Raw genomic sequence first — 56,168 nt, 5'->3', positions numbered from 1 at the left:
GTGTGCCAGCAGCACCCGTCGGGATGACGCACAGCCCATCCCTGCAACTCCCCGCCAACGCACCGCCGAAGGAAGCGGACGTGGCACCGCCACCCCTCGCCGCCATCGTCTTCTACCGGGCGCTCGTCCAGAGCGGGCAGACCGAGCCGGTCGAGGCGCTGTGCGCGGCGATGCGGCAGGCGGGGCTCGATCCCCTCCCCGTCTACGTCACCAGCCTCAAGGATCCGGTATCGGTCGAGACCGTCCGCGCTCTCTTCGCCCGCCGGCAACCGACTGTCGTCGTCAACCTCACCGGCTTTGCCGTGTCCTCGCCGACCGGGCCGCGCGTGCCGACGGTCCTTGAGGAAGGCGGCGCCGTGGTGCTGCAGGCCGTGCTGTCGGGCGGCCGCGTCGAGGCGTGGGAGGGCTCGGCGCAAGGCCTTTCCGGCCGCGACCTCGCCATGCACGTCGCGCTGCCGGAGGTGGACGGCCGCGTGCTGTCGCGCGCCATCGCCTTCAAGGCGGCGGGCGAGTGGGATGCGCGCTGCGAGATCGAGATCGTCGCCCACCGCGCGGTGCCGGACCGGGTGCGCTACGTCGCCGACCTCGCCGCCGCCTGGGCAAAGCTGCGGCAGACGCCAGCGGCCGAGCGGCGGGTGGCGCTGCTGCTCGCCAACTACCCCAACCGCGACGGGCGGCTCGGCAACGGCGTCGGGCTCGACACCCCGGCCGGCACGATCGAGGTGCTGCGGGCGATGCGAGCGGCGGGCTACGGCGTCGAGGACATTCCGGCGAACGGCAACGCGCTGATCGACCATTTGATGGCCGGGCCGACGAATGCCGGAATTGTTTCACGTGAAACGCGCGAGACCTTGCCGATCGCTGATTATCATCGCCATTTCAAGACCTTGCCGGAGGCCGTCCGCGATGCCGTGACGGCGCGCTGGGGGGCACCGGAAAGCGATCCCTTCGTCGATCCCGCCTTTGGCTTCGCTCTGCCGCTCGCCCGCTTCGGCACGGTGATGATCGGCGTGCAGCCGGCGCGCGGCTACAACATCGACCCGAAGGAGAGCTACCACTCGCCGGACCTCGTGCCGCCGCACAACTACTTCGCCCTCTACTTTTTTCTCCGGCACGCTTTCGGGATGCACGCGCTCGTTCACATGGGCAAGCATGGCAACCTCGAATGGCTGCCCGGCAAGGCGCTGGCGCTGTCAAAGGCCTGCTTCCCCGAGGCGGTGATGGGGCCGGTGCCGCATCTCTATCCCTTCATCGTCAACGATCCCGGCGAGGGCACGCAGGCCAAGCGCCGGACGTCGGCCGTCATCATCGACCATTTGACGCCGCCGCTGACCCGGGCGGAAAGCTACGGCCCGCTGCGCGATCTGGAAGCGCTGGTCGACGAAGTCTACCAGGCCGCCGGCAGCGACCCGCGCCGGGTGGCGCTGCTGACTGGGGAAATCGTCGAACTGATGCGGGCGACCGGGCTCGACCAGGATGCCGGGATCCTCGCGGGAGAAGCCGAGGCGACGGCGCTGGAAAAGCTCGACGCGCATCTCTGCGACCTCAAGGAAATGCAGATCCGCGACGGGCTGCACGTGTTCGGCGTGGCGCCCGAGGGGCGGCTGCTGACGGACCTGGTGGTGGCGCTGGCGCGGCTGCCGCGCGGGATGGAGCCGCGGGATGCGTCGCTGCACCGGGCGCTGGCGGTGGATTTGGGGTTGGGCGGCAAGGTGCCTTGCCCGGCGCAGGCCCCCTCATCCCGCTGCCGCGACCTTCTCCCCGAAGGGGAGAAGAAGCATGTCCGGACGACATCGACAGAACCTGATGCCGTCCTTCTCCCCTCCGGGGAGAAGGTGGACGCGAGCGGGAGCGAGGGGCCGGATGAGGGGGACGCCCCACCCTTCGACCCCCTCGACTGCGACATGGCAGCGCCGTGGACGGGACCGCGTCCACAGCTTCTCCACAGCCTGTCCACCGATCCCTGGCGCACCGCCGGCGACACCGTCGAGCGGCTGGAGCTCTTGGCAGCGAAGCTTGTCGCAGGAGAGGCGGACGAGGATATCCACTGGTCGTCCACAGCCCCGGTGCTCGCCGAAATCCGCGAACGGCTGCAGCCGTCCGTCGTCGTCTCGGGCCCGGCCGAACTCGCCGGGCTCCTTGCCGGCCTCGACGGCTGCTTCGTCGCGCCGGGTCCGTCGGGCGCGCCGACGCGCGGGCGGCCGGACGTGCTGCCGACCGGGCGCAACTTCTTTTCCGTCGACACCCGCAGCGTGCCGACGCCGGCGGCCTGGACGCTCGGCCGCAAGTCGGCGGAACTCCTGGTGCTCAGGCACCTGCAGGACCAGGGCGAATGGCCGACCTCGATCGGGCTCACCGCCTGGGGCACCGCCAACATGCGCACCGGCGGCGACGACATCGCGCAAGGACTGGCGCTGATCGGCGTGAAGCCGCTGTGGGACGTCGGCCGGGTGACCGGCTACGAGATCACCCCGCTCGCCCGCCTCGGCCGGCCGCGGGTCGACGTGACCTTGCGCATTTCCGGCTTCTTCCGCGACGCCTTTCCCGACCAGATCGCGCTGTTCGACCGAGCGATCCGGGCCGTCGGCGCGCTGGACGAGGACGCCGCGGACAACCCGATCGCCGAGCGGATGCGGACGGAAGCGGCCGCTCTCGTGGCCGACGGCGTCGCGCCGGACGCGGCCAAGCGGCGCGCGGGCTTTCGCATCTTCGGCTCGAAGCCCGGCGCCTATGGCGCGGGCCTGCAGGCGCTGATGGACGAGAAGGGCTGGACGGACAAAGGCGACCTCGCCGAGGCCTTTCTCGTCTGGGGCTCCTATGCCTATGGGTCCGATGCAGAGGGCGAGGCGCGGCGCGACAGTTTCGAGGCCAGGCTTTCCGGCGTCGAGGCGGTCGTGCAGAACCAGGACAACCGCGAGCACGATCTCCTCGATTCCGACGACTACTACCAGTTCGAGGGCGGCATGACGGCGGCGGTGGAAAAGGTCTCCGGCCACCGGCCGCGGGTCTACCACAACGACCATTCCCGCCCCGAGCGCCCGGTGATCCGCACGCTGGAGGAAGAGATCGGCCGGGTGGTCAGGGCGCGCGTCGTGAACCCGAAATGGATCGCCGGCGTCATGCGGCACGGCTACAAGGGCGCGTTCGAGATGGCGGCGACGGTCGACTATCTCTTCGCCTTCGCGGCGACCACCGGGGCGGTGCGCGACCATCATTTCGAGGCGGTCTATTCCGCCTACGTGCTCGACGACAAGGTGCGCGCCTTCCTGCAGGACAACAATGCCCCGGCGTTCGCCGAGATGACGGCAAAGCTCGCCGAGGCGATCGAGCGCGGCCTGTGGTCTCCCCGCTCGAATTCGGCGACATTCGACCTCGACCGATTCCACACCGAGAAAGCATGACATGGCCGAGAAGTCCGAAGCGCTCCTGAACATGACCGAGGCCGAGCTCGACGCCCGCCACGCCGACAAGATGAAGAAGAAGAAGGCGGCGCGCGACAAAATCCTCGCCACCAAGACGGTGGAGAAGGGGCTGGTCATCGTCCACACCGGCAAGGGCAAGGGCAAGTCCACCGCCGCTTTCGGCCTCGTCTTCCGCGCCATGGGCAACGGCATGAAGGTCGGCGTCGTGCAGTTCGTGAAGGGCAAGTGGGAGACCGGCGAGCGCCGGATACTCGACCACTTCCCCGATCTCGTCACCATCACCGCGATGGGCGACGGTTTTACCTGGGAAACCCAGGACCGCCAGCGCGACATCGAGGCGGCGAAGGCCGCCTGGGAACGCGCGAAGACGCTGATCATGGACGAGGAGCACCAGCTGGTGCTGCTCGACGAGCTCAACATCGTGCTGCGCTACGACTATCTCGACGTCGCCGACATCCTGGCCGTCCTGCGCGACAAGCCGGCGATGAAGCACGTCGTCATCACCGGCCGCAACGCCAAGGAAGAGCTGATCGAGTTCGCCGATCTGGTGACCGAGATGGAGGCGATCAAGCACCCGTTCCGCGCCGGCGTGAAGGCGCAGCACGGGATCGAGTTTTAGGCTGAACCGCAGGGCCGGCACTGGCGTAAGGCGATCGAGGTTGGGGCTGAGAAGGTTGCGGTGCCGCGATCGGATCTGAGCCAATGGCGTCGCGGTGTGAGCCCCCCTCTGGCCTGCCGGCCATCTCCCCCTCGGGTGGGGAGATCGGCTCGTCGTCCATGTCGCCAGAGCCGTCAGTTTCGGTCAGGTGATCCGGTATTCGATCGGCTTGAACATCCCGCCATTGCTGGCGGGGGCAGAGCAGGCGGTGAGGCCGACGATGAGGTCCATCTCGGCGCGGAAGACGATGTGGTCGCCGGCCTTGCTCAGCGGCGGCAGGACCTTGAACGTGCCGGTGGCGCCGTCGACGGGGACGTTCATAAAGCAGTTGAAGGCAACGGGAATGGCGTCGTCCTCGATGCCGTAGGGGGCGAGAGCGGCGGCGAGATTGCCGTGGCAGCCGCGGTGCGGCGGCTCGTTGTCGTAGCAGAGCCGGAACGTCGCCTCGCTGCAGGGCGTCAGCAGGAAGTCGTGGCGGCCGACCGTATCGGCGATGATCTCGAGCATCACGTTGGAGCGGTTGGAATAGAGCTTGTCGCCGGTGGTGAGGTAGATCCGCTCGGCATAGTCGAGCGTCCGCCCCGACGAGAGCATCTCGCGGATGTCGGCCTTGGCGATGGTGAGGAGGTCGGCGACCTGGCCGCCCAGCGGATCGATGACCGTCAGTTCCTGTCCGGCCTTCAGCTCGAACGCCTCGCCGCTCCGGGGCGGGATGGTGTGGGAGATGGTGTGGGAATGGGTCGTGCTCATCGGGCGTCCTTCCGCTTGACAGGGGCCAGCTTGACGGGGGCCAGCTTGGCGGGGGTCAGCGTGGCCACGCCGGCATCGGACCGGCTGAACGGGCAGGACCAGCCCTCCGGAACCGCGCGGCCACTGTACTGCCGGGCTTCCGAGATGGTGCCGTGCCGGGCCAGCATCGGGTTCATGTCGCCCGCGAGCTTCACGTCGCGGTCGAGGATGGCGGTGCGCAGCTTCTCGTAGCGGTTCTGCTGGCGCAGCATCTCGAACTGGTCGTGCAGGTTGAACACCATGGTCGGATGCTCGAAGCGGCGCGCCGGACGGCTGGCCCTCGGGTGCAGCCCAACGACGAAGAACGCCTCGCCGCCGAAACTCAGCGAGAAATGCGGATCGTCCGGATCGTGGCTCACGCGCTCGTCATGCGCCTGACCACGCCATGCATCCTTGTCGGCGAGCGACTGGACGCGCTCCCAGAGCCGCGTCTCGAACGCCTCCTCGGTGAGGTCGGACGGTCCCTCGAACACCACGGCAAAGCTGGTGAAGAGCGTCGGCTGCCTGGCGTACTCCCAGGCAAAGCGCATCAGCCGGTCCTGGATCTCGACGTCGTTCCACGCGCTGTCGATGCTGCGCGCGACGTAGACGGTCATCGTGCCCTTCTGCACCGCAGACTTCGCACCGACGCACGGAAAGGCCTGGTCGAGGATGAACGCCCTCAGCTTTTCCTCTGCCCGGGGGATCGTCGTCGTGTCTGATTGCATGAGCATGCCGGTCTCCATCAAGGAGTCCGTGAACTCGCCCTTTCCGGCGTTGTTCCGGGCACGGCGGACCGGCGCCCGCGGGGCGATGGCGGTGCCTTAGCGCGCGACACAGCCTGCGTGGATCCAGACGCGCAAGCGGCAACGGGGCGAAAACCCAGACGGGTCAAGGATTTGATGGCGCAACCGCCGGGTGCAGGGCCGTCTCGCATCGCCCGTTCCCGCCATCACTTTCACGTCGGCAGCGGGTTGGCAGCGGGTCTCTCGGTGCGCTTTCGCGCCGACCGAAAGCCTGCGGGGAGAGCACGGGAAAAGGGATTGGCGGCCCCTTCGTCGGCGTCCGCTTGCCTCGGGTCGCGGGAACGCAAGATCGGCAGGGCTCGCTTGCAAAATCCGGCCAATGGCGGGATAGGTTGCCCGAGTGAAACCGCCGCCCGCAATTGTGCGCGCTCCGCCAACTGGATGACCTCGGATGACCGGTAAGCGGCTTCTCATCTACAGTCACGATTCCTATGGTCTCGGTCATCTCCGGCGCTGCCAGACGATCGCCAACCATCTCTCGTCCCTGCACGAGGACCTGTCGGTGCTGATCATCTCAGGCTCGCCGGTGGTCGGCTCGTTCGATCTGCACCCGCGCGTCGACTTCATCCGCGTGCCCGGCATCGTCAAGCTCGACAACAACAACTACGCCCCGACCGCGCTCGGCATCTCGACCGAGGACCTGATGGAGATCCGCTCCGTCATCATCCTCGAGACCGCCAAGCGCTACAAACCGGACATCTTCCTCGTCGACAAGGAGCCGCTCGGCCTCAAGGGCGAGGTGCGCGACAGCCTGACCTACCTCAAGGCCAACGGCACCAAGAACATCCTCGGCATCCGCGAGGTCATGGACGATCCGGCGCGGCTGCGCGAGGAATGGGAGCGCAAGGGCGCGACGGAGGCGGTCGACACGCTCTACGACGAGATCTGGGTCTATGGGCCAAAAGTGGTCTACGAGCCGCTCGACGGCGTCGGCCTTGCCGACAAGACCATGGAGCGGATGCGCTATACCGGCTATCTCCGGCGCGCCATCGGTGCCTTCTCGGAAGAGACCCCGGAGGAGGAGCCCTACATCCTCGTCACCGCCGGCGGTGGCAATGACGGCGACGTGATGATCGACTGGCTGATCTCGGCCTACGAGGCCGATCCGAGCCTGCCGCACCGGGCGAAGATCGTCTTCGGGCCGTTCCTGTCGACCGACGAGCGCACCGGCTTCCGCGACCGGATCGCGAAACTCGACCGGATCCAGGCGATCAACTTCCACACCAACATGGAAGCCATGGTCGACGGCGCCGCCGGCCTCGTCACCATGGGCGGCTACAACACGTTCTGCGAGATCCTCTCCTTCGACAAGCCCGCGCTGATCGTGCCGCGCACGCATCCGCGGCTGGAGCAGTATATCCGCGCCAGCCGGGCGCAGGAGCTCGGCCTCGCCCGCCTGCTGCTGGCGAATGGCGACAATGCCGCCGGGCGGATGGCGGCGGCGCTGCACGCCTTGCCCGCCCAGCCCCGGCCGTCCCAGGCGCAGATCCCCGGCCTGCTGGCCGGGCTGGAGCAGATCGAGGTGCTGTTCTCGGCCTCGATGGCTGAAAAAGCCGGGCGCCCGGCCCTGATCGACAGCCACGGCTGACCGGATGCAGACCAGCCGACCGCGGGTCGCGATCGTCCTCAAGGGCTATCCGCGGCTGTCCGAGACCTTCATCGCGCAGGAAATCCTCGGCCTGAAGCGCATGGGCCTGCCGCTCAGCCTCGTCTCGCTGCGCTTTCCGACGGACGACCGCGAGCACCCCGTGCACCGCGAGATCGACGAGGTGCCGCGCTACCTACCGGAATATCTCTACCAGGAACCGCTGCGCGTCCTGAAGGGATGGCGCATCGCCCGAAAACTGCCGGGCTACGGCGCGGCGTTCCGAAAATTCATCGCCGATTTCCGCCGCGACCCGACGCCGAACCGCGGCCGGCGTTTCGGCCAGGCGCTGGTGATGGCGGCGGAGCTTCCTGACGATACTGGGCTGATCTACGTGCACTTCCTCCACACGCCGGGCTCGGTCGCCCGCTACGCGGCCGAGATGCGCGGCCTGCCCTTCGCGGTCTCGGCGCATGCCAAGGACATCTGGACGCTCGAGGACTGGGAGAAGCGCGAGAAGCTCGCCGACTGCGCCTGGCTCGTCACCTGCACGCAAGCGAACGCCGAGCACCTGCAGGCGCTGGCACCCGACCCTTCGCGGGTCGAGCTGGTCTATCACGGGCTCGACTTCGCCCGCTTCCCGCCGGACGGGACGCCGGCGGAGGCCTTGAACGAGGCGCCGCGCGACGGCAGCGATCCGGCACGGCCGGTCCGGCTTCTCACCGTCGGCCGGCTGGTCGACAAGAAGGGCTATCGCGGCCTGTTCGAGGCGCTGGCGCTGCTGCCGCCGGAGCTCGCCTTCACGCTCTCGATCGTCGGCGGTGGCCCGATGAAGGACGAGCTGCGCGCGCTGGCCGAGCGTCTCGGTCTGGCGGAGCGCATCCGCTGGCTGGGGACGCTGGCGCAAGCGGAGATCCTCGGCCTCTACCGCGCCAGCGACCTCTTCGTCCTCAACTGCCGCGTCTCCGATGATGGCGACCGCGACGGCCTGCCGAACGTCCTGATGGAAGCCCAAAGCCAGGGCCTCCTCTGCGTCTCGACAAAGGTCTCGGCGGTGCCCGAGCTGATCGTCGACGGCGAGACCGGGCTGCTGGTCGAGCCCGATGCGCCCGCCGCCTTCGCCGACGCGGTCGCCCGTGCCGCCCGGGACCCCGCTTTGCGGCGCCGGCTCGGCGAGGCCGGCCGGGCGCGGGTGACCGGGCATTTCGGCTACTCGGAGGGGATCGCCACGATCTATAGGCGGATCACGGAAACCCTCCGGCGGGAGCCGCCCGGGCCCCGGCGATGAGGATCGCTTTCTACGCGCCGATGAAGCCGCCGACCGGGGCGGTGCCGTCGGGCGACCTCCGGGTGGCGCGGCTGCTGATCGAGGCGCTGAGGCGCGGCGGCGCGGCGGTCGATCTCGCCTCGGCGTTCCGCAGCTACGACCGCGGCGATGCGGTGCGCCAGGAACGGCTGCAGCGGCTCGGCGCAGCGCTGGCGGAGCGGCTGATCGCCCGCTACCGCGCCGATCCCGCGACGCGGCCGGACGCCTGGTTCACCTACCACCTCTACCACAAGGCGCCGGACCATCTGGGTCCGCGGGTCGCCGAGACGCTCGGCATTCCCTACGTGGTCGCCGAGGCCTCGCATGCACCGAAACAGGCGGGTGGGCGCTGGGACACCGGCTACCGCGCCGCTGGAAGGGCGATCACTGCGGCCGACCGGATCTACTGCCTGAACCCGGCTGACGCCGCTTGCCTGCTGCCGCTGGTGCGCGATCCCGGCGTGCTGGCGCCGCTGCCGCTGTTCGTCGACACGGCCCCGTTCCGGCGCGATGCCCTTGCCCGGCAGGCGGCGCGGGCGGCGCTCGCCGCCGAGTTCGGCCTCGATCCGGCGGTGCCGTTGCTGCTGACGGTGGCGATGATGCGCGAGGACCAGAAGCTTGCGTCCTACCGCGTGCTCGCCGAGGCGCTGGCGGGGCTCGGCGAGACGCCGTGGAACCTCGTCGTGGTCGGGACGGGCCCGGCGGAGGCGTCGGTGCGGCAGGCGATGGCGGATCTCCCCGTGCATTTCGCCGGCCTCCGGCAAGGCCAGGCGCTGCGGGACGCCTATGCCGGCGCCGACCTCTTCGTCTGGCCGGCGGTGAAGGAGGCGGTCGGCCTGGTCTTCCTGGAAGCGGCCGCGTCGGGGCTCGCGGTCGTCGCGGGACGATCGGGCGGCATCGACACCCTTCTCGACGACGGCGTGAGTGGCCTGATCGTCCCCTCCGGCGATGCGGCGGCGACCCGGGCAGCACTCATGCGGCTGCTCGCCGACCCCGCCGCCGCCCGGCGCATGGGCGAGGCCGCGGCGCTTCGGGCCGAGGCGCTGAACGACACCGACGCCGCCAGCCGCTTCCTGCGACAGGACCTTGCCGGCCTTGTCGCCGGGCATGCTGCCTCGCCCCGGGTCCCCTCGGCATGACCGAGTTCCTGATCCTGCGCCATGCGCCGACCGCCTGGAACGCCGAGAAGCGGATCCAGGGAAGCACCGACGTGCCGCTCTCGGACGAGGGCCTGGCAATGGCGCGGCGGTGGCGGGTGCCGGATTTTGCGCGCGCCTGGGCCTGCCGGACGAGCCCGCTCGCCCGCGCCATCGGCACCGCCGCGGCGATGGGGCTCGACCCCTCCCCGCTCGACGCCCTGACCGAAATGGACTGGGGCGCGCTCGAGGGGCGACGGCTCGCCGACATCCGCGCGGAGGGCGGCATGGCCTTCGCGGCGGAGGAGGCGAAAGGCCTCGACTTCCGCCCCGGCGGCGGCGAGAGCCCGCGCGAAGTCGGCCTGCGGGCGCTGGCGGGGCTCGCCGCGCTGGCCTCTCCGGCGGTGGTGGTGACGCACAAGGGCGTGCTGCGGGCGCTCTTCGCCATCGCCACGGGCTGGGACATGCGGGCGAAAGCGCCGGTGCGGCTCGCCGACGGCTGCGCGCATCATTTCCGCCTCGATGCCGAAGGCCGTCTCCAACTCGTAGAGGCCGGCATCGCGCTTGCGCCGCTGGCCCCCGCGCCCTATCCGGAGGACGCGGCAAGCGGGGACGGCGACACCGGGTCCGGCAACGGATCGATGAGGGACGCGAAGTGAAAATCCTGTTCTACGTCCAGCACCTCCTCGGCATCGGCCACCTCAAGCGCGCCGCCGCCATCGCCGCGGCCATGAGCGAGGCCGGGCTCGAGGTGACCGTGGCGCATGGCGGCGAACCGGTGGCGGAGGTGACCTATCCCGGCGCGAGGCTCGTCCAGCTGCCGCCGGCGATGATCCGCGACGAGGCCTTCTCGACCCTCGTCGATGCCGAGGGGCGCGATGTCGACGATGCCTGGCGCGAGCGGCGGCGCGATGCTCTGCTTGACCTCGCCCGGACGCTGCGGCCGGACGTGGTGCTGTTCGAGCTGTACCCCTTCGGCCGCCGGCAGTTCCGCTTCGAGCTGCTGCCGCTGATCGAGGAGGTGTCGTCCTTCAGCCCGCGCCCGGCGCTCATCTCCTCGGTGCGCGACATCCTCGTGCGGTCGTCGAAGCCCGGACGCGAGGAGGAGACCGCCCGGCTGGTGGCGGAGCATTTCGACGCCGTGCTGGTACATGGCGACCCCGCCTTCGCGGAATTCGGCGACAGTTTCGGCGGGGTGGCCGAGATCGCCGACAAGCTCCACTACACCGGCTATGTTAGCGCCGCGATCGGCATGCCCGCCGCAGGCGCCGGTCCAGAGACCGTCGGCGCCGGCGAAATCGTCGTCTCGGCCGGCGGCGGCAGCGTCGGTATGCCCTTGATGCGGGCAGCGCTCGCCGCCCGGCGGCGCAGCCGGGCGCATGGGCTGGACTGGCGCCTGTTGACCGGCCCCCGGCTGTCCGACGCCGACTTTGCCGAGATCGAGGCGGAAGCCGCGCGGGCAGCAAAGGACGGCGGCGGGGCGGTCGTGGTCGAGCGGTTCCGCGCCGACTTCACGCAGATCCTGCCGCGGGCCGCGCTGTCGATCTCGCAAGGCGGCTACAACACCACCATCGACCTCCTGCGCGCCGGGGTGCCGGCGGTCATCGTGCCCTATGGCGGCGATGCCGAGACCGAGCAGGCCGACCGCGCGCGGCGGCTGCAAGAGCGCGGCTATCTCCACGTCCTGCCGGAGAGCGCGCTGGACGGGCTCGCCGAAACGATCGACGCGGCGCTGGCCGACGCGCCGCGGCGGCGGGCGATGGCGCCGGTGGACTTTGCGCTCGACGGCGCCGCCACCACCGCCCGCCTCGTGGCGGAAGTTGCGGGGCGCCGGAAGCGATGAGGGGACCGCTCTGGACGCAGCTGCGGGACGCGCTCTCCCGTCTGGGCGAGGATGGCCGTCCGGTGGACTTCTGGCTGCGCGACGACGACGCGGTGGCGCCGACCCCGGCGCTCGACCGGCTGATCGAGGTCGCCGGCGACGTGCCGCTGGCGCTGGCGGTGATCCCGGCCCATGCCGGGCCGGCGCTGGCGGAGCGTCTGAACGGGCTGCCGGGCGTGACGGTGCTGCAGCATGGCTATTCGCACGCCAACCACGCGGCTGAAGGTGCCAAGAAGTGTGAGCTCGGCGCCGAACGCCCGGCCGCCGACGTGCTGAGCGAGCTTGCCGAGGGGCGCCGGCGGCTGACGTGGTTCACCGGGGGCGCCGACATGCTGGTGCCGCCCTGGAACCGGATCGGTCCGGACGTCGTGGCGGGGCTTCCGGGGCTCGGCTTTGCCGCGCTGTCGGTCTACGGCGACCGGCCCCAGCGCGGCGACGGCGTGATGCGGATCAACACCCATGTCGACCCGGTGGACTGGCGCGGCACCCGCGGGTTCCTCGGCGAGGAAGCGGTACTCGGCATGCTCATCGCGCGGCTCGGGCGTCTGGCGGACGGAACGGCGGAGCGGGACGAGCCGACCGGCATCCTCACCCACCATCTCGTGCACGATGCGGAAGGCTTCGGCTTTCTGGAAATTCTTTTGCCGGCAATCACGGAACATCCTGCCTGTCGCTGGCAATCGGCGAAAACACTGCTAGGTCTTGAGACAACACGCTAAATTGTCTGGGGCACCATGACCGATCTGCTGCGCGTCGAAGACCTCACCGTCGAATTCCAGACCATGGCGGGCAAGACGCGGGCCGTGAACGGGCTGAGCTTTCGCGTCGAGGCCGGCAAGACGGTCGCCATCGTCGGCGAATCCGGGTCCGGCAAGTCGGTGACGGCGCAGGCGATCATGGGCCTGTTGCCGCCGATCGCGCGGCGCCTCGACGGCCGCATCCTCTTCAACGACGGCGCCAAGGGCAGCATCGATCTGGCCGGCCTCGGCCAGAAGTCCGAGGCCTTCGCGAAAATCCGCGGCGGGCGGATCTCGATGATCTTCCAGGAGCCGACGACCTCGCTCTCGGCCTTCCACACCATCGGCGACCAGATCGGCGAGGTGCTGAAGATCCACCGCGGCGCCGACGACAAGGCGGCGCGCAAGGCGAGCATCGACGCGCTCGCCTCCGTCGGCTTTCCCGATCCCGAGCGCAAGGTCGACGCCTATCCGTTCGAACTCTCGGGCGGGCTCTGCCAGCGCGCGATGATCGCGATGGCGATGATCTGCAAGCCGGCCCTCCTCATCGCCGACGAGCCGACGACGGCGCTCGACGTGACGGTGCAGGCCGAGATCATGAAGCTGATGCGCCAGCTGCAGGACAAGGACGGCACCGCCATCCTCCTCATCGCGCACGATCTCGGCGTCGTCGCCAACATGGCCGACGAGATGGTGGTGGTGCACCATGGCAAGGTGATGGAGAGCGGCGCAGCGGAAGACCTCTTCGCCGAACCGCGGCACCCCTACCTCAAGGCCTTGCTGAAGGCCGTGCCGCGCTTCGACATGGAGCCGGGCGAGCGGCTGATGCCGATCCGCGAGATCAAGGTCGACATGGCGAGTGCTGCCGGGCGCCGCAAGCAGGCCGCGCCCGAGGCGGGCTCGCAGGAAGTGCTGCTGAAGGTCCGCGACGTTTCCAAGGGCTTCAGCAACCGCAGCGAGACGCGCTGGCTCGGCAAGAAGAAGCAGGCGCTGTCGATGGCGGTGAACGCCGTCAGCCTCGACATCCGCCGCGGCGAATGCCTCGGGCTCGTCGGCGAGAGCGGCTGCGGGAAGACGACGCTGTCGAAGATCATCGTCCGCTCGGAGACCGCCGATGCCGGCACGGTGGAGATGCGCGAGACGCCGGGAGCCGGCAGTGCCGCGATGATCGACGTGCTGACGCTCGACGGCGAGCGGCTGCGCGACTGGCGCACGCGGGTGCAGTACGTCTTCCAGAACCCTTATTCCGCGCTCAATCCGCGGATGACGGTGCTCAGCATCCTGTCGGAGCCGCTGGTGATCCACGGCATCGGCGACGCCAAGAGCCGCAAGGCGCGGGTCAGCGAACTGCTGCGGCTCGTCGGGCTCGACGACACCCACATGAACCGCTACCCGCATTCCTTCTCCGGCGGCCAGCGCCAGCGGCTCGGCATCGCCCGTGCCCTCGCGCTGGAGCCGGAGCTGATCATCTTCGACGAGCCGGTCTCGGCGCTCGACGTGTCGATCCAGGCGCAGATCCTGAACCTTCTCCGCGACCTCAAATCGGCGCTGGGGCTGACCTACCTCTTCATCTCGCACAATCTCGCCGTGGTCGACTATCTCGCCGACCGCATCGCGGTGATGGCGGCGGGGCGCATCGTCGAGCTCGCCCCGCGCGAGGCGCTGTTCCGCGAACCGCTGCACCCCTATACCCGCGCGCTGATCTCGGCGGTGCCGCAGCCCGACCCGAACCACCGGCTCGACTTCGACAAGATCAGCCTCGAGCGCCAGTCGAACCCGGCGATCTGGGGGGCACCTTTCTCGGCCGACGAGGCGAACGGCGAGCCGCATCTGATCCCGGCTGGCGAGGACCACTACATCCGCGCGCACAGCGTGCCGAAGCGGCTGGACCTTGGCGGACGCACGCCCGAGGAGCACGCCGAGATCGAGAGATCGCTTGCCAGCGACCCGAAGGGCAGCGACACGGTGAACCTCGATTTCGCGAGCGGATCGCTGGAGGGATGGAGCGTCCGGCGCCTGGCCGGTCCGCACTCCGCCGTGGTGCAGAGCGACGTGGTGCGGAGCGGCCCCCATGCCTGCCGCTTCGAGCTGCGGCAGGGCGATCATGTCAGCCAGGGCCTGCGCGCAGAGCTGCGCGACTGGTACAACCCGCCCTTCGACAAGGACATCTGGTACGGCTTCTCGACCTTTCTGCCGCATGAATTCCAGCCGCCGGCCGGCACCGGCGTGGTGCTGGCGCAGTGGCACGATCAGGCGGCGCTGGGCGATCCCGCCGGCAAGCCGCCGCTGGCACTGCGCTACCTCGACGGAACGCTGCGCTTCACCGGCGCCTTCGCCGAGGTCGCCTCTGCCGATCCCGAAAAGCGCTACGTGTTCCACGAGATCCCGGCCGTCGCGCATGGCAGCTGGCTGGATTTCGTCTTCCGGATCCGCTGGTCGCGCCACGGCACGTCCTCGATCTCGGCCTATCTCGGCGGGGCGCCGCTGTTCGGGTTCGACGGGCCGCTCGGGTATCGTAACGAGGTGAAGGCGCCGTATTTCAAGCTCGGCGTCTATGCCAGCGGCCCGATCGACGGGCCGCTCATCGCCTATCACGACAACTACCGCCGCGGTTTCGGCCCTGAGGCGGTCGGCGCGGACGGCATCCCGGTGCGCGAAGCCGAGCCGGCATGAGCCGTCTGGCCGTCTTCGGCGAGATTTTAAGCCCTGCCGACGGCACCGGCAGCCGCGCGGCGCTGGGCCGTGGCGGGTTCGAGGACGTGGTGCTGCTGGCGCCGATCGACGGCGCCGATCCCCTGGCCCGGTTGCGGCAGGCTTGCAGCGGCGCGCGTGCAAACGGCTGCGACTGGATGATCGCGCCCGCGCCAGGCGAGATGCTCCGCCCGGACGCGCTGGCGATCGCCGCGCCGGCGCTCGGGCCCTATTGCGCGATCTTCGGTGGCGTCTTGGTGGCCGGCAGCGGCGAGGCCGTCTGGCGGCCGTCGCGCCTCGCCTTCGACGAGCCCGAGCGGCTGGGGCATGCCTTGCTGCACTGGTGGGTCGGCGAGACGCACTTCGTCCGCGTCGCAGAGACGGAGGCGGTTCTGTCGGCGCTATCGGCCGGTGCCGGCTGGCTCGACTACCTCTTCGCGCTCTGGGCGAAGGTCCCGGCGATCAAGCTGGCGCAGCCGCTGACCACCGTCAGCGCGCCGCCGGCGCTGGCGGGCCCCGATCTGCGCGCGGCGGTCATCCGGCGGCTTGCGGCCGATCCCGTGCTGCTGCCGGTGCGTTTCGGGCGCGAGACCTTCCTCTTGCCCTATACCGGCGAGAACGCCGGCATCGAGCGCGACCAGACCCGCGGCGACTTCTTCGAGGCGGAGGAGCTGCACGCCCTGATGCGCCGGATCGGGCCGGGCAGCCGGATCGTCGACGTCGGCGCCAATACGGGCAACCACACGGTGTTCTTCGCCGGCCCGATGCAGGCAGCCTCGGTGCTGCCGTTCGAGCCGCTGCCGGAAGTCGCGGCGATCCTGCGGCGGGCGGTGGCGGCGAACAATCTCCCGAACGTCGACCTGTCGCTGCTCGGCATCGGCCTGTCGGACGGGCCAGGGCGCGTCCGTGCCGTCCGTTCCGAACGCGGCGGGCTCGGCGCCTCGCGCCTTGTCGACGACCCCGCGGGCGAGATCCCGGTCATGCGCCTCGACGATGCCTTGACGAAAGGCGTGGACTTTCTGAAGATCGACGTCGAATCCATGGAGATGCGCGTGCTGGCCGGTGCGGAAGCGACGATTGCGCGCGAACGGCCGCTGATCTTCATCGAGATCGCCAACGACAACACGCTGGCCTTCTTCGAATGGTTGACGCAACGGAACTATCGGGTCGAGCGCATCTTCTCCGACAAGGGCCATTCCAACTATCTGATCGCCCCGCTGGGCGACCGACGAGGGAATTGACGATGTTCTTCGCGCCATCCCCATCCCGTTCGAGGCGCCTGCGCATCGCGGTTCTCGGCTCGCTTACCGCCGCCCTTCTGTCGGCAACGGCGTTTGCGGCCGACATGAAGGAACAGCCGGTCTTCGCCGAGAAGGTCGCGGCCAAGGAACTGCCGCCGATCACCGAGCGCGTGCCGGCCGAGCCGCTGGTGGTCGACATGGCCGCGCGCGGCGCCACCCCTGGCGAGTACGGCGGCACGCTGCGGCTGGTCGAGGGACAGGCCAAGGACACGCGCCGCATGGTCGTCTACGGCTATGCGCGGCTGGCGGGCTATACGCCGGAGCAGGAGATCGTGCCCGACATCGCCCGCGCCATCGACGTCGAGGAAGGCCGGATCTTCACCATCCACCTGCGCAAGGGCCACCGTTGGTCGGACGGCGAACCCTTCACCGCCGACGATTTCCGCTACTACTGGGAAGACATCGTCAACAATCCCGAGATGACCGCAAAGGGCCCGCCGCGGGAGTTGATGGTCGACGGCCAGCCACCGATCGTGACCTTCATCGACGACGTGACGATCCGCTATGAATGGGCGAAACCCAATCCCTACTTCCTGCCGGCTTTGGCGGGGGCGCAGCCGTTGGACATCTACCGGCCCGCCCACTACCTCAAGAAATTCCACAAGAAATACGCCAATCCCGAGAAGCTGGCGGCGCTGGTGGAAAAGAAGGGCCAGCGCAACTGGGTGGCGCTGCACTTCAAGTACGACCAGTCCTACAAGAACGCCAATCCGGACCTGCCGTCGCTGCAGCCCTGGGTGCTGGTGACCGAGCCGCCGTCGGACCGCTTCATCTTCGCCCGCAATCCCTACTTCCACCGCGTCGATACCGTCGGGCACCAGCTGCCCTATGTCGACGAGGTTGCCATGACGATCGCGAGCTCGCGACTTGTGCCGGCCAAGACCGGCGCCGGCGAGTCGGACCTGCAGGCGAGCTACCTGTCCTTCGGCAACTACGCCTTCCTGAAGCAGGCGGCGCCGCGGCACGACTACCAGGTCCGCCGCTGGAAGAACGGCAAGGGTGCGCAGGTGGCGCTCTACCCGAACCTCAACTGCGAGGATCCGGAATGGCGCAAGCTGTTCCAGAACACCGATTTCCGACGCGCCCTGTCGATCGGCTTCAACCGCGAGGACATCAACCAGGCGATCTATTACGGGCTGGCGCTGCCGATCACCGACACGGTGCTGCCGGGCTCGCCGCTCTACGACGAGGCGCGCACGAAGAAGTGGGCGAGCTATGATCCGGACCAGGCGAACGCCTTGCTGGACGGGCTTGGCCTCACCGGAAAGGATTCCGGCGGCATCCGCCTCCTGCCGGACGGTCGGCAGATGATGATCGTCGTCGAGACGGCCGGCGAGGACCTCGAACAGATCGACGTGCTCGGGCTGATTGCCGAGGACTACCGCAAGATCGGCATCAAGATCCTGGCCAAGCCGACCGAGCGAGATACGCTCTCGCGCCGCCTCGGCTCGGGCGCGACGCTGATGTCGGTGTGGACCGGCCTCGAGAACGCCTATCCGACGCCGAACAGCGACCCCGGCGAGCTGGCCGCGACCAATTCGGAGCAGAACGAGTGGCCGCTCTGGGGCCAGTACTACGAGACCAAGGGCTCGATGGGCCAGGCGCCCGACCTGCCGGCGGTGCAGCAGCTGCTGTCGCTGAACAGCACCTGGAAGGTGACGCTCGACGAGGGCGCGAAGGCTGCAATCTGGAAGCGCATGCTGGACATCAGCGCCGACGAGGCCTTCCGCATCGGCATCGTCTCGGGGGTCGACCAGGTGGTGGTGGTCTCGAACAAGCTGCAGAACGTGCCGCAGACGGCGATCTACAATTTCAACCCGGGGGCGTTCTTCGGGGTCTACCGGCCGGACACCTTCTACTTCGGCGACGGCCAGCAGCAGCAGGCCGCCGCGACGCCCTGAGGGCCTTTGCAATCCCGGCAATAGGGCCGGCACGAGACTGGCAGCCCCGCCGCCCGTGGGGCTTCTTCGCACCCTTCGCGTTCAGGCTCCGGCATGACGCCCCTCCTGAAACGGCAAGTCCGGCACGGCGCTCCCGCCAGCCCCAGCCTCGAGGCCCCATGCTCGGCTATCTCTCCAACCGCGTCCTGACGATGCTGGGCACCCTGGTGGTGATCTCGGTGCTCGTCTTCATCATCATCCAGCTGCCGCCGGGCGACTATCTCACCACCTATATCGCCGAGCTCAGGGCGGCCGGCGAGTCGGTCACCGACGACCGCATCACCTTCCTGCGCGAGCAGTACGGTCTCGATAAGTCGCTGCCGCTGCAGTATTTCGAGTGGGTCACGGGCCTGTTCCGCGGCGATCTCGGCTACTCCTTCGAGTACAACATGCCGGTCTCGGAAGTGGTCGGCGACCGCCTCTTCCTGACGCTGCTGCTGAATTTCGTCACCGTCCTCTTCATCTACGCCGTATCGTTTCCGGTCGGCGTCTACATCGCGACGCATCAGTACTCCGTCGCCGATCACAGCCTCTCCTTCCTTGGCTATATCGGGCTCGCGACGCCGAACTTCCTGCTTGCGCTGATCCTGCTTTATGCCTCCAACACCTTCTTCGGCATCTCGGTCGGCGGCCTGATGGACCCGGTCTATACCGACGCGCCGTGGACGATGGCCAAGACCAGCTCGCTGATCGGCCACCTCGTGGTGCCCGTGCTGGTGATCGGCACGGCCGGCACCGCCGGCATGATCCGTCGCCTGCGCGCCAACCTCCTCGACGAGTTGCAGAAGCCCTATGTCGTCACCGCCCGCGCCAAGGGGCTGTCCGAGGGCAAGATCCTGCGAAAATACCCGCTGCGCGCCGTGCTCAACCCCTTCGTCTCGGACATCGGCACGCTGCTGCCACAGGTGGTGTCGGGATCGGTGATCGTCTCGGTGGTGATGTCGCTGCCGACGACGGGGCCGATGCTGCTCTCCTCGCTGCGCAGCCAGGACATGTATCTCGCCGGCTCGTTCCTGATGTTCCTTGCCGTCCTCACCGTCGTCGGCATGCTGGTCTCCGACATTCTCCTGGCGATGATCGACCCGCGCGTCCGCCTGACCGGAAAGCGCAAGGCATGAGCCGGCTCGAACACGTCGTTTCCACCGCGCCCTTCGATCCCGACCGCACTATCGCGGAAGGTTCGGTCTATTCCGAGAAGTACATGCGGGCCTCGCAGCGCCAGCTGATCTGGTGGCGCTTCAAGCGGCATCGGATCGCGCTGATCGCGCTGTGCTTCCTCGTGCCGGCCTATCTGACGGTGTTCTTCACCGAGATCATTGCGCCCTACGGGCTGGAGACGCGCAACACCTCGCACATCTTCATGCCGCCGCAGGGCATCCACCTGTTCCACGAGGGCCGCTTCGTCGGACCCTTCGTCTACGACATGAAGGGCGTGCTGAACCTCGACACGCTGCAGCGCAACTACACGCCGGACATGTCGAAGCCGATGCCGATCCGCTTCTTCTGCAGCGGCGACCGCTATGATTTCTGGGGCGTCATCCCCGGCGACTTCCACCTCGTCTGCCCGCCGGAGGGAGGGACGATGTTCCTGCTCGGCACCGACCGGCTTGGCCACGACATGCTGTCGCGGCTGATCCACGGCGCGCGGATCTCGCTGACCGTCGGCCTCGTCGGCGTCGCCATCTCGTTCGCGCTCGGCCTGTTCTTCGGCGGCCTCGCCGGCTATTTCGGCGGTAAGATCGACTACTGGGTGCAGCGGGCGACGGAAACGCTGCGATCGATCCCCGAACTGCCGCTGTGGCTCGCGCTGTCGGCGTCGCTGCCGGTGACCTGGAGCCCGATCCTCGTCTACTTCGGCATCACGCTGATCCTGGCGCTGCTCGACTGGCCGGGCCTTGCGCGCGCAGTCCGGTCAAAACTCCTGTCGCTGCGCGAGGAGGATTTCACCGCCGCCGCCGTGGTGATGGGTGCGACGCCCGGCCGGATCATCTCGCGCCATCTGCTGCCGAACTTCATGAGCCATCTCATCGCCTCGGCCTCGCTGTCGATCCCATCGATGATCCTCGCCGAGACCGCGCTGAGCTTCCTCGGCCTCGGCCTGCGCCCGCCGATCACCTCGTGGGGCGTGCTGCTGTCGGAAGCCCAGAACATCGAGGCCGTGGCGCTCTATCCCTGGCTGCTGATGCCGATGCTGCCGGTGATGCTGACCGTCCTCGCCTTCTCGTTCCTCGGCGATGGCCTGCGTGATGCCGTCGACCCACATTCGTCGAACTGAGGCAGCATCCGGCGCCGCGGCAAAGCGGCGCCGGGGCAAGTCGGCGCCGGGGCACTGAGGGCATCCGGTGGGACGCAGCAAAACGCCTATCTTTCGAAGAGCTTAGAGGGCGTCGCTGGATGACGGCGGCGCTTGGCGCGGCGTCGCTCCCGCCTGCAGGATAACGATCTCGACCGGCTTCTCGACGCCGGGGATGGCGGTACGCTGCCGCATCAGCGACCGGCCGGGGACAAATCCCTGGCTCTCCGCCTTCGCCAGCGTCTTCTGCGTCGTCAGCGCGAGCGAGCCGATCTGCTTGTTGTACTTCTCGAGCTTGGCGCAGAGATTGACCGCGCTGCCGATCACGGTGAACTCCAGCCGTCCCTCGACGCCGACGAGCCCCGATATCACCGGTCCCGCCACGACCGCGGCGCCGATGCCGTCGGCGGCGAACCAGGAGGCGTGCCCCTCCGTCTGAACAAAGCCCTCGAAGCCCTGCCGGACTGCGTCGGTGCAGCGCAGCGCGTCGACCGCATGGGTTTCGGATGGCCGGACGGCGCCGAAGGTCGCCATGATGCCGTCGCCGAGAAACTTGTCGATCGTCCCGCCATGCGCGCGGATGATCGGCACCAGCACGGCCTGGACCTTTGCCAGCATGAAGATGACGTCGGCGGGCGGATGCCGCGCGGCGATGGTGGTGAAGCCACGGAGGTCGACGTTGAGGATCGACGCCTCGCGCAGCGTGCCGCCACCGGGCGCGATGTCGATCGCCTGGCCGCGGATGTCGCCGGCCACCGTCGGATCGAAGAAGCGGGCGAGATTGCCGGCGGCCTCCGCCTCCGAGATGGAGGACACCAGGAGGCGCTTGGCGAGCGTCAGCGACAGCGCCGACACCGCGGTGACCAGCGTGATCAGCAGGATCTTGTCCACCTCGGCGCCGAGCAGCACCATGTTGCTGGTGAGATAGGCGACGTAGTTGCGGGTGATCACCGCGTGCTCGGGATCGAAGATCAGCACCCAGCCGAGAATGCAGAGCCAGCCGATGGCCGCCATGGCGCCGGCCGCGACGACGAAGCGGACCTCGAAGCGCAGGGTGCGCAGCGCGATGAACAGGAAGACGTAGAGCATCGTCGGCGACTTCAGGACGAAGCTCGGCGGCTGGCCGTACTGCTTGTGGAAGCTCCAGATCAGCGCATACAGCAGGATGAAGTCGAGGGCGATCGAGGCGTAGACGGCCGCCGCCGGCACCGGCGGACGCAGCGCCCAGACGAGGCCGGCGGTGGTCGCCACGAGGTAGGCCACGAAAAAGTAGGGCGTCGGCGAGGACAGCATGCCGACATCGTCGGGCCGCGGGGCGATGAGATAGAGCCCGAAGACGAAGGAGACGACGAACAGCTGGATGATCTTCACCAGCACCTCGCCGACATCGTCACGGCGCACCACCCGCGCCTGGATGGTCGGCGACAGGGTCTCGGAACTCGAGCCGCCGCGCAGCTGCGCCGCGATCTCCGCCCAGCGGATCCGGCCGTTTACCCGCGGGGTGTCGGGGCTCTCATCCAAGGTCGGCATCGGCGGTGGCCGGCGCCCGATCCGGCTCGAGCGTCAGGTCGAGCGTCAGGCCGGTCCGGCCGAGCAAGGCACCGGGGAACGCGGCCTGCGCTTCCGCCTCGATCCGCGCCAATTCGTCGTCGTCGCGGATGTGCGAATGGTGGAAGAGCACCAGCCGCTTCGCCCCCGCCGCCTCGGCCAGGCGCACGCCCTGCTGCCAGGAGGAATGGCCGAAACCCTTGTGCCTCTCCATCTCCGCATCGCTGTAGGTGGTGTCGTAGAACACCACGTCGGCCCCTTCGAACAGCTGGAGCGCCGCCGGGTCCAGTTCGCCCGGCACATGCTCGGTATCGGTGACGTAGGCCGCCACCCTTCCGGCATGGGAGACGCGATAGCCGACGGCGCCGTTCGGATGCTGCAACCGGGCCGTCGAAATCTCGATGCCGTCGCGCGGATGGAGCACGTCCCCCGGCGCAAAGGTGCGGTAGTCGATGTCGGCGGCGAAGACCTTCGGCGTGATCGGCAAGAACGGCGCGCGCATGTAGTCGGTGACGATGTCGGCGCAGGAGCGCCCGTCCAGCATATGCCCTGCCGAGACCGAGATGGCGCAGCCCTTGCGGTATAGCGGCACGAAGAAGGGCAGGCCCATGATGTGGTCGTAGTGGACATGGCTGAAGAACAGGTCAATGTCGCAGGTGCCCTCCACCGCGAGCTGCCAGCCGAGCGGCACGATCCCGGTGCCGGCATCGAAGATCAGCCGATGGCCGCCGACCTGCATCTCGACGCAGCATGTCTCGGTGCCGTAGGCCCGCTGCCGGTCTCCCGACCCCGGCAACGTGCCCCGCGCACCCCAGACCTTGACGCTGAACGCTTCCGCACCGTCGTCGCTCACAGCCGAATGACCTCGCCAGGCGTTTTGCCGGCGCACCCGGCCGTGTCGATGCGCGTCCTGACGGCGATCACCCGTGCGCGTTCCGCGACTCCGCCGCGACGAGGTCCGCGGTGGTGCGGCTGAGGCGGAAGCCCAGCTCGCGCAGCATCGCGATACCCATCGACGGGAAGGTGGTGAGCAGCTCGCCGAAGCACTCCTTGTTGACGCGCAGGGCCGTCAGGTCAGAGGTCGCCTCGACCGTCGCGGTGCGCGGCACGTCGCAGAGGATGGCGATCTCGCCGACGAAGTCGGTCTCGCCGACCTCGGCCAGCTCGATCTCGCCCCGGTCGGTATCGGCGAACACCCGCGCCTTGCCGCTGAGGATGACATAGGCACTGTCGCCGGCATCGCCTTGCGCGAACAGCTTCTCCTTGGCGCGGTAGCGCACGACCTGGGAGGTGAAGGCCAGGAGCTTCAGTTTGGGAGCATCGACGCCGGAAAACAGCGGCACGCGCCGCAGGATATCGACCTCGTTCTTCAAAAGGCTCATGACGACCACGATCTCCGCGAGAGATAATTACGCATGCTGGCGAGTGCCATCACCGGCTCGTTTCGCTGAACTGTGCGAATGAGTGATGACATTCATGTAATGTCGATGGGACTGTCGGACATCCCACCCCGCATGACAAGTGTTCGCTTTGCCGGCACCATCGTTGGCCTGGCAAGGGAGCGGCATCGGCGGCCGCAAGGCCCCGGCGCGGCGCCCGGTTATTCAGCGGCCGCATCGACAGCGACCCGCGGCGGCGGCGCATCGGCCTCGCCGACCGGCTGCGGCTTCTCGGCAGCCGGCGGTTCCGCCGCCTGCTCGGCCTCCACCTCCTCGACGAACTCCGGCAGCTTGTCGGACGTCACCGGCTCGTCGCCAACGACGCGGCCGCCCTTGAACTCGACGACGCGCTCGAAATGCTGTGCGTTGGCAGCCGCCGACAGCACCCAGAACGTGCCGAAAGGCTGTTCGGGCTGCGAGCCATACGCGATCGTCGAGGCGCAGATCTTCGACTGGCTCTCCTGGTCGAGCGCCGACAGGCCGCGGTTGACGATGAGATAGTCCGGCGCCTTCAACAGTGCGCGCGCCAGGCCGAGCTTCTGCTGCTGGCCGAGCGACAGGCGCTTGGCGCCGGCGCCAAGATCGTAGGACAGCCCGGCCTCCTGCACGATGCCGGCGAGCCCCATCTCCTCGAAACTCCTGAGCAGCAGTCCCTCGACCGCCTCGCCGGCATTGGCGAGCTCGTAGGCGATGCGGCCGAAGAGCACGTTGTCCTGAATGCTGGAGGCCGGATTGAATTCCTCGGGCTCGTTGAACACCAGCACCTCCGCCAGCTCGGGCGGGATCTCCTTGCGGAACAGTTTGCGCGTCTCCACCACCTTGGCCATGAAGGCCTCGTCGATGAAGCCGAGGCGGTGGCGGGGCTCGATATAGCTCAGCGCCAGCCGCACGAGGGCGGCCCGCTCGGGCTGGGCTGCCTGCTCGTAGCTCCGGCCGGCGGCCCGCGCGAGCACCTGGCGGTAGTCGCCGAGCTCTTCCGCCGTCATCACCGAAATGCGCTGCAGCAGCGGATTACCGGGCTCGAGGTCGCCGAACAGATCGATCATCGTCGCCGCGATATCGCGGCCGATCTCGAACAGGCTGGCGGCAAGGCCGGTCGCCCGGAGCGTCTCTCGGGCAAACGGATGCACGTAGAACTGCGACAGGCCGAGCCGGGCATCGCGCGGGGCGCCGAAGACGATGTTCTCCATGATCGTCGCGTTGACGATGTAGCGGTCGGGATCGAAGGGCTCGACATAGGCTTCCATGCCCTCGGCCTTCAGGCGCTCGCGGAAGGCGTGCCGGGCCTGCAGGATGGTCGCGGCAGCCTCTTCCTCGAAGGCTTCGGGCACGCGGGTGCGCAGGCCGAAGAGATGCACGTCGCGGTCGAGGACGACGAGCTGCAGCACCGTGGCGATCCGCCCGTTCAGATCGGCAGCGGAGGAAAGGCCGATCGCCTGATAGTCGATCCACTCGTCGCGAACGTCGAGCAGCGTGTTACCCGACAGCCGCGTCTCGTGCCGCAGCAATGCCTCCTTGCGATCCTTCGGGCGCTCGACATGGCCGACGGGGTAGTGCTTCAGCCCGTAGAGAAGCGATTCGCGCAGGCTGGTGCGGGGAAAATAGGTGGAGGCGTCGATATAGGCGACGCGGCGGCCGGTGACGGCCTCCGGCAGCGCGGCGAGCGGCGTGCCGTTCAGCGTCAACTGTCCGGTGCCGGGCGGGCGAAGCCGCGCCAGCACTTCCGCCACATGCTCGGCCCCCTCGCCGATAGCGGCGACCGCGGCCACCTTCTGGTGGATCGGCAGGTCGAGCGTCACCTCCTCGAACAGTCGGCCGTCCGACTCGTCCTGCGCGCCGACATTGGTCAGCACGAAGCCCGCGGCGAGCGGCCCCACCACCGCCTCCGACGGCTCCTGCAAGGTGATCTCGGCGATATCGTCGATGTCGAACTGCTCGACGACCTGCTCGTATTTCACCGTCACGTCGAGACGGATCTGATCCCAGTCGATCAGGTCCTTCAGCGGCGAGGGCAGGTCCTTGTAGGCGGCGATGACGGCGACGAGCTGGCCGATGTCGAGCTGGCCGGTGATCGCGAAATAGCCGCCGAAGAGATAGAAGATGAAGGGCGTGACCTGGCTGAGGAAGTTGTTGAGGAACTTCACCAGGAATTTCCACTGGTAGATGTCGAAGCGGATCAGGAAGATCCGGCCGAGCTCCTCGGACACCCCGGCCCGCTCGTAGTTGGACGTGTCGTTGGTGTGGACGCTGGAGATTCCCTCGACGATCTCGCCGACCCGGCCGGCGAACTGGCGGGCGGTGAGCTGGCGCTGGCGGCCGAGCACCAGGAGCCGGCGCCGCATGCGCGGGATCAGCACCACCTGGATCATCATCACGCCGAGCGCCACGAGGCCGAGCGTGAAGCTCTGGACGAAGATGAAGACGATGGCGGTGAGCACCTGGCTGATCAGGTAGACCGGCGTCACCACCGCATCGCCGATGAAGCCGCCGATCGGCTCCAGCTCGTCCTTGATCATCGAGGCGATCTCGGGCGAGCGCAGCTGCCGGAAGCGCAGGATCGGGAAGCGCAGCACTAGGTCGACGAACTCGTAGCGCATGCGCCGGAGCATGCGCTCGCCGAGCCGGCCCTTGTAGGTGTTGAGGTAGTATTTGAACCCGCCGTTGATGATTACCAGGAGCAGGAAGAGGCCGCTGAGGAGATAGAGCGCATGCAAGCGGCTGAGATCGAACCCACCGAACACCGGCAGGTCGTTGCCGATGAAATCGGGCAGCGGGATCGAGAAGCCGAGATAGTTGTGCGTCGCGGACGCACCTTCCTCGAAGCCCTGGCCCTGGATCGGCCCGTTGACGATCAGCTTGGGCAGGTTCAGCGACAGGAACAGCGCCGGGATCGAGGCCACGACCACGAACAGCATCCAGATCTGCTGCTTCTTGGTGTGAAGCCAGGCATAACGGTAGAGCGAAACTGACATCGGCGCCGTCATATCCTGGATTCGCGACAGGCGATGCTAGCAGTCCGGCGAACGCGGCGCCAGAATAGCGCCTTCGCCATCCAGAGGGTGTTGCCGAACCGCCGACCCTGCACCTGCCCGGCTCGCCGCTCGCTTGCACGGCGGTGCGCAGCGCCGTGCCGCAGCTGTGATTTGCGGGAGAGCGCGCGAGCGACCATTTTCAGGGGGAGAAAATCCGTTGCAGCCCGTGGGACAGCCCGACACGTGGCCTCACCGTCCGGCTCAACGGCTCCATTGTTTCGCCCTGTCGCCCTTCACGCTACCAAGGAGTGGACCGATGTCCGCCAACAGCCATCTGACGAAACGTTTCGGCATCGCCGCCCTGACGCTCGGACTGCTTGCCGGGGGCGGCGCCCTCGTCAGCCAGCTGCCGGCACAGGCTGCCGAGCAAGCGGTCGTCATCCCGCCCCCGGCGGTCGACGAGAGCGGGGCCAAGGGCATGGAAACCGCGCTCCTCGCCGGCGGCTGCTTCTGGGGTGTGCAAGGTGTCTACCAGCACGTAAAGGGCGTCGAGAACGCCGTTTCCGGCTATGCCGGCGGCAAGGCCGACACGGCGACGTACGAGCAGGTCTCGACCGGCTCGACCGGTCATGCGGAGACCGTGGCGGTGACCTATGATCCGAAGCAGATCACCTACGGCCAGATCCTGCAGATCTACTTTTCGGTCGCGCATGATCCGACCGAGCTGAACCGCCAGGGGCCCGATCACGGCACGCAGTACCGCTCGGCGATCTTTCCGGTGACGCCGGAGCAGAAGACCATTGCCGAGAAGTACATCGCGCAGCTCGACAAGGCCGGCGTCTACGGCGAGAAGATCGTGACGCGGACCGACGCGGCGACGAAGTTCTACCCGGCCGAGGCCTACCACCAGGATTTTCTCGCGCAGAATCCAAGCTACCCGTACATCGTCGTCAATGACCAGCCGAAGATCGACAATCTGAAGCAGGTCTTCCCGGCGATGTTCCGGGCCAATGCGGTGCTGGTCGCCGACGCCAAGAGCTGATCACAGCGCGGACGGGCGCTCCGGTGCTTGCCACCGGCGCGCCGCCCCGCCATCTCTCGGTGCAAGTCCAACTGCCGGGAGACGGACATGGCACCGCCGAGGATCACCATCACCTTCTGCACCCAATGCCACTGGCTGCTACGTTCCGGCTGGATGGCGCAGGAGCTGCTCTCGACCTTCGGCACCGATATCGGCGAGGTCTCGCTGGTGCCGGGCACCGGGGGCGTGTTCGAGATCGCCTATGACGGCGAGGTCATCTGGGAGCGCAAGCGCGACGGCGGCTTTCCGGAAGCCAAGGTGCTGAAGCAGCGGGTGCGCGACCGGATGGACCCCGGCCGCGACCTCGGTCACAACGACCGCTAAGCCGGCAGGACCGCGCGCCTGCGATGCCGCGCAGCGCTTCGGATATCGGTTTTGGACCTCTGGATACACGAAGGCCGCGACACCGGAAGTGTCGCGGCCTCTCTACGTCCGGCGTCGCGCTATGCCCTCGGTTCGTCTTAGCGGGCGTAGTAGACGACGCGCCGCTCCGCCGTCTTCACCACGTAGGGACGTCCGTCGTGGTAGAAGTAGGAGTAACCGTCATAGCCTTCGACCGGCTGCAGTTCGGCGCTGGCGGGCACCTCGTAGCCGATCTCGACATTGCCATCGATCGCCACCGGATCCAGCGGGTTGTCGGTGACGTAGCCGATGAGTTCGTCCGGCATGTCGTCCGGTGAGACGGCCAGCGCCCCCTCTTCCACCGGAATGCCATCCTCGTCGACGTAGACGACCTGACGATCCTCGGCCCGCACGACGATCGGGCGGTTGTCGGCATCGTAGAAGTAGACGTAGCCGGGATGCTCCGGCACCGGCGCGAGTTGCACGTCGACCGGCACGACACTGCCTTGGCTGATACGCCCTTCGAGCACGACGGGCGGGGTCGGGTTGTCGACGATGTAGCGGCGAACCGACGGCGGCGCCGGGACGACGGCGATCACCGGCCCCGCCGATGGCCCGCTCTGGTCGACGATGATCCCTTGGGCGAGCGCCGGACCGGCAAAGAGCGCCACAAGGGCGGTCGAGAGGAGAAACTTGCGCATGGGCTTGATCCTTTGGAACATGTCCTTCGGTGTCAAAAGCCCTCTCTATGGTTCCAAGTTCCGGATTTCGTGATCACACGATGTGGCCGCTTGAGACCGGAAGAGCCTCTCGAGGGAAAGCCCGGTCTGCTGGTAGCACCCCTTCGGTCCCGCCGAAGCGGGGCCTCGCGGCCCTGCTGGCAAAGGGGGGATGCGGCCTTGCGCCGCCCGCTCAGCCGAGCTCGATGACGACCTTATCGGGATAGAAGGCAACGTGATCGGCGATCTCGGTCACGCCCGCCTTCGGCGCGGCATAACCCCAGACCGCGTTCTCGGCGGCGTGGCCGCCGGCGGAGATCGTCCAGTACTGCGCCACTCCCTTGTGCGGACAGGTCGTGTGCCGGTCGGTCGGCAGCAGGAACTCCATCGCGACATGCGCTTTCGGGATGTAGTAGACGGGATCATGGCCGCCCTCGCGCAGCCTCAGCGCCTCCTTGGTCGAGGCGAGGATGTTGCCGTTGAAGTGGACGGTCACCGGCCGCGTCTCGCGCTCGATGGTGATGTATTGGTCCTGGCCGGGGGTCATGGCATGCTCCTTTGAGGGTGTGCTTCCTCTGAACCTTGGCCGGACGGCAGAGTTCCGCCTTCCCGCACAGGCCCGCCCGCTCCGACGCTGTCGCAAAACCGCTAGCCGATCCGCCGCGATGTTCTAGAAGGGGCTCGACGTCTTCAGGTCAGGAGAGATCGCCATGCGCGCCCAGCCGACAGCCTCCCACTTCATCCACGGCGCCTATGTCGAGGATCCCGCCGGTGCGGTGTTCGAGAGCCTCTACCCCGCGACCGGCGAAGCCATCGCGCGGCTGCATGCCGCGACGACGGAAACGGTGGAGAAGGCGGTCGCTTCCGCCGCCATCGGTCAGGCGGAATGGGCGGCCAAGACCGGCGCCGAGCGCGGCCGCATCCTGCGCCGCGCCGCCGAGATCATCCGCGCGCGCAACCGCGAACTTTCGGAACTGGAAACCCTCGATACCGGCAAGGCGCTCGTCGAGACGCTGGTGGCGGACGCCGCCTCGGGTGCCGACTGCCTCGAATATTTCGGCGCGCTCGCCGCCGACATCAAAGGCGAATACATCGATCTCGGCGGCTCCTTCGCCTATACGCGGCGCGAGCCGCTCGGCATCTGCGTCGGCATCGGCGCGTGGAACTACCCGATCCAGATCGCCTGCTGGAAGGCCGCGCCGGCGCTCGCCTGCGGCAATGCGATGATCTTCAAGCCCTCGGAGGTGACGCCGCTGTCGGCCTTGAAGCTTGCCGAGATCCTGATCGAGGCGGGCGTTCCGAAAGGCGTCTACAACGTCGTCCAGGGCGCCGGCGACGTCGGCGCGGCGTTGGTCGGCCATCCCCGCGTCTCGAAGGTCTCGGTCACCGGCTCGATCGCCACCGGCGCGCGGGTGATGCAGGCGGCCGCCATGCAGACCAAGCCGGTGACGCTCGAACTCGGCGGCAAGTCGCCGATCATCGTCTTCGCCGATGCCGACCTCGATGCCGCCGTCTCCGGCGCCATCCTCGGCAATTTCTACTCGACCGGCCAGATCTGCTCGAATGGCACGCGCGTCTTCGTCGAGCGCAGCGTGCGGGCGGCCTTCGTTGAGAAGCTGGTCGAGCGGGCGCGGAAGATCCGGCTGGGCGATCCGATGGACGAGGCGACCGACATGGGCCCGCTGGTCTCGCGCGCCCAGTACGACCGGGTGCTCGCCTATCTCGCGCTCGGCACCGAGGAGGGCGCGACGCTGGCGCTCGGCGGCAAGGCGGCACGGCCCGCCAACTTTGCCGAAGGGCTGTTCGTCGAGCCGACCGTCTTCACCGACGTCACCGACGCGATGCGGATCGGCCGCGAGGAGATCTTCGGCCCGGTGATGTGCATCTTCGACTTCGACGACGAGGCGGAAGTGATCGCCCGCGCCAACGCGTCCGAGATGGGCCTTGCCGCCGGCGTGTTCACCCGCGACATCGCGCGCGGCCACCGGGTGGTGGCGAAACTCCAGGCGGGGACGTGCTGGATCAACGCCTACAATCTGACGCCGGTCGAGATGCCGTTCGGCGGCATGAAACGCTCGGGCTTCGGCCGGGAGAACGGCCGCGCGGCGATCGAACACTACACCCAGCTGAAGTCCGTCTATGTCGAGATGGGATCGGCAGAGGCGCCCTACTAAGGCGGGCAAGGGCGGGCAGTGGCCCTGCTAATCCGGGCAACGGCCGGCAGTGGCAACTTAGCCGGGCAAGGCCGGCAGCGATTGACAAGCGCGGCTACCGCTGGTGGTTAGGACACGCAATGCGAGACTGGCTGATGAGACCGTGAGCGTGGACCAAGCGCGTCAATTCCTGGTGGAAAAGCTGCAGGCGGTGGCCGACGGCGATCGCTCCGCCTTGCGTGATGTCTATGAGAGAACTTCCGCGAAGCTATTCGGCGTCTGCCTGCGTATCTTATCCGACAGGGAAGAGGCGGAAGACGTGCTGCAGGAAGTCTATCTCACGGTTTGGAACAAGGCGGACCGCTTCGACGCCGCCCGCGCGAGCCCGATCACCTGGCTGGCGACCATCGCCCGCAACCGCGCCATCGACCGCCTGCGGGTCGTCGGCCCCCGATTGCGGGACCGGCCGGTCGACGCGGCGCTGGATATCGCGGCGCCCGATCCTGACGGCCTCGCCATGCTCGAGCGCAGCGAAGCCAACCAGCAGCTGGTCGACTGCCTCGAGACCCTCGACGAGCGGGCGCGCGGCGCCATCGTGTCCGCCTTCTACGGCGGGCATACCTACGAGCAGCTGGCGACGCGCGACAACACGCCGATCGGGACGATGAAGAGCCTCATCCGCCGCGGCCTCGCCAAGCTCAAAGGGTGTCTCGACCGATGAGCGACGCTGCCGACTTCGTCGACGACGACATCTTTGCCGCCGAATACGCTCTGGGCGTTCTGGATGGCGCCGGCCGCAGCCGGGCCGCCCGCCGCGTCCGCCTCGATGCGGCGTTCGCCCGCGCCGTCGAGGACTGGGAGACGCGCCTTGCTCCCATGCTGACGGCGATCGAGCCGGTCGAGCCGCCGGCAGGCCTCTGGCAGGCGATCGACACCGATCTTGCCCGCATCGCCCGTGTCCGCGCCGCGCTGACGCCAGGCGTCGCTCCTGCCACGACCGGTCGCGTGTCGCACCTCTGGCAATGGTTCGGCGTCGGCTCTTTCGGCCTTCTGGCCGCCAGCCTTGCGCTGCTGTTCGTCGTCGTCCAGCCGCGACCGCAGCTGCCGCCGCTCACCGCCTCGCTTGCGGCCGAGGGTGGCGGTGCGCCGCTCTATACCGCGGTGGTCTATCCCGGCGCGCTGAGTGCGACGCTGGTGCCGGTCTCGGCGAATGCCGATTCTGCGAACGCGCAGCAGCTGTGGCTGATCGAACCGGAGAAGAACCCGGTGTCGCTCGGCCTCCTCAGCGCCACCGCGCCGCTGCGCATCGACATCACCCGCGAACAGCTTGCCAAGGGCGGGATGCTGGCGATCTCGCTGGAGCCGCCGGGCGGCTCGCCGACCGGACAGCCGACCGGCCCGGTCATCGCCACGGGCGAGCTCAAGGAAATCTAGCGCGCCGTGTGTCCGATCGGGCGCACGGCGATCGCATGGCCCCGTGCGACAAGTTCGGGGGCCTTACGGTTCTGCGCGTTCGACAACGCGGGCACCCGACCAGCGCTGAGGCCGGCAGGCTTGAGCCCCCCGGCTGTGCGACATTCCGCCGCCATTACATGCGCCGCGCAAGTAAGCCCGCGTTTTCTAAGCACTTTCTGCTGAAGACGACGGATAAGGCGCGCGCTTTTGCAATCAATCGGCCTCGCCTTCAAATTATTCGTAGGCCACCTGCATCCGTTGCTTCGGGAGCACTCGTATATCCCGCACCTCTCCACAACGGGGAGAAACAGGGAGCCCTGACATGAGCCGCAACCTTTCGACCTATGCCGCCATCCTCGCCGGAGCACTCGCGCTGGCCGGCCCCGTCTCCGCCCAGGTAATAGTCGGCGGCGCGCCGATGTACGCGTCCAAGACGATCGCCGAGAACGCGCCCAACGCCCCGAACCTGTCGACGCTCGTTGCCGCCGTGAAGGCCGCTGGCCTCGTCGACACCCTCGCGTCCAAGGGCCCGTTCACCGTCTTCGCCCCGACCGACAAGGCTTTCGGCAAGCTGCCGGCCGGCACCGTCGAGACGCTGGTGAAGCCCGAGAACAAGGCGACCCTGACCAAGATCCTGACCTACCACGTGGTCTCCGGCAATTATTCGGCCAAGGAACTGATGGCTGGCGCCAAGAAGAAGGGCGGCATGCACCTCACCTCGGTCGAGGGCGCCCCTCTGACCGTCAAGATGAGCAAGGGCAAGCTCATCGTCATCGACCAGAAGGGCAACGGCTCGGTCATCCAGACCGCCGACGTCAAGCAGAAGAACGGCGTCGTGCACGTCATCGGCTCCGTCCTGATGCCGAAGTAACAGCGCACGGCGTCGAGCCGTCGCCTTCAGCGTGAAACACGAGCCCGGTCGCCACACGGCGGCCGGGCCTTTTTGATACCGGCCGCGAAGATAATGCCGCAGCGCATGGCGGGCAGCGGGCGGCTCGGCTAGAGCATCCTGCGATGGGGTGGACTCACTCCCTCAAAGAAAGATGCTCTAGCTCCCATCAGACAGAGCGTCCTGTGTGCGTCCTTGCGGATGCACGGCGCTCTAGAAGTGGCGGCCGATGACCAAGCTCTTCTCCCTGCTGATCTGCCTGTTGATGCTGGTCCAGGTGATCCGCCCGCTGGGCCTGCCGCTGCTCCGCCGGCGCATCGACTTCTGGCGGCTGGCACTGGCCGCCCTCGTCATCTTCGGCATCACCACGCTGATCCGGCCCTGACGCCGGTCGTTTGCCGGTGACGCCCGGCGGATTTGCCTGGCGCCGGTCGTTTGCCGGCGATGTCCGGTGGATTTGAATGTCGGACGGTGCTGGTGTAGAGCGGTCCACCGATCGTGACATCGCCGCAACAGCCGCTGCCGGCTGCAACGACGGATCGTTCGGGCCTCATTGTCAGCGCGTTTGGCTGGTAGCGCCGCTGAGATCTTCTACCGCTCGTGCCAGGCTGGACAGTATTTACATGGACCGTATTCGCATCAGGGGCGGCAACACGCTGAACGGGACGATCCCGATCTCCGGCGCCAAGAACGCCGCTTTGCCGCTGATGATCGCCTCGCTGCTCACCGACGACACGCTGACGCTCGAGAACGTGCCGCATCTCGCCGACGTCGAGCAGCTGATCCGCATCCTCGGCAACCACGGCGTCGACTATTCCGTCAGCGGCAAGCGGATGAGCCAGACGCCCTCGAACGGCCGCACCATCCACTTCACCGCGCGCACCATCGTCGACACCACCGCTCCCTACGAGCTGGTCTCGAAGATGCGCGCGAGCTTCTGGGTGATCGGCCCGCTGCTGGCCCGGATGCACAAGGCCAAGGTCTCGCTGCCCGGCGGCTGCGCTATCGGCACGCGGCCGGTCGACCTCTTCATCGACGGCCTGCGAGCGCTCGGCGCGACGCTCGACATCGAGAACGGCTACATCGTCGCCGAGGCCAAGGGCGGCCTCGTCGGCAACCGCTTCGTCTTCCCGAAGGTCTCGGTCGGTGCGACGCACGTGATGATGATGTCGGCAGCGCTCGCCAAGGGCCAGACCGTCCTCGAGAACGCCGCGCGCGAGCCGGAAGTGGTGGACCTTGCCGCCTGCCTCAACGCCATGGGCGCGAAGATCTCCGGCGCGGGCACGCCGACCATCACCATCGACGGCGTCACCGCTTTGTCGGGCGCCCGCCACCGCGTCCTGCCGGACCGGATCGAGACCGGCACCTACGCCATCGCGGTCGCCATGGCCGGCGGCGACGTGATCCTCGACGGGACCAGCTCGCATCTCCTGCAGAACGCCTTCACCGCCCTCGGCCAGGCCGGCGCCGTCATCACCGACGTGCCGAACGGCGTGCGGGTGGTGCGCAATGGCGGCGGCGTGCAGCCGGTGGACGTCATCACCGACCCCTTCCCGGGCTTTCCGACCGACCTGCAGGCGCAGTTCATGGCGCTGATGACGCGCTCGAGCGGCGTCTCGCACATCACCGAGACGATCTTCGAGAACCGCTTCATGCACGTCCAGGAGCTGGCCCGCCTCGGCGCCAAGATCTCGCTGTCCGGCCAGGTCGCGACGATCGAGGGCGTGCCGCGGCTCGCCGGCGCCCAGGTGATGGCGACCGATCTGCGCGCCTCGGTGTCGCTGGTCATCGCCGGCCTCGTCGCGGACGGCGAGACCATGGTCAACCGCGTCTACCATCTCGACCGCGGCTTCGAGCGGCTGGAAGAGAAGCTCGTCGCCTGCGGCGCCGATGTCGAGCGCATCTCCGGCTAAGCGGCCCTCGCCGCCCTTCTGCCAGGGCGGCGCTGGCGCGATTTTACCTTGCGGACGGCATCGTGCCGCCCGCCGCCTTGCTTTTTAGGCCGAAAGGCCTGATTTAAGGCGCAATTCATTCCTTCAGGGCCACGTCGCGACGTGGCCGTCCCTGGCGGGTCCGACCAAAGCGTCGGCCGCCTTTCCCGTTTGAGGTCCGTATGGCGAAAGAAGAAGTTCTCGAATTCCCGGGTCTGGTGACCGAACTCCTCCCGAATGCGACCTTTCGCATCAAGCTCGAGAACGACCACGAGATCATCGCGCACACTGCCGGCCGCATGCGCAAGAACCGCATCCGCGTGCTGACCGGTGACAAGGTGCTGGTCGAGATGACCCCCTACGACCTCAGCAAGGGTCGCATCACCTACCGCTTCAAGTAGCGGCGGGACCGCGCGGCCTGATGGCAACGAAGCTCCACCTCGTGCTCGCGTCCGGCTCGCCCCGGCGGCTGGAGCTCTTGCAGCAAGCGGGCATCGAGCCCGAGCGGCTGCTGCCGGCCGACGTCGACGAGACGCCGGAACGCGCAGAGCACCCGCGCTCGCTCGCCAAGCGGCTGTCGAAGACCAAGGCCGAGACCGCCTTCGCCATCCTCAAGGAGCGCGGCGAGGGGGAGAACCGTCTGGTGCTCTCGGCCGACACCGTCGTGTCCGTCGGCCGGCAGATCCTGCCGAAGGCCGAGCTGATCGACGACGCGGTGGCGAACCTGCGCATCCTCTCCGGCCGCACCCATCGCGTCCACACCGGCGTCTGCCTGATCGGCCCGTCGGAAAAGCTGCGCCAGCGGCTGGTCGAGACGCGGGTGCGCTTCAAGCGCTTGTCGCGCGACGACATCGACAGCTATCTGGCTTCCGGCGAATGGCGCGGCAAGGCGGGCGGCTACGCCATCCAGGGCCTTGCCGGAAGTTTCGTGGTGCGCCTCGTCGGCTCCTACACCAATGTCGTCGGCCTGCCGCTCTACGAGACCATCGCGCTGATCGGCGGCGAGGGTTTCGACATCCACCAGCGCTGGCGCGATCCCGGCGCGGCCCCGTCAGCGACGTGACCGCGACATGACGGCGACGGTCACCCCGCTGCGCCCGCGCGGAAAATGCCCGGAATGCCGCAAGGCATCGAGCCAGGCGACGTTTCCGTTCTGCTCGCCGCGCTGCAAGGCGGTGGACCTCAACCGCTGGCTCTCCGGCAGCTACGTCATTCCCGGACCGGCCGAGGAGCTTTCGAGCCCCGAGACCGACGAGGACGAGCGGTAGCGCCGCGAGCCTCTTCGACTTCGCACCCCCCGCCTACTTCCGCACCGCGCTGGTCGCCACGTCGAGGCCGCCGGTGATCGACAGCCAGTCGCGCGGGTCGAGCGCGCTCTGCCGCTTGACGTAGGTATAGGGCGTCTCCCGCCAGGGCTTGACCCGCCAGTCGAGATTGTCGAGCACGAAGTCGCCCGCCGTGGTGCGCAGCGTCAGCACCGCGTGGCCCTCGCCATTGCGCTTGCGCACCACGGTGATCAGGAGGTCGTCGAGCGAGATGCCGGCAGCGTGCAAGGCCCGGCGCTTGGCGAGCACGTAGTCCTCGCAGTCACCGCGCCCGCTGGGATAGGTCCAGCGCTCCTCGACGCCGTACTGGGCGAGATCCGACATCGGCTCGATCGCCGCATTGGTGGCGGTGTTGATCGCGGCGACGGTCGCGGCGAGGACGGTGGTCAGTGCCAAAGGCGGCGCGAGCGGCCCGGGCTGGCGCGTACAGTCGCCCTGGTTTTCCTGGCAGAAGAGATGATGTCCGATGGGCACCGTGGTCGAAAGGCCGACGGTCATGGCGTCGGCGCTCGCGGCACCCACCCCTGTCAAAACCCATAGGACAACCGCCAACCCGGCGCCGATGGCGCGAGCTCCCTGCATGCCTGACCTCCGAGACCGGAAATATCTGCTGACCAGGGGATGGTGGGTGCATTGCAAAATCTAGTCAACGCGGCGGTCCCGGCTGGAACATGGCTGAGGCAAGCTTTCGACGGCCGATGACGCGCCATCGGCAGCCGTATGCGTTGACAACCGAGCCGAAAAGCGTCGGCGGCACAGGCACTTCACCCGGTGAACGACCGGCCTGTGACGTTTCGGTCACAGGCCTGCGACAATTCTGCCAACCCCGTCCCGGGACGGGAACCTTTGCCCTTAGCTGCCGCGCGCCTGCGTGACGAGATCGCGCGCGGCCTGCTCGATGCGCAGGAGGTCCTCCTCGCGCGACAGCCGGTGGTCGCCGTCACGGACGAGGGTCAGCACCACGCCCTCGGAGGGCAGCAGCGTGACCAGGTCTAGGGCATGGCTGAAGGGAACGTCCGGGTCCATCATCCCCTGGATCACATGCACCGGGCAGCAGGTCTCGATCAGATCCTCCATCACGAGGTTCTGGGCGCCGTCCTCGAGCAGCGCCCGGGTATAGACCGTCGGCTCGGGCGAGTAGGCGGAGGGCTCGGTGCAGAAGCCTTTCGCCAGGAGATCGGCCTTCTGCACGTCCGACAGAGCGGGCTCGACGAGCCGGCGGGTGAAGTCGGGCGCTGGCGCCAGCAGCAGCAGGCCGGCGATCCGCTGTCCGGCGCCCGCATGGCGCAGTTCGGCGACGAGGCGAAGCGCGATCCAGCAGCCCATCGACGAGCCGACGAGGATGACCGGCCCCGCTGGCATGGCGGCGAGCACCGCCTGCGCCTCCTCCAGCCAGCGCGAGATGGTGCCGTCGAGGAAGCTGCCGCCCGACTCGCCGTGCCCTGAATAGTCGAAGCGGCAGAAGCCGAGCCCGTCGCTTGCCGCCAGCGCCGACAGCCGCTCGGCCTTGCCGCCCCGCATGTCGGAACGGTAGCCGCCGAGCCAGAGCAGAGCGGGGGACGAACCCTCGAAGCTGCGGCAGGCGATGTCTCGGCGCGCCTCCCCAGCGCCGACGGCGATGAAATGCGGGGCGTCGGGAGAGATCGTGGTGCTCATGGCGATTTCCTGCGGACCGTTTCGGGCGGGGCGCGTCATTTCTTGACACGATGAGGTGAAAATGCAGTTCGTCCGTGCTATATCAGGGGAGCTACCGGGGTGACGCGTGGATTGAAACACCTGCATCGGGCCCGGCATCAAAGATAAAGCATCAGCGTGAGCGGAGCCCGAGCGGGCCCGGCCGGCAACCCGCCGGCCCCTCCATCCGCCGCCGCCGTGTATCGCCAACGTGTGTCGTCAACAGCCAGGAGACAACGACCATTCGCAGACCATTTCGTGCGCCGCCGGTCCAGAAGGAAGGGCCGCGTTCCAACAAGGACATCCGGATCCCCTTCGTCCAGCTGATCGATGCTGAAGGCCAGAACCGTGGCCCGACACCGACAGCCGAAGCCTTGGCGCTCGCCGAAGAAGCCGGCCTCGACCTCGTCGAGATCGTTCCGACCGCCAATCCGCCGGTCTGCAAGATCCTCGACCTCGGCAAGCTGAAGTACGAAGGCCAGAAAAAGGCTGCCGAACAGCGCAAGCGCCAGAAGACGGTCGAGGTCAAAGAGATCAAGATGCGTCCGAACATCGACGATCATGACTACGAGACCAAGATGAAGGCGGTCCGCCGCTTCTTCGAGGAGGGCGACAAGGTCAAGCTGACGCTGCGCTTCCGTGGCCGTGAAATGGCGCACCAGGACCTCGGCATGGTCCTTCTGAACCGGGTTCGCGACGAAACCGCTGAAATCGCCAAGGTGGAGGCCGAGCCGAAGCTCGAAGGCCGCCAGATGATGATGGTCCTCGCCCCGCGCGGCTGACCGCCATAGGCTGCGGCTTCGGCTTGGGAACGGGACACCCCGGGACCGGAAGCTTCGTTGCTGCCGAGCCATGCAGGATTACCGCAAGACCGGGACGGCGAAAGCTGCTTCCGGTCTTGCTTTTTCACCGGTCCGTCCGCTATAGGACCGTCTTCGACCGAGCGACCCGGCAGGGCATGCCGTGGCCGTTCCCAATGCCCCGCGCGACAGTCCGAAATTCTTCGAATTGCTGGCGACCCCGCTCCCCGAGCGGTGACCGCTGCCGCGCTTCCACTCAAGGAGAGCAAAATGCCCAAGATGAAGACCAAGGCGGCCGCGAAAAAGCGCTTCCGCTTCACTGCCAACGGCCGCGTCAAGGCCGGTCCTGCCGGCAAGCGCCATGGCATGATCAAACGCTCCAACGACTTTCTGCGCAACACGAGCGGGACGATGATTCTGTCCAAGCCCGACGAGCGGATCGTCAAGATTTACATGCCGTACAACCGCTAAGCGGCCCGGCAGCGTTAGAGATCAAGGAGCAAGATCATGGCACGCGTTAAAAGAGGCGTCACCTCGCACGCCAAGCACAAGAAGGTTCTCGAGCAGGCCAAGGGTTTCCGCGGCCGCCGGAAGAACACGATCCGCACGGCGCTCGCCGCCGTCGACCGGTCGAAGCAGTACGCGACGCGCGACCGTCGCACCAAGAAGCGCAACTTCCGCGCCCTCTGGATCCAGCGCATCAACGCTGCCGTCCGCGAGCACGGCCTGACCTACGCCCGCTTCATCGACGGCCTGACCAAGACCGGCATCGAAGTCGACCGCAAGGTCATGTCCGACCTCGCGATCCACGAGCCGGAAGCCTTCGCGGCGCTCTGCGCCTCGGCCAAGGCCGCGCTGGACTACCTGAAGGAACAGAACCCCAACTCGTACGAGCGGGCGATCGGCGAAGTACGCGCCGCCTAAGGGCAGCGTAGCTGCCTGAGGCAGCAGGCTTTCCATCGGACTTTCAAAAGGCCCGCCGGCATCTGCCCGCGGGCCTTTTTCTTTGATGGCGATGCCGACCATCGGCCAAAGGGCCAGAACGCTTTTCTTCGCAGGCCCGGCACGTTAGAACCCCGGCAAGGCCGAGAGAGCGTCGTGCGTCCTTGCGGACGGACGACGCTCTGGGCCAATCGACGTACCCGTATGGAGTGGACCGTGACCGATCTTGCAGCGCTCGAGGCGCAACTGACGACCGCCATCGCCGCCGCCTCCGACGAGGCCGCGCTCGAGGCGATCCGCGTCGCCGCGCTCGGCAAGAAGGGCGAGATTTCCGAGCTGCTGAAAGGGCTCGGCAAGATGAGCCCGGACGAGCGTCGCGAAGAGGGACCGAAGCTCAACGGCCTGCGCGACCGCGTGACGGCGGCGCTGGCGGAGCGCCGCGAGGCGCTGGCCGATGTCGCGATCACCGCCCGCCTGGCGGCCGAGACGCTCGACGTCACGCTGCCGGTGCGCGCGACGCCCGCTTCCCGCGGCCGGCTGCACCCGATCAGCCAGGTGATCGACGAGATCACCGCGATCTTCGCCGACATGGGTTTCTCGATCGCGGAAGGGCCGGACATCGAGACCGACCACTACAACTTCACCGCGCTGAACTTCCCCGTCGGCCATCCCGCCCGCGAGATGCACGACACGTTCTTCCTGAACTCCGATGCCAATGGCGAGCGCAAGCTGTTGCGCACCCACACCTCTCCGGTGCAGATCCGCACCATGGAAGCGCAGAAGCCGCCGATCCGCATCGTCATCCCCGGCAAGACCTACCGCCAGGACTCGGACGCCACGCATACGCCGATGTTCCACCAGGTCGAGGGCCTGGTCATCGACAAGTCGGCCAACGTCGCCAACATGAAGTGGGTGCTGACCGAGTTCTGCAAGACCTTCTTCGAGGTCGAGAGCCTCAACATGCGGTTTCGCCCGTCCTTCTTCCCGTTCACCGAGCCGAGCCTCGAGGTGGACATCCAGTGCGACCGTTCCGGCTCGGAGATCCGCTTCGGCGAGGGCACCGACTGGCTCGAAATCCTCGGCTGCGGCATGGTGCACCCGAACGTCCTCAGAGGCGTCGGCCTCGACCCGGCGGAGTACCAGGGTTTCGCCTGGGGCATGGGCATCGACCGCATCGCCATGCTGAAATACGGCATGCCGGACTTGCGCGACTTCTTCGACGCCGACGTGCGCTGGATCGAGCATTACGGTTTCCGCCCGCTCGACGTGCCGACGCTGTTTGGTGGCTTGAGCAGCTGACATGCCGACGCTGCTGCGGTGGAAGGGATATCGCTTCTTCTTCTACTCGGCAGATGGTTGGGAGCCCCCGCCTATCCACGTCATGCGCGATGGGCGGGAAGCAAAGATCTGGCTGCGGGACTTCCGCCTCGCAGCCAATGCCGGTCTCTCCGACCGGGACCTCGGCGAGGTGCTGAAGGTTGTTCGAGACAAGCAGGCAGAGTTCCTGGAGGTCTGGCATGAGCATTTTGGACGTTGACGTCGAAGCGACACAGCCGGTGGAGGCGAGTTGCCACGACGGGGCGTTGAGGGTCCGCCTGCAGGATGGGCGGGAGCTCAGCGCGCCGCTCTGGTGGTACCCGCGTCTTCTTTCGGCCGATGCCGTATCGCTGTCCCTGATCGAGCTGTCGCCGATGGGCCTGCACTGGCCGGCGATAGACGAAGATATTTCGGTCGCCAGCATCCTGCGCGGCCAGAAGGCGCCGGGGGCAATTGCGCCCTCGCGCAACGCGGCGGGGTCCTGATGTCCATCCGACTGATCTTCCTGGAAGCGATCGGCGTCGTCTGCGGCGCGGTGATCGGGGTGCTGGTGTTCCTGATCCTCGCCTGGCTGTTCGCCGGCGACTATCTCGCCCTCATCGACACTTTCGGCGGCATCGCGGTCGCCGTGGTGGTCAGCGTGATCTTCGCCGTCTTCTACCACTACATGTCGCAGACGCCGGCAGCGCTCGCCTCGTTCTTCGTCGGCTTCGCGCTGCCGGTGGCGATCGGCGCGATGATGATCGGCAATGCCGCGACGACGATCGGCCCCTTGCTGGCGGTCTTCGGCTTCGCCCTCTCGGCGCTTCTCGTCTACCGCTTCGTCTTCACCCAGGCTGCCGGTCGTGCGCCGATCGCTACGGTCGAGGCGACGCCGGCGCCGCTGCCGCCGACAGATTCCCCGCGGGGCCCGTTCTGATCGACGGCGCCGGCCTGCCCGTCAGGCCGCAGCGCCACCGGTCCCCGCAACATCCGTTCCGCCGCGCTCAACCGCGGCCGCTGACCTGAGGTCGACGACACATGAAATTCACGCTCTCCTGGCTGAAGGACCATCTCGAGACCGAGGTCCCGCTTGCCGCGCTCTGCGACAGGCTGACCGCGCTCGGCCTCGAGGTCGACGGGATCGACGACAAGGCCGCGATGCGGCCGTTCCGCATTGCCCGCGTGCTCAGCGCCGAGCGCCATCCCGATGCCGACAAGCTGCAGGTGCTGATGGTGGATGCCGGGCCCGAGGTGAACGGCGGTAAGCCGCTGCAGGTGGTCTGCGGCGCGCCGAACGCCCGCGCCGGGCTCGTCGGCGTGCTCGGCCTGCCCGGCACCTACGTGCCCGGCCTCGACGTGACGCTCGGCATCGGCAAGATCCGCGGCGTCGAGTCCAACGGCATGATGTGCTCGGAGCGCGAGCTGCTGCTCTCCGACGAGCACAACGGCATCATCGACCTCCCCGCCGATGCCCCGGTCGGCACGGCCTTTGCCGACTACGCCGATCTCGCCGATCCGGTGGTGGAGATCGGCCTGACGCCGAACCGGCCGGATGCCACTGGCATTCACGGCATCGCGCGCGATCTCAACGCCGCCGGCCTCGGTAGGCTGAAGCCGCTCGACGTCGCGCCTGTGGCCGGCAATGGCCCTTGCCCGGTCACGGTGACGCTAGACTTCCCCGGGGGTGACAGTCTCTGCCGCGGCTTCGCGCTGCGCAAAGTGTCGGGCGTCAAGAACGGCCCCTCGCCGGACTGGATGCAGAAGCGGCTGCTGGCGATCGGCCTCCGCCCGATCTCGGCGCTGGTCGACATCACCAACTACCTCACCTTCGACTGCGGCCGCCCCCTGCACGTCTTCGACGCCGCCAAGGTCTCGGGCGGCTTGGTGGTGCGGAGTGCCCGGGAGGGCGAGACCATCCTCGGCCTCGACGGGCGCACCCACGCGCTCACGCCCGGCATGTGCGTCATCGCCGACGACAAGGGCGTCGAGTCCATTGCCGGCATCATGGGCGGCGAGGCGTCAGGCTGTGACGAGGGCACCACCGACGTGCTGATCGAATCGGCGCTGTGGGAGCCGCTGAACGTCGCCCGCACCGGCCGGGCACTCGGCATCATCACCGATGCCCGCTACCGCTTCGAGCGCGGCGTCGACCCGGACTTCATGGAGCCGGGACTGGAACTCGCGACGCGGCTGGTGCTGCAGATCTGCGGCGGCACCGCCACCGATGTCACCGTCACCGGCAAGACGGCGCCGGAGCGGCGCTCGATCCGGCTCGCCTTCACCGAGGTCGAGCGGCTGACCGGCCTCGCCGTGTCGGCGGAGGAGCAGACCGGCTTCCTCACCCGTTTGGGCTTCGAGGTGACCGCCGACGGGACAAGCGCCGACGTCGTGCCGCCGACCTGGCGGCCGGACGTCGAGGGCAGCGCCGACCTCGTCGAGGAGGTGATGCGGATGAAGGGCGTCGACCTCATCGAACCGCGGCCGCTCGCCCCGCTCGGCTCGGTCAACGGCCGCATCCTGACGACGCCGCAGATCCGCGACAAGGCTGCGCGCCGGGCACTCGCCGCCCGCGGCATGGTCGAGGCGGTGACCTATTCCTTCGTGCCGGAAGCCCATGCGAAGGCCTTCGGCGGCGGCGCGGAGACGCTGCGGCTGGCCAACCCGATCTCGGCCGACCTCTCGGACATGCGCCCCTCGCTGCTGCCGAGCCTGATTGCCGCCGCCGGCCGCAACGCCGCGCGCGGCAATCCGGACGTCGCGCTGTTCGAGGTCAGCCATGTCTACGCGTCGGACCTGCCGGACGGGCAGCGGCGCGTCGCCGGCGGCATCCGGCGCGGCACGGCGGGCCTTGCCGGCGCCGGACGGTTCTGGAGCGGCAATGCCGCGCCCGTCGGCGTCTACGATGCCAAAGCCGATGCGATCGCAGCGCTCGAAGCCGCGGGCGCGCCAGTCGCCAACCTGCAGATCGAGGCTGGGGCCAGCGCCTGGTACCATCCCGGCCGCTCCGGCCGGATCAAGCTCGGCCCGAAGGTCGTGCTGGCCGAGTTCGGCGAGTTCCATCCGCGGACCCTCAAGACCATGGGCGCCACCGGTGCCTTCGCCGGCTTCGAGGTGTTTCTCGGCGAGATCCCCGAGCCGAAGCGCAAGGCCACGCGCACCAAGCCGGTGCTCAACCTGTCGAGCTTCCAACCGGTGCGGCGCGACTTCGCCTTCGTCGTCGACGCCGCCACCGAGACGCAGAAGATCCTGCGCGCGGTCGAGGGCGCCGACCGCAAGCTGGTCTCCGAGGTCCGGGTGTTCGACATCTTCGTCGGCGCAGCACTCGGCGACGACAAGAAGTCGGTGGCGGTCGAGCTCACGCTGCGGCCGATGGAGCGCACGCTGACGGACGAGGAGCTGGAGGCGGTGTCGGCGAAGATCGTCGCGCAGGTGGCGAAGGCGGCAGGCGGCGTGCTGCGGACCTGACGCCGGTGAGGGCGGAGCCGCGCCCACAACTCTCCGGCGATGCCGCCCGGCCCCTGCGCCTTTTCGTCGCATTCTCCTTCTAGGTGCATTTCTGCCCCGGCCTCGGTCGGGGCAGAACGCATTTGGGAGGAAATCGCATGCTTCATATCTCCAGGCTTTCCGGGACCGCCGTCGCGGGTCTTGCCGCCCTTGTCCTCTCGACGGTCTCGCCGCTGGCGGCCGAGATCCACGTCATGGCTTCCGGCGGACTGACGGCGGCCTACAAGGAGGTCCTGCCGGCGTTCGAAGCGGCGTCGAAGCACGACGTCGAGAGCGCCTATGGCGCCTCGCAAGGCGGTGCCTCCGACTCGATCCCCAGCCGGCTGAAGCGCGGCGAGCCGGCCGACGTCGTCATCATGGCGTCCGGTGCGATGGACAAGTTGATCGAGGCCGGCGAGGTGGTGCCCGGCAGCCGCGTCGATCTGGCGAACTCGCTGATCGGCGTCTCCGTGCGCAAGGGTGCGCCGAAGCCCGACATCTCCTCGGCCGAGGCCCTCAAGAAGACGCTGCTCGACGCCAAGTCGATCGCCTATTCCGCCAGCGCCAGCGGGACGTATCTGTCGGAGGAGCTGTTTCCGCGCCTCGGCGTGATGGAGGCGATCAAGGACAAGGCGAAGCGGATCGAGAGCGAGCGCGTCGGGACCGTGGTCGCCCGTGGCGATGCCGAGCTCGGCTTCCAGCAGGTCTCCGAACTGCTGCCGATCGAGGGCCTGGATTTCGTCGGGGTGCTGTCGGACGACGTGCAGAAGGTCACGGTCTTCTCGGCCGGCCTCGTCGTCGGGTCGAAGCAGCCGGAAGCGGCCAAGGAGCTGATCGACTTCCTCGCGTCCAAGGCGGCCGCCCCGGCGATCGAAAAGAGCGGAATGACGCCGGTTCTCCCCTGAGCCACCCGCCAGCTTCGCGCAGGCTTTCCGGCGCCAGTGTCGCCGAAGGTCACGAAAAGGTCCCACCCCGCGTGCACGTCATGCGGGATGGGAGCCGGCGCGACGCCGACGGGGTGCAGGGCATGAGCAGGAAAACGCTGAACCGGGTCGCGGGCATCGCGACCCTTGCCGCCACGGTGCTTGCCGCGCTCGCACTGGGCGGCCTTCCGGCCGCAGCACAATCCGTGCCGGCCAAGCAGCTGTTCGGCGCGGCGCAACTGCCCGCGGCGATGCCGACCGAAAGCCTCGGCTTCTATTCCAAGGGTTGCATTGCCGGCGCCGTGGCGCTGCCGATCGACGGACCGACCTGGCAGGAAATGCGCCTCTCGCGCAACCGCCGCTGGGGGCACCCGGCGATGATTGCCTTCCTCGAGCAGTTCTCCAAGGACTCGGCCGCCAAGGGCATCTGGCCCGGCATCCTCGTCGGCGACATCTCGCAGCCGCGCGGCGGGCCGATGGCCTCGGGACACGCCTCGCACCAGATCGGCCTCGACGCCGACATCTGGTTCCAGCCGATGCCCTCGCCGCGCCTGACGGCCGCGGAGCGCGAGGACTTTCCGTTCCGCTCGGTGCTGCGGAAAGGCACGTTCCAGGTCGATGACCGCGTGTGGAACAAGAGCTACGAAAACATCCTGAAACTGGCCGCGGTGAACCCGAAGATCGAGCGGATCTTCGTCAACCCCGGGGTCAAGCGCAAGCTCTGCCAGACCGTCGGCGGCGACCGCTCCTGGCTGAGCAAGGTCCGGCCGATGTACGGGCACGACGAGCATTTTCACGTCCGGCTCACCTGCCAGGCGGGTTCGCCCGGCTGCGAGGCGCAGGACCGGCCCTCGAACAACGACGGCTGCGGCGATCTCGACTACTGGTTCAACGTCGCCCTGAAGCCGCCGAAGCCCGGCTCGCCGCCGCCGAAGCCGCGGGCGCCGCTGATGATGTCGGCGATGCCGAAAGCCTGCCGCGTCGTGCTCAACGCCCCGGACGGCGGAGGCACCGCCTATGCCGCGACGACGCGCCCGGCCTTGACGCCATCGGCGACCACCGCCTTGCCCGCCTCCGCCGCAGGCTTTGCCCCGACGCCGCCGCAGAGCGTGCCGATCCCCTCGTCCCGGCCGCTGCAATAGGCCGAGCACCGGACAGGTTTTGCCTTGGAGGACCGACCGGTCAGGCTTTGCTTTCGACGGTGAATGCGATAATCCGCGGGCTTACCAATCGATTTAAGGCAGGTAGTCCATGTCCCTGACGCTCGACAGCAGCCAGGCCCTGAAGTTTCCGATCCTGATCGGCGACATCGGCGGCACCAATGCCCGCTTCGCGCTCCTCGTGGATGCCTTCGCCGAGCCGAAGACCTTTCCGGTGGTGAAGACCGCCGACTTCGCGACGCTCGACGACGCGATCCAGGCGACCGTGCTCGACAAGACCTCGCTGCAGCCGAAGTCGGCCGTGCTGGCGGTCGCCGGACCGATCGACGGCAATGAGATCGCGCTCACCAACTGCGCCTGGGTGGTGCGGCCGCGCGGCATGCTGCAGACCCTCGGCCTGCACGAGATCATCGTCCTCAACGATTTCGAGGCGCAAGCGCTGGCGGTCTCCTCTCTGCCCGAGCGTTCCCGCCAGAAGATCGGCGGCGGCACGCCGCACGAGGGCGCGAGCCGCGTCGTCGTCGGCCCCGGCACCGGCCTCGGCGTCGCCGGTCTGGTGCGGGCCCGCAAGATGTGGATCCCGGTCGCCGGCGAGGGCGGACACATCGACATCGGCCCGCGCAGCGACCGCGACACCGCCATCTGGCCGCATCTCGAAACCATCGAGGGCCGGGTCTCGGCCGAGCAGGTGCTGTGCGGCCGCGGGCTCGTCAACATCTACGACGCGCTGTGCAAGGTCGACGGCGTGGCACCGGTCTATACCGATCCGGCGGAGATCACCGAGGCCGCATCGAGCCGCCGCAACGACCAGTCGGGCGAGGCGGTCGAGCTCTTCGCCACCTATCTCGGGCGGGTCGCCGGCGATCTCGCGCTGGTCTTCATGGCACGGGGCGGCGTCTACATCGGTGGCGGCATCTTCCAGCGAATCATCCCGATTCTGAAGCAGGAGAGCCTTCGCCAAGCCTTCGAGGACAAGGCGCCGCATTCGGCGCTGATGCGCGAGATCCCGCTCTACATCATCACCGAGCCGCTGGCGGCGCTGTCGGGCCTCGCGACCTTCGCCCGCACGCCCCGCTTCTTCGGCATCGAGACCACAGGCCGCCGCTGGACGGCCTGACCCCGGCTTCGCGCATAGGCAGGACGCGCCTGAGAGGCTATAGACGCCGGATCGAGTGTTCCGGACGGCATAGCCCAGCGTGAAAAAACCCAAGATTTCCCTGACCGACCACCGCGAGCGTGGTCTCGTCATCCGGCTGTTGAAGCGCGTGATCGCCGAGAACGGCCGCGACTATCTCGGCCAGTACGCCATCGCGGTCGGCTGCCTCGTCGTGGTGTCCGGCGCGACCGCCTTCCTCGCCTGGATCATGCGCGACGTGATCGACCAGATCTTCGTCGAGCAGAACCGCGCGCTGCTGTTCGCCTTGCCCATCGCCATCTTCCTCACCTTCCTGGTGCGCGGCGTCGCGACCTATTTCCAGGGCGTGATCCTGTCGCGGATCGGCAACAACATCGTCGCCCGCTACCAGCGGCGGCTGTTTCGCCACCTGACCGAGCTGTCCGTCGACTTCTTCGGCGAGAACCGCTCGGCGCATCTCGCCGCGCGCATCAACCAGAACGTCTCCGGCATCCGCGACACGCTGAACCTCACGGTCACCTCGATCGCCCGCGACCTCCTGACGCTGGTCTTCCTGGTCGGAGTGATGATCTTCCAGGATCCGGTGCTGTCGGGCATCGCGCTGCTCGCCGGGCCGCCGGTGGCCTGGATGATCTCCAGCCTGTCGAAGAAGCTGCGGGTCGCGACGCGCCAGTCGATCGACCTCAACGCCCGCGTCCTCGCCTCCATGCAGGAGACGGCGCAGGGCATCACCGTGGTGAAGGCCTTCACCATGGAGGAGACGCTGCGCGCCCGCATCGAGACGCTGATCCTGGCGGCCGAAAGCCGCTCGAACCGCATCGCGGCGATCACCGAGCGGTCGGGCCCGGTGACCGAGACGGTCGCGGGCATCGCGGTGGCGGCGGTGATCGGCTATTCCGGCTATCGCGCCATCGAGCACGGCTATTCTCCCGGCTCGATGTTCGCCTTCATCACCGCGCTGCTGCTCGCCTACGATCCCGCACGGCGTCTCGCCAAGCTGCAGGTCCAGCTCGAGCGGGCGCTGGTCAACGCCCAGATGATCTACGAGATCCTCGACCTGAAGCCCCGCCAGCCGGATGCCCCGGACGCCAGAGTGCTGGCGGTCGATCGCGGCGAGATCGTCTTCGAGGACGTCGACTTCGGCTATTATCCGGAAGAGCTCGTGCTGCGGAAGCTGAGCTTCCGGGCGCCCGCCGGCAAGACGACGGCGCTGATCGGCTCGTCGGGCGGCGGCAAGTCGACGGTGATCTCGCTCGTCCAGCGTTTCTACGACGTGGCCGAGGGGCGGATCCTGGTGGATGGCGAGGACATCCGCGACGTTACCAAGGCGTCGCTCCGCGGCAACATCGCCTATGTCTCGCAGCAGCCCTACCTGTTCGAGGGCACGATCCGCGACAACATCCGCTACGGCCGGCCCGACGCGACCGATGCGGAGATCGAGGCGGCGGCGAGCCTTGCGCAGGCGACCGAGTTCATCCTGACCCAGCCGAACGGCTTCGACACGCCGCTCGGCGAGAACGGCACGACGCTGTCGGGCGGTCAGCGCCAGCGCCTCTCGATCGCCCGCGCGCTGGTGCGCAACGCGCCGATCCTGCTGCTCGACGAGGCCACCTCGGCGCTCGACAACCGGTCGGAGACCCTCGTGCAGGCGGCGCTCGACACGGTGATGAAGGGCCGCACCACGCTCGTCGTCGCCCACCGTCTGTCCACCATCGTCGGCGCCGACCAGATCCTCGTCATCGATGGCGGCGAGGTGGTCGAGCGCGGGACGCACAGCGAGCTGCTCGGCCGGCAGGACGGGCTCTATTCGAAATTCCACGGCCTTCAGCCGCGTGACCACCATGCCGCGGCGCTCGCCGCATCGGTGACGCGCTGACCGCCTGATCTCAAGGGGAGCGTTCGATGGACGCGATGAAACTGGTCGTCGTCGGCGCCGCCGGGCGGATGGGACGCATGCTGGTGCTGACGATCGACGCCGTTGAAGGCGCGGTGCTGCATGCCGGGATCGAGCGGGACGGCTCGCCGGCGCTGGGCGCTGACGCCGGCCAGCTCGCCGGCCTCCCGCCGTCGGGGGTCATCATCACCAGCGACATCGCGCAGGCGCTTGCCGGCGCCGACGGGATCGTCGACTTCAGCACGCCCTCCACATCGGTCGCCCTCGCCCGCCATGCGGCGGACGCCGGCATCGTCCACGTCATCGGCACCACCGGCTGCTCGCCCGAGGACGACGCCGCGATCGCCGAGGCGGCGCAAGGCGCGGTCATCGTCAAGTCGGGCAATATGAGCCTCGGAGTGAACCTTCTCGCCAGCATGGTCGAGCTGGCCGCGCGCGCGCTGCCGGAGGAGGATTTCGACATCGAGATCCTGGAAATGCACCACCGCCACAAGGTGGACGCCCCCTCCGGCACGGCGCTTCTGCTTGGCCAGGCCGCCGCCACCGGCCGCCTGGTGGATCTCAGTGAAGCCTCCGTCCGCGTGCGGGACGGTCATACCGGCCCCCGCCCGGCCGGCGCCATCGGCTTTGCCACGCTGCGCGGCGGCTCGGTAATCGGCGAGCACAGCGTGATCTTTGCCGGCCAAGGCGAGCGGATCGAGTTCGTCCACCGCGCCGAGGACCGCGCGATCTTCGCCCGCGGCGCGCTGCGGGCAGCGCTCTGGGCCCGCGGCAAGGCTCCCGGCCTCTATTCGATGCGCGACGTGCTCGGTCTCGGCACAACACGCCAAGACTGACCGTCGCCGTCCTTGGTCGCCTCAGGGCGTCGCTGTCCGGCAATACCGGGGTCTCCATCGCATCGGAGCCGGCATTCCTGCCTGTCGCGAGGCACACGCGAAACTTGCGCAGGTGAGGCGGATGGTCATCGCAACTCTTCCCAAGCGGCGCGGCTTGCGGCAAAACCACGTCTGGGCCGCGATTCATGGTCCGACCCGTCATTCGCTTCTGCCGAGAGCGACGGGCCCTCGTCGATCCGGCTGGCTGGAGTGAAGCATGACCCGCACCCTCGTCCTCGTCCGCCATGGTCAGAGCGAATGGAACCTTCAGAACCTCTTCACCGGCTGGAAAGACCCCGATCTCACCGACAAGGGCGTCGAGGAGGCCCGTACCGCCGGACGACGCCTGCGCCAATACGGGCTGCATGTCGGCACCGCCTTCACCAGCGAGCTGTTCCGCGCCCAGCGCACCCTCAGCCTGCTGCTCGAGGAGCTCGGCCAGCCGCACATCCCGACCATCCGCGACGTCGCTCTCAACGAGCGTGACTATGGCGAGCTCTCCGGGCTGAACAAGGACGATGCCCGCGCCAAGTGGGGCGAGGATCAGGTGCACATCTGGCGCCGCTCCTACGACATCGCCCCCCCCGGCGGCGAGAGCCTGAAGGATACCGGCGCCCGCGTCTGGCCCTATTACATCCACAACATCCTGCCGAAGGTACTGTCGGGCGACAACGTCATCATCGCCGCGCACGGCAACTCGCTGCGCGCGCTGGTCATGGCGCTGGAGGGCATGAGCCCCGCCGACATCGTCGCCGAGGAGATCGCGACCGGCATCCCGATCGTCTACCGGCTCAACGCCGATTCGACCGTCGCCGAGAAGGCCGTCCTCAGCGCCTGACCGGCGCGCCCGGTTCGCCCTCGTTCCGGACGGCGGCGTACCAGCGGCAGAGATCGGTAAGGAAGCAGGCCTCGCACTGGGGCCGGCGTGCCTGGCAGACCGCCTTGCCGAACTGGATCAGCCAGAAATGACCGTCCGCGCGGGCAAAATCCGGGGCGTCCCGGTCCAGCTGCCGCGCGGTCTCGTCGGCGGTCTTCGCCGCCGTCAGGCCGATGCGGTTGGCGACGCGAAAGACATGCGTATCGACGGCGATGACGTCCTGCCCGAAACTGAAGCTCAAGACGATGTCGGCACATTTGCGCCCGACGCCCGGCAACGCCATCAGGCCCTCGCGGGTGTCCGGCACGACGCGCCCGTGCTCGGCGATCAAGGTCCGGCAGAGCGCGAGGATATTCTTCGTCTTCATGTTGTAGAGGCCGCAGGGCTTGATCGCCGCGGCGATCTCACGCTCTGAAAGCTCGAGCATCGCCTCCGGCGTCCGCGCCAGCGCGAACAGCTGCTCGACGGCCAGCGCGGTGTTGGCGTCGCGGCTCTGGGCCGAGAGAATGCAGGAGACCACCGAGCGGAACGGATCCGGCTGGTCCTTCGGCCCCTTCGCCGTCGGCGTGCGGCCGGGCATCTCAGCCCTGAGACGCCGGAAGGCCTCGGCTGCTTCCTCGGCACCCAGGCGTCCCCATGCTGCCACGGGCGTCGACGTCATGCGCGCGACAACAGGCCGGCCTCCCAGCCGAGCATTGCGCGCTTGCGGGCGATGCCCCAGTGATAGCCGGTGAGCGCGCCGGACTTGCCGACGACGCGGTGACACGGGACCACGAAGGAGATCGGGTTTCGCCCGACCGCCGCCCCGACCGCGCGGGCCGCCTTCGGCATGCCGACCGCTTCGGCGACGGTCGAATAGCTTGTCGCCCGACCGACCGGCACCGTCAGCAGCGCTTGCCAGACCCGGATCTCGAAATCCGTGCCGATGAGGACGATGCGCAGCGGCGCAGCCTCCTGCCACTCCGCCGGCCGGAAGCTGCGGTCGGCGATCCCCGCGATCTTCGCATCGTCGCGGGTGAAGGCAGCCATCGGCCAGCGCCGCACCATGTCCTGAAAGGCCAGAGCGTCGCCCGCCTCGCCGCCCTCGGAAAAGCCGATGCCCGCGAGGCCCCTGTCGGTCGCGACCACCACCGCGCGGCCGAAAGGCGAGGCCGCAAAGCCGTAGACGAAGTCGATGCCCGCGCCGCGCGCCTTATAGAGGCCGGGCGACATCGCCTCGTGCTTGACGAAGAGATCGTGCAGCCGCGACGGCCCGGACAGGCCGACGTCGAAGGCGGCATCGAACAGCGAGGCGCCCTCGCCGAGCAGGCGCCGCGCGTGGTCGATCGTCACCGCCTGCAGGAAGGCTTTTGGCGAAAGGCCGGCCCAACGCTGGAACAGCGCCTGCAACGCCTCGGGCGGCAGGTCGACGGCCTCCGCGATCTCGGCGAGCGAGGGCTGGGCGCGATATTCGGTGGAGATGAACTCGATGGCCTGGCGAACGACCGCATAGTCGGAGCCCGACGGCGCCGGGGCGACAGCGTCGTCGAGCAAAGTGCGGCGGGCCGGAAGCTGCGTGGTAGCGGACATCTGGGACATGGTGAAACTCCTATCGTCGCCGCGACAACAGCACCTGTTCCCAAAAGTCGCTACCCGATTTCCGGCGGGGTCCATCAGGCGCTCGGCACCTATTAGGCGCTCGGCGCCTATTAGGCGCTCGGCGCTTATCAAGCGTTGCGGGCCTTCTGCAAGGCGCGCCCGAAGGCGGTGGCGAAACTCTCGCGGTCGTCGGGGTTGAGGAACCCTCCGATCTCCGTCGAGCGGCCCTGCCCGCTGACGGCCATGCGGGTAATGCCGATCTCGTCGTGGCGCGCGACCTGGAACCGCGCCCAGAACGGATTGAAATGGGCTTCCTGCACCACCCCGCGCGGCGAGACCTTGCGCACCAGGAGATCGGTGCGCGAGACGCAGACCTCCTCCCTGGCCTTGGCCGAGCGGTAGCTGGCCTTGAAGGCCAGCCAGACGAGCGCGACGTCGAGGCCGAAGAAGCCGACCACCGGCCAGGCGCCCTCGATGAGGAAGCCGAGGCTCGTGCCGAGGCTGACGACGCCGAGGAATGCCATCAAAATCGTGAAGCCACGCTTGCCGAGCGAGCGGTAGGGGACCAGCAAGGCGCTGAAGATCGGCGCGTCGGCGCTGGTCTCGCTGGCGGTCGTGTCGTCCGGGGATGCGTTGTCAGCCATGGGTCAAGCTCGCTATATCCCGACCATGCCAGAAAAACCGCCTCTCGCCAAACCGCCCCGGTCGCCCCGCGCCAGCGACATCTCGTCTCGCCCTGCCGCAGCGAAGCCGGCACAGAAGCGGGCGCCCCGCCTGCCCTATGCGAAAGCGGACATCGCCGAGATATTCCGCCGGTTCGAGATCCAGCGGCCGGAGCCAAGGCCCGAACTCGAATACCGCAACGCCTTCACCTTGCTCGTCGCCGTCGTGCTCTCGGCCCAGGCGACCGATGTCGGGGTCAACAAGGCGACCCGCGCCCTCTTCGATGCCGCCGACGACCCTGCCGCCATGTTGGCGCTCGGCGAAGAGCGGGTGCGGACCTTCATCCAGTCGATCGGCCTCTACAGGACCAAGGCGAAGAACGTCATCGGCCTCTCCCGCATGCTCGTCGAGGAGCATGGCGGCGCGGTGCCGGTCGACCGCGCCGCGCTGGAGGCGCTCCCGGGCGTCGGCCGCAAGACGGCAAACGTCGTCCTCAACACCGCTTTCGGCGAACACACGCTGGCGGTCGACACCCACATCTTCCGGCTGGGCAACCGGCTGCGCCTCGCGCCGGGCAAGACGGTGGAAGAGGTCGAGCAGAATTTTCTGCGCATCATCCCGCCGCAGTACCTTCGCCACGCGCACCACTGGCTGATCCTGCACGGCCGCTACGTCTGCAAGGCGCGCAAGCCCGAATGCGCGATCTGCATCATCGCCGATCTCTGCAAGGCGGCGGAGAAGACCTCGGACGTGCCGGCGCTGCTGGTGCCGATCCCGCCGCTGCTGCCGGACACGCTGCTGCCGGATGCGCTGCTGCCGGACACGCTATCGCTCCAGCCGGACGGCATCGTCTCCTGAAAGCCGCGCCCCGGAAGGCGCCGCCAGCGGCGGCAGGCCATGCTCTCGCGCCGACACGCGCTGGTGCAGGTGCACCATCATTGCCGCGGCGAACAGCGGCGTCAGCAGGTTGAGGAAGGGCACCGCCATGAAGGCGGCGATCAGCAGCCCGGCGCCGAAGACCGTACCGGCATAGCGGCCGCGCAGGGCCTTGGCCTCGCCCTCGCCGCGATAGCGCATCGCCGCGAACTCGAAATACTCCCGGCCGAGGAGATAACCGTTCACCACGAAGAAGGCCGCGATGTTGATCCCCGGCACGAGCAGCAGGAAGAGCGCGAGGACGTTGCCGAGAATGACGATGCCGAAGAACTTCGCCGACAGCACCAGACCGGGCAGGAACGCCATCGCCGTGCCGGCCCGGGAGGCAGGATAGGCGTCGCGCTCGACCACTTCCGCGACGTCGTCGAGGAACAGCGAGGCGATCAGCGCGGAGATCGGTCCGATCAGGAAGGCGAGGAGCACGGCGAGCATCAGCCCGCCAACCCAGCCTGCCGCGGTCGACATCTGGTCGATCCAGGCCGGCATGTCCGGCATGAGCCGTGCCAGCGTCGGCAGGATCGCCGACTGGAACAGCGCCTCGATGCCGAACCAGAGCGCCACCAGCACCACGACGGACAGGCCGAGCGACTTCCAGAGCGCGGCGCGAAAAGGCGCGGAGAAGAGGGCGCCGAGCGCTGCGAAGGCCGAAGCGAAGATCATCTGACACTCCAGGAGGGCCCGGCGGGAACCGGTCCGTCCTGAGATAGGCGGGGGCAGGTGTGGCGGCAATGCCGCTGCCCTTGCCAGCCCTCCGGTACCCGACCCCTTGCCCAGATCCGGCACCCTGCACCCAGCGACTGGCCAGACGCCCCGCCCGACGATCCGGCGGCCGGCCTGGCAACGGCCTGGCACCCAATCCGGCACCGCCGCGCACCGGCGTCTCGCCATGCCGTCGCATTCCCGCTAAGGCATGCGGCAACCAGATGAGGATGGCGCCATGACCGACTACGACGTGCTGACGATCGGCAATGCCATCGTCGACATCATCGCCCAGAGCGACGACGAGTTTCTCGTCGCGCACGCCGTGCAGAAAGGTGGCATGACGCTGATCGACGCTGCGCGGGCCGAAACGCTCTACGGCGCGATGGGCCCGGCGGTGGAGACCTCCGGCGGCTCGGCCGCCAACACGGTGGCCGGCGTCGTCAGCCTCGGCGGCACCGGCGCCTACATCGGCAAGGTCTCGCGCGACGCGCTCGGCACCATCTTCACCCACGACATCCGCGCCCAGAAGGTGCGCTACGACACCGCACCGCTCAGCGGCGAGCCACCGACCGCCCGCTCGATGATCCTCGTCACGCCGGACGGCGAGCGCTCGATGTCGACCTTCCTCGGCGCGTGCGTCGAACTCGGCCCCGACGACATCGACGAGGCGCTCGTCGCCGCGGCGAAGGTGACGTATTTCGAGGGCTATCTCTGGGATCCGCCACTGGCCAAGGAAGCCATCCGCAAGGCGGCCGCGATCGCCCACGCCAATGGCCGCGAGGTGGCGATGACGCTGTCGGACGCCTTCTGCGTCCACCGTTACCGCGCCGAGTTTCTCGAGCTCATGC

54 protein-coding genes and 1 pseudogene (2 of these 55 cut by a window edge) are annotated in these 56,168 nt (G+C 68.2%); 41 read left to right on the top strand and 14 right to left on the bottom strand.

What is annotated here, in order from left to right; all coding sequences use genetic code 11:
• Both cobN and cobO read left to right on the top strand, forming a co-directional pair.
• Positions 1-3,401: the 3' portion of a cobaltochelatase subunit CobN gene (cobN, locus tag ACZL02_RS23150; protein WP_472941059.1), read on the top strand. 691 nt of this gene lie to the left of the window's left edge; only the last 3,401 of its 4,092 coding nucleotides appear in the window; its start codon lies beyond the left edge, outside the window; its stop codon occupies positions 3,399-3,401.
• Between the two features lies 1 nt (position 3,402).
• Complete coding sequence (gene cobO / locus ACZL02_RS23145; RefSeq protein ID WP_472941058.1) at positions 3,403-4,041, top strand: cob(I)yrinic acid a,c-diamide adenosyltransferase; 639 nt, start codon at positions 3,403-3,405, stop codon at positions 4,039-4,041.
• Positions 4,042-4,224: 183 nt separating this feature from the next.
• Here the strand turns inward: cobO and ACZL02_RS23140 are convergent, their stop codons facing one another.
• Both ACZL02_RS23140 and gntA read right to left on the bottom strand, forming a co-directional pair.
• A complete protein-coding gene (locus ACZL02_RS23140) occupies positions 4,225-4,830 on the bottom strand; it encodes a DUF1989 domain-containing protein (RefSeq protein WP_472941057.1) in 606 nt (201 codons plus the stop codon).
• Positions 4,827-5,582 (bottom strand): guanitoxin biosynthesis heme-dependent pre-guanitoxin N-hydroxylase GntA, encoded by a 756-nt coding sequence (gene gntA / locus ACZL02_RS23135; RefSeq protein ID WP_472941056.1) that lies wholly within the window; start codon positions 5,580-5,582, stop codon positions 4,827-4,829. Before gntA ends, ACZL02_RS23140 begins: the two co-directional genes overlap by 4 nt.
• A gap of 463 nt (positions 5,583-6,045) precedes the next feature.
• On the opposite strand from gntA, the gene ACZL02_RS23130 reads away from it, so the two are divergent.
• The 12 genes and pseudogenes from ACZL02_RS23130 (at position 6,046) to ACZL02_RS23075 (ending at position 20,507) form a co-directional block, all read left to right on the top strand.
• Complete coding sequence (locus tag ACZL02_RS23130; protein ID WP_472941055.1) at positions 6,046-7,242, top strand: glycosyltransferase family protein; 1,197 nt, start codon at positions 6,046-6,048, stop codon at positions 7,240-7,242.
• A 4-nt stretch (positions 7,243-7,246) separates the two neighbouring features.
• Positions 7,247-8,527 carry a glycosyltransferase gene (locus ACZL02_RS23125; RefSeq protein ID WP_472941054.1) on the top strand — a complete coding sequence of 427 codons (1,281 nt, stop codon included), beginning with the start codon at positions 7,247-7,249 and terminating at the stop codon, positions 8,525-8,527.
• Positions 8,524-9,684, top strand: coding sequence for a glycosyltransferase family 4 protein (locus tag ACZL02_RS23120; protein WP_472941053.1), 1,161 nt, complete (start codon positions 8,524-8,526; stop codon positions 9,682-9,684). The genes ACZL02_RS23125 and ACZL02_RS23120 overlap by 4 nt, the downstream gene beginning before the upstream one ends.
• Complete coding sequence (locus ACZL02_RS23115) at positions 9,681-10,340, top strand: histidine phosphatase family protein (protein ID WP_472941052.1); 660 nt, start codon at positions 9,681-9,683, stop codon at positions 10,338-10,340. Before ACZL02_RS23120 ends, ACZL02_RS23115 begins: the two co-directional genes overlap by 4 nt.
• A complete protein-coding gene (locus ACZL02_RS23110) occupies positions 10,337-11,524 on the top strand; it encodes a glycosyltransferase family protein (RefSeq protein ID WP_472941051.1) in 1,188 nt (395 codons plus the stop codon). The genes ACZL02_RS23115 and ACZL02_RS23110 overlap by 4 nt, the downstream gene beginning before the upstream one ends.
• Positions 11,521-12,282: a polysaccharide deacetylase family protein gene (locus ACZL02_RS23105; protein WP_472941050.1), complete on the top strand. Its 762-nt coding sequence runs from the start codon at positions 11,521-11,523 to the stop codon at positions 12,280-12,282. Before ACZL02_RS23110 ends, ACZL02_RS23105 begins: the two co-directional genes overlap by 4 nt.
• A gap of 15 nt (positions 12,283-12,297) precedes the next feature.
• A pseudogene (locus ACZL02_RS23100) lies at positions 12,298-14,166 on the top strand (ABC transporter ATP-binding protein); the annotation flags it as partial.
• 6 nt (positions 14,167-14,172) lie between these two features.
• Positions 14,173-14,973, top strand: coding sequence for a polysaccharide lyase family 20 protein (locus ACZL02_RS23095; RefSeq protein WP_472941132.1), 801 nt, complete (start codon positions 14,173-14,175; stop codon positions 14,971-14,973).
• Complete coding sequence (locus ACZL02_RS23090; RefSeq protein ID WP_472941049.1) at positions 14,970-16,232, top strand: FkbM family methyltransferase; 1,263 nt, start codon at positions 14,970-14,972, stop codon at positions 16,230-16,232. The genes ACZL02_RS23095 and ACZL02_RS23090 overlap by 4 nt, the downstream gene beginning before the upstream one ends.
• A 2-nt stretch (positions 16,233-16,234) precedes the next feature.
• On the top strand, positions 16,235-18,193 hold the full coding sequence (locus ACZL02_RS23085) for an ABC transporter substrate-binding protein (protein WP_472941048.1): 1,959 nt from the start codon (positions 16,235-16,237) through the stop codon (positions 18,191-18,193).
• A gap of 158 nt (positions 18,194-18,351) precedes the next feature.
• Positions 18,352-19,350, top strand: coding sequence for an ABC transporter permease (locus ACZL02_RS23080; protein ID WP_472941047.1), 999 nt, complete (start codon positions 18,352-18,354; stop codon positions 19,348-19,350).
• Positions 19,347-20,507: an ABC transporter permease gene (locus ACZL02_RS23075; protein WP_472941046.1), complete on the top strand. Its 1,161-nt coding sequence runs from the start codon at positions 19,347-19,349 to the stop codon at positions 20,505-20,507. The genes ACZL02_RS23080 and ACZL02_RS23075 overlap by 4 nt, the downstream gene beginning before the upstream one ends.
• Positions 20,508-20,609: 102 nt before the next feature.
• Here the strand turns inward: ACZL02_RS23075 and ACZL02_RS23070 are convergent, their stop codons facing one another.
• From ACZL02_RS23070 to ACZL02_RS23055, 4 genes are all read right to left on the bottom strand, one after another.
• Positions 20,610-22,055: an adenylate/guanylate cyclase domain-containing protein gene (locus tag ACZL02_RS23070; protein WP_472941045.1), complete on the bottom strand. Its 1,446-nt coding sequence runs from the start codon at positions 22,053-22,055 to the stop codon at positions 20,610-20,612.
• Positions 22,039-22,926 (bottom strand): MBL fold metallo-hydrolase, encoded by an 888-nt coding sequence (locus ACZL02_RS23065; RefSeq protein ID WP_472941044.1) that lies wholly within the window; start codon positions 22,924-22,926, stop codon positions 22,039-22,041. Before ACZL02_RS23065 ends, ACZL02_RS23070 begins: the two co-directional genes overlap by 17 nt.
• Positions 22,927-22,993: 67 nt before the next feature.
• Complete coding sequence (locus ACZL02_RS23060) at positions 22,994-23,455, bottom strand: cyclic nucleotide-binding domain-containing protein (protein ID WP_472932030.1); 462 nt, start codon at positions 23,453-23,455, stop codon at positions 22,994-22,996.
• A gap of 218 nt (positions 23,456-23,673) precedes the next feature.
• Positions 23,674-26,484: an ABC transporter transmembrane domain-containing protein gene (locus tag ACZL02_RS23055; RefSeq protein ID WP_472941043.1), complete on the bottom strand. Its 2,811-nt coding sequence runs from the start codon at positions 26,482-26,484 to the stop codon at positions 23,674-23,676.
• A gap of 316 nt (positions 26,485-26,800) precedes the next feature.
• Here ACZL02_RS23055 and msrA point away from each other — a divergent pair, with 316 nt between their 5' ends.
• Both msrA and ACZL02_RS23045 read left to right on the top strand, forming a co-directional pair.
• Positions 26,801-27,526: a peptide-methionine (S)-S-oxide reductase MsrA gene (gene msrA, locus ACZL02_RS23050; RefSeq protein ID WP_472941042.1), complete on the top strand. Its 726-nt coding sequence runs from the start codon at positions 26,801-26,803 to the stop codon at positions 27,524-27,526.
• An 87-nt stretch (positions 27,527-27,613) separates the two neighbouring features.
• Complete coding sequence (locus ACZL02_RS23045; RefSeq protein WP_472941041.1) at positions 27,614-27,889, top strand: Rdx family protein; 276 nt, start codon at positions 27,614-27,616, stop codon at positions 27,887-27,889.
• A 137-nt stretch (positions 27,890-28,026) separates the two neighbouring features.
• Here the strand turns inward: ACZL02_RS23045 and ACZL02_RS23040 are convergent, their stop codons facing one another.
• Both ACZL02_RS23040 and ACZL02_RS23035 read right to left on the bottom strand, forming a co-directional pair.
• Complete coding sequence (locus ACZL02_RS23040) at positions 28,027-28,608, bottom strand: DUF1236 domain-containing protein (protein WP_472941040.1); 582 nt, start codon at positions 28,606-28,608, stop codon at positions 28,027-28,029.
• A 211-nt stretch (positions 28,609-28,819) separates the two neighbouring features.
• Positions 28,820-29,173, bottom strand: coding sequence for a DUF427 domain-containing protein (locus tag ACZL02_RS23035; RefSeq protein ID WP_472941039.1), 354 nt, complete (start codon positions 29,171-29,173; stop codon positions 28,820-28,822).
• Positions 29,174-29,336: 163 nt separating this feature from the next.
• Here ACZL02_RS23035 and betB point away from each other — a divergent pair, with 163 nt between their 5' ends.
• The 9 genes from betB (at position 29,337) to yacG (ending at position 36,322) form a co-directional block, all read left to right on the top strand.
• On the top strand, positions 29,337-30,800 hold the full coding sequence (gene betB / locus ACZL02_RS23030; protein WP_472941038.1) for a betaine-aldehyde dehydrogenase: 1,464 nt from the start codon (positions 29,337-29,339) through the stop codon (positions 30,798-30,800).
• Between the two features lie 148 nt (positions 30,801-30,948).
• On the top strand, positions 30,949-31,500 hold the full coding sequence (locus tag ACZL02_RS23025; RefSeq protein WP_472941037.1) for a sigma-70 family RNA polymerase sigma factor: 552 nt from the start codon (positions 30,949-30,951) through the stop codon (positions 31,498-31,500).
• On the top strand, positions 31,497-32,213 hold the full coding sequence (locus ACZL02_RS23020; RefSeq protein WP_472941036.1) for an anti-sigma factor: 717 nt from the start codon (positions 31,497-31,499) through the stop codon (positions 32,211-32,213). Before ACZL02_RS23025 ends, ACZL02_RS23020 begins: the two co-directional genes overlap by 4 nt.
• A 343-nt stretch (positions 32,214-32,556) precedes the next feature.
• Positions 32,557-33,105: a fasciclin domain-containing protein gene (locus tag ACZL02_RS23015; RefSeq protein ID WP_472941035.1), complete on the top strand. Its 549-nt coding sequence runs from the start codon at positions 32,557-32,559 to the stop codon at positions 33,103-33,105.
• Between the two features lie 247 nt (positions 33,106-33,352).
• The gene (locus tag ACZL02_RS23010; RefSeq protein WP_472932020.1) at positions 33,353-33,508 is read left to right on the top strand and encodes a hypothetical protein; all 156 of its coding nucleotides are present in this window, start codon (positions 33,353-33,355) and stop codon (positions 33,506-33,508) included.
• 238 nt (positions 33,509-33,746) lie between these two features.
• Complete coding sequence (gene murA / locus ACZL02_RS23005; protein ID WP_472941034.1) at positions 33,747-35,036, top strand: UDP-N-acetylglucosamine 1-carboxyvinyltransferase; 1,290 nt, start codon at positions 33,747-33,749, stop codon at positions 35,034-35,036.
• 200 nt (positions 35,037-35,236) lie between these two features.
• Positions 35,237-35,455: a translation initiation factor IF-1 gene (infA, locus tag ACZL02_RS23000; protein WP_056509387.1), complete on the top strand. Its 219-nt coding sequence runs from the start codon at positions 35,237-35,239 to the stop codon at positions 35,453-35,455.
• Positions 35,456-35,475: 20 nt separating this feature from the next.
• Positions 35,476-36,117: a Maf-like protein gene (locus tag ACZL02_RS22995; RefSeq protein ID WP_472941033.1), complete on the top strand. Its 642-nt coding sequence runs from the start codon at positions 35,476-35,478 to the stop codon at positions 36,115-36,117.
• Between the two features lie 7 nt (positions 36,118-36,124).
• Positions 36,125-36,322, top strand: coding sequence for a DNA gyrase inhibitor YacG (gene yacG, locus ACZL02_RS22990; protein WP_472941032.1), 198 nt, complete (start codon positions 36,125-36,127; stop codon positions 36,320-36,322).
• A 33-nt stretch (positions 36,323-36,355) separates the two neighbouring features.
• Here the strand turns inward: yacG and ACZL02_RS22985 are convergent, their stop codons facing one another.
• Positions 36,356-36,961, bottom strand: coding sequence for a transglutaminase-like cysteine peptidase (locus tag ACZL02_RS22985; protein ID WP_472941031.1), 606 nt, complete (start codon positions 36,959-36,961; stop codon positions 36,356-36,358).
• 270 nt (positions 36,962-37,231) lie between these two features.
• Positions 37,232-38,035: an alpha/beta hydrolase gene (locus ACZL02_RS22980; protein ID WP_472941030.1), complete on the bottom strand. Its 804-nt coding sequence runs from the start codon at positions 38,033-38,035 to the stop codon at positions 37,232-37,234.
• 260 nt (positions 38,036-38,295) lie between these two features.
• On the opposite strand from ACZL02_RS22980, the gene infC reads away from it, so the two are divergent.
• From infC to ACZL02_RS22910, 14 genes are all read left to right on the top strand, one after another.
• Positions 38,296-38,835, top strand: coding sequence for a translation initiation factor IF-3 (infC, locus tag ACZL02_RS22975; protein ID WP_472932380.1), 540 nt, complete (start codon positions 38,296-38,298; stop codon positions 38,833-38,835).
• Between the two features lie 288 nt (positions 38,836-39,123).
• The gene (gene rpmI / locus ACZL02_RS22970; RefSeq protein WP_472932014.1) at positions 39,124-39,324 is read left to right on the top strand and encodes a 50S ribosomal protein L35; all 201 of its coding nucleotides are present in this window, start codon (positions 39,124-39,126) and stop codon (positions 39,322-39,324) included.
• A 36-nt stretch (positions 39,325-39,360) separates the two neighbouring features.
• On the top strand, positions 39,361-39,777 hold the full coding sequence (gene rplT / locus ACZL02_RS22965) for a 50S ribosomal protein L20 (protein WP_472932013.1): 417 nt from the start codon (positions 39,361-39,363) through the stop codon (positions 39,775-39,777).
• A gap of 222 nt (positions 39,778-39,999) precedes the next feature.
• Complete coding sequence (pheS, locus tag ACZL02_RS22960; protein ID WP_472941029.1) at positions 40,000-41,094, top strand: phenylalanine--tRNA ligase subunit alpha; 1,095 nt, start codon at positions 40,000-40,002, stop codon at positions 41,092-41,094.
• 1 nt (position 41,095) lies between these two features.
• Positions 41,096-41,332 carry a DUF4160 domain-containing protein gene (locus ACZL02_RS22955; protein ID WP_472941028.1) on the top strand — a complete coding sequence of 79 codons (237 nt, stop codon included), beginning with the start codon at positions 41,096-41,098 and terminating at the stop codon, positions 41,330-41,332.
• Positions 41,313-41,597 carry a DUF2442 domain-containing protein gene (locus ACZL02_RS22950; RefSeq protein ID WP_472941027.1) on the top strand — a complete coding sequence of 95 codons (285 nt, stop codon included), beginning with the start codon at positions 41,313-41,315 and terminating at the stop codon, positions 41,595-41,597. The genes ACZL02_RS22955 and ACZL02_RS22950 overlap by 20 nt, the downstream gene beginning before the upstream one ends.
• Positions 41,597-42,031, top strand: a complete 435-nt coding sequence (locus tag ACZL02_RS22945) for a hypothetical protein (RefSeq protein WP_472941026.1) — start codon at positions 41,597-41,599, stop codon at positions 42,029-42,031. The genes ACZL02_RS22950 and ACZL02_RS22945 overlap by 1 nt, the downstream gene beginning before the upstream one ends.
• 101 nt (positions 42,032-42,132) lie before the next feature.
• A complete protein-coding gene (gene pheT, locus ACZL02_RS22940; RefSeq protein ID WP_472941025.1) occupies positions 42,133-44,559 on the top strand; it encodes a phenylalanine--tRNA ligase subunit beta in 2,427 nt (808 codons plus the stop codon).
• Between the two features lie 137 nt (positions 44,560-44,696).
• Positions 44,697-45,482, top strand: a complete 786-nt coding sequence (gene modA / locus ACZL02_RS22935; RefSeq protein ID WP_472941024.1) for a molybdate ABC transporter substrate-binding protein — start codon at positions 44,697-44,699, stop codon at positions 45,480-45,482.
• 122 nt (positions 45,483-45,604) lie between these two features.
• Positions 45,605-46,642: a penicillin-insensitive murein endopeptidase gene (mepA, locus tag ACZL02_RS22930; RefSeq protein ID WP_472941023.1), complete on the top strand. Its 1,038-nt coding sequence runs from the start codon at positions 45,605-45,607 to the stop codon at positions 46,640-46,642.
• A gap of 109 nt (positions 46,643-46,751) precedes the next feature.
• Positions 46,752-47,777 carry a glucokinase gene (locus tag ACZL02_RS22925; protein WP_472932005.1) on the top strand — a complete coding sequence of 342 codons (1,026 nt, stop codon included), beginning with the start codon at positions 46,752-46,754 and terminating at the stop codon, positions 47,775-47,777.
• Between the two features lie 94 nt (positions 47,778-47,871).
• The gene (locus ACZL02_RS22920) at positions 47,872-49,671 is read left to right on the top strand and encodes an ABC transporter ATP-binding protein (protein ID WP_472941131.1); all 1,800 of its coding nucleotides are present in this window, start codon (positions 47,872-47,874) and stop codon (positions 49,669-49,671) included.
• Positions 49,672-49,697: 26 nt separating this feature from the next.
• Positions 49,698-50,525 (top strand): 4-hydroxy-tetrahydrodipicolinate reductase, encoded by an 828-nt coding sequence (gene dapB, locus ACZL02_RS22915; protein ID WP_472941022.1) that lies wholly within the window; start codon positions 49,698-49,700, stop codon positions 50,523-50,525.
• A gap of 256 nt (positions 50,526-50,781) precedes the next feature.
• Positions 50,782-51,402: a 2,3-bisphosphoglycerate-dependent phosphoglycerate mutase gene (locus ACZL02_RS22910; RefSeq protein WP_472941021.1), complete on the top strand. Its 621-nt coding sequence runs from the start codon at positions 50,782-50,784 to the stop codon at positions 51,400-51,402.
• Here ACZL02_RS22910 and ACZL02_RS22905 read toward each other — a convergent pair.
• The 3 genes from ACZL02_RS22905 to ACZL02_RS22895 all read right to left on the bottom strand — a co-directional run bounded on the left by ACZL02_RS22905 (position 51,392) and on the right by ACZL02_RS22895 (position 53,663).
• The gene (locus ACZL02_RS22905) at positions 51,392-52,102 is read right to left on the bottom strand and encodes an endonuclease III domain-containing protein (RefSeq protein ID WP_472941020.1); all 711 of its coding nucleotides are present in this window, start codon (positions 52,100-52,102) and stop codon (positions 51,392-51,394) included. The two genes, ACZL02_RS22910 and ACZL02_RS22905, sit on opposite strands and share 11 nt — an antisense overlap.
• Positions 52,099-53,010 carry a methylated-DNA--[protein]-cysteine S-methyltransferase gene (locus tag ACZL02_RS22900; RefSeq protein WP_472941130.1) on the bottom strand — a complete coding sequence of 304 codons (912 nt, stop codon included), beginning with the start codon at positions 53,008-53,010 and terminating at the stop codon, positions 52,099-52,101. The genes ACZL02_RS22905 and ACZL02_RS22900 overlap by 4 nt, the downstream gene beginning before the upstream one ends.
• A 137-nt stretch (positions 53,011-53,147) precedes the next feature.
• Positions 53,148-53,663: a DUF2244 domain-containing protein gene (locus tag ACZL02_RS22895; protein WP_472941019.1), complete on the bottom strand. Its 516-nt coding sequence runs from the start codon at positions 53,661-53,663 to the stop codon at positions 53,148-53,150.
• On the opposite strand from ACZL02_RS22895, the gene nth reads away from it, so the two are divergent.
• The gene (nth, locus tag ACZL02_RS22890) at positions 53,662-54,540 is read left to right on the top strand and encodes an endonuclease III (protein WP_472941018.1); all 879 of its coding nucleotides are present in this window, start codon (positions 53,662-53,664) and stop codon (positions 54,538-54,540) included. The two genes, ACZL02_RS22895 and nth, sit on opposite strands and share 2 nt — an antisense overlap.
• Here nth and ACZL02_RS22885 read toward each other — a convergent pair.
• Positions 54,508-55,278 carry a sulfate transporter family protein gene (locus ACZL02_RS22885; protein WP_472941017.1) on the bottom strand — a complete coding sequence of 257 codons (771 nt, stop codon included), beginning with the start codon at positions 55,276-55,278 and terminating at the stop codon, positions 54,508-54,510. The genes nth and ACZL02_RS22885 overlap by 33 nt on opposite strands.
• A 277-nt stretch (positions 55,279-55,555) precedes the next feature.
• On the opposite strand from ACZL02_RS22885, the gene ACZL02_RS22880 reads away from it, so the two are divergent.
• On the top strand, positions 55,556-56,168 hold the 5' portion of the coding sequence (locus ACZL02_RS22880; protein WP_472941016.1) for an adenosine kinase. Its footprint extends 401 nt past the window's final position; 613 of the gene's 1,014 nt are visible here — the first part of the coding sequence; the start codon lies at positions 55,556-55,558; the stop codon falls past the right edge of the window.

The sequence above is a fragment of the Mesocryomonas fontinalis genome (assembly GCF_055730125.2).
This window is presented reverse-complemented; position numbering and strand designations above follow the sequence as displayed.

Bases quoted from the DNA above. Each gene is read 5' to 3' on its own strand.
- ACZL02_RS23015 (WP_472941035.1), top strand. From the start codon at position 32,557: ATGAGCCGCAACCTTTCGACCTATGCCGCCATCCTCGCCGGAGCACTC.
- ACZL02_RS23070 (WP_472941045.1), bottom strand. From the start codon at position 22,055: ATGCCGACCTTGGATGAGAGCCCCGACACCCCGCGGGTAAACGGCCGG.
- murA (WP_472941034.1), top strand. From the start codon at position 33,747: ATGGACCGTATTCGCATCAGGGGCGGCAACACGCTGAACGGGACGATC.
- ACZL02_RS23040 (WP_472941040.1), bottom strand. From the start codon at position 28,608: ATGCGCAAGTTTCTCCTCTCGACCGCCCTTGTGGCGCTCTTTGCCGGT.
- yacG (WP_472941032.1), top strand. From the start codon at position 36,125: ATGACGGCGACGGTCACCCCGCTGCGCCCGCGCGGAAAATGCCCGGAA.
- ACZL02_RS23120 (WP_472941053.1), top strand. From the start codon at position 8,524: ATGAGGATCGCTTTCTACGCGCCGATGAAGCCGCCGACCGGGGCGGTG.
- ACZL02_RS23105 (WP_472941050.1), top strand. From the start codon at position 11,521: ATGAGGGGACCGCTCTGGACGCAGCTGCGGGACGCGCTCTCCCGTCTG.
- ACZL02_RS23020 (WP_472941036.1), top strand. From the start codon at position 31,497: ATGAGCGACGCTGCCGACTTCGTCGACGACGACATCTTTGCCGCCGAA.
- betB (WP_472941038.1), top strand. From the start codon at position 29,337: ATGCGCGCCCAGCCGACAGCCTCCCACTTCATCCACGGCGCCTATGTC.
- gntA (WP_472941056.1), bottom strand. From the start codon at position 5,582: ATGCTCATGCAATCAGACACGACGACGATCCCCCGGGCAGAGGAAAAG.
- ACZL02_RS23080 (WP_472941047.1), top strand. From the start codon at position 18,352: ATGCTCGGCTATCTCTCCAACCGCGTCCTGACGATGCTGGGCACCCTG.
- ACZL02_RS23055 (WP_472941043.1), bottom strand. From the start codon at position 26,484: ATGTCAGTTTCGCTCTACCGTTATGCCTGGCTTCACACCAAGAAGCAG.
- ACZL02_RS22985 (WP_472941031.1), bottom strand. From the start codon at position 36,961: ATGCAGGGAGCTCGCGCCATCGGCGCCGGGTTGGCGGTTGTCCTATGG.
- ACZL02_RS23045 (WP_472941041.1), top strand. From the start codon at position 27,614: ATGGCACCGCCGAGGATCACCATCACCTTCTGCACCCAATGCCACTGG.
- ACZL02_RS23010 (WP_472932020.1), top strand. From the start codon at position 33,353: ATGACCAAGCTCTTCTCCCTGCTGATCTGCCTGTTGATGCTGGTCCAG.
- modA (WP_472941024.1), top strand. From the start codon at position 44,697: ATGCTTCATATCTCCAGGCTTTCCGGGACCGCCGTCGCGGGTCTTGCC.
- ACZL02_RS22980 (WP_472941030.1), bottom strand. From the start codon at position 38,035: ATGAGCACCACGATCTCTCCCGACGCCCCGCATTTCATCGCCGTCGGC.
- ACZL02_RS23115 (WP_472941052.1), top strand. From the start codon at position 9,681: ATGACCGAGTTCCTGATCCTGCGCCATGCGCCGACCGCCTGGAACGCC.
- ACZL02_RS22950 (WP_472941027.1), top strand. From the start codon at position 41,313: ATGAGCATTTTGGACGTTGACGTCGAAGCGACACAGCCGGTGGAGGCG.
- infA (WP_056509387.1), top strand. From the start codon at position 35,237: ATGGCGAAAGAAGAAGTTCTCGAATTCCCGGGTCTGGTGACCGAACTC.
- ACZL02_RS23090 (WP_472941049.1), top strand. From the start codon at position 14,970: ATGAGCCGTCTGGCCGTCTTCGGCGAGATTTTAAGCCCTGCCGACGGC.
- dapB (WP_472941022.1), top strand. From the start codon at position 49,698: ATGGACGCGATGAAACTGGTCGTCGTCGGCGCCGCCGGGCGGATGGGA.
- ACZL02_RS22955 (WP_472941028.1), top strand. From the start codon at position 41,096: ATGCCGACGCTGCTGCGGTGGAAGGGATATCGCTTCTTCTTCTACTCG.
- ACZL02_RS23035 (WP_472941039.1), bottom strand. From the start codon at position 29,173: ATGACCCCCGGCCAGGACCAATACATCACCATCGAGCGCGAGACGCGG.
- rpmI (WP_472932014.1), top strand. From the start codon at position 39,124: ATGCCCAAGATGAAGACCAAGGCGGCCGCGAAAAAGCGCTTCCGCTTC.
- ACZL02_RS22895 (WP_472941019.1), bottom strand. From the start codon at position 53,663: ATGGCTGACAACGCATCCCCGGACGACACGACCGCCAGCGAGACCAGC.
- rplT (WP_472932013.1), top strand. From the start codon at position 39,361: ATGGCACGCGTTAAAAGAGGCGTCACCTCGCACGCCAAGCACAAGAAG.
- nth (WP_472941018.1), top strand. From the start codon at position 53,662: ATGGGTCAAGCTCGCTATATCCCGACCATGCCAGAAAAACCGCCTCTC.
- ACZL02_RS22945 (WP_472941026.1), top strand. From the start codon at position 41,597: ATGTCCATCCGACTGATCTTCCTGGAAGCGATCGGCGTCGTCTGCGGC.
- ACZL02_RS22905 (WP_472941020.1), bottom strand. From the start codon at position 52,102: ATGACGTCGACGCCCGTGGCAGCATGGGGACGCCTGGGTGCCGAGGAA.
- mepA (WP_472941023.1), top strand. From the start codon at position 45,605: ATGAGCAGGAAAACGCTGAACCGGGTCGCGGGCATCGCGACCCTTGCC.
- pheT (WP_472941025.1), top strand. From the start codon at position 42,133: ATGAAATTCACGCTCTCCTGGCTGAAGGACCATCTCGAGACCGAGGTC.
- ACZL02_RS23075 (WP_472941046.1), top strand. From the start codon at position 19,347: ATGAGCCGGCTCGAACACGTCGTTTCCACCGCGCCCTTCGATCCCGAC.
- pheS (WP_472941029.1), top strand. From the start codon at position 40,000: ATGGAGTGGACCGTGACCGATCTTGCAGCGCTCGAGGCGCAACTGACG.
- ACZL02_RS23125 (WP_472941054.1), top strand. From the start codon at position 7,247: ATGCAGACCAGCCGACCGCGGGTCGCGATCGTCCTCAAGGGCTATCCG.
- ACZL02_RS22995 (WP_472941033.1), top strand. From the start codon at position 35,476: ATGGCAACGAAGCTCCACCTCGTGCTCGCGTCCGGCTCGCCCCGGCGG.
- ACZL02_RS22885 (WP_472941017.1), bottom strand. From the start codon at position 55,278: ATGATCTTCGCTTCGGCCTTCGCAGCGCTCGGCGCCCTCTTCTCCGCG.
- ACZL02_RS23130 (WP_472941055.1), top strand. From the start codon at position 6,046: ATGACCGGTAAGCGGCTTCTCATCTACAGTCACGATTCCTATGGTCTC.
- ACZL02_RS23060 (WP_472932030.1), bottom strand. From the start codon at position 23,455: ATGAGCCTTTTGAAGAACGAGGTCGATATCCTGCGGCGCGTGCCGCTG.
- ACZL02_RS22900 (WP_472941130.1), bottom strand. From the start codon at position 53,010: ATGTCCGCTACCACGCAGCTTCCGGCCCGCCGCACTTTGCTCGACGAC.
- ACZL02_RS23140 (WP_472941057.1), bottom strand. From the start codon at position 4,830: ATGAGCACGACCCATTCCCACACCATCTCCCACACCATCCCGCCCCGG.
- ACZL02_RS23085 (WP_472941048.1), top strand. From the start codon at position 16,235: ATGTTCTTCGCGCCATCCCCATCCCGTTCGAGGCGCCTGCGCATCGCG.
- msrA (WP_472941042.1), top strand. From the start codon at position 26,801: ATGTCCGCCAACAGCCATCTGACGAAACGTTTCGGCATCGCCGCCCTG.
- ACZL02_RS22925 (WP_472932005.1), top strand. From the start codon at position 46,752: ATGTCCCTGACGCTCGACAGCAGCCAGGCCCTGAAGTTTCCGATCCTG.
- ACZL02_RS22910 (WP_472941021.1), top strand. From the start codon at position 50,782: ATGACCCGCACCCTCGTCCTCGTCCGCCATGGTCAGAGCGAATGGAAC.
- cobO (WP_472941058.1), top strand. From the start codon at position 3,403: ATGGCCGAGAAGTCCGAAGCGCTCCTGAACATGACCGAGGCCGAGCTC.